Origin of the sequence: Mycobacterium sp. GA-0227b (assembly GCF_001499855.1) — a bacterium.
Lineage (GTDB): Bacteria > Actinomycetota > Actinomycetes > Mycobacteriales > Mycobacteriaceae > Mycobacterium.
This window is the reverse complement of sequence record NZ_LQIK01000001.1, coordinates 459,096-516,054: the sequence shown is the minus strand read 5'-3', so window position 1 is coordinate 516,054 and position 56,959 is coordinate 459,096. Positions and strand designations below refer to the sequence as shown.

General features: G+C 67.6%; 58 protein-coding genes (2 of these 58 only partly in view). 27 read left to right on the top strand and 31 right to left on the bottom strand.

Going from position 1 to position 56,959, the window contains the following annotated elements:
* The 10 genes from fadD32 to glf all read right to left on the bottom strand — a co-directional run.
* Positions 1-907, bottom strand: partial view of a long-chain-fatty-acid--AMP ligase FadD32 gene (gene fadD32 / locus AU185_RS02470; protein WP_059100711.1) — the 5' end (the start) only. Its footprint begins 983 nt before the window's first position; the window shows 907 of its 1,890 coding nt (coding positions 1-907); the start codon lies at positions 905-907; the stop codon falls past the left edge of the window.
* A gap of 176 nt (positions 908-1,083) precedes the next feature.
* A complete protein-coding gene (gene culp6, locus AU185_RS02465; RefSeq protein ID WP_059100710.1) occupies positions 1,084-2,091 on the bottom strand; it encodes a carboxylesterase Culp6 in 1,008 nt (335 codons plus the stop codon).
* Between the two features lie 18 nt (positions 2,092-2,109).
* Positions 2,110-2,577, bottom strand: coding sequence for a hypothetical protein (locus AU185_RS02460; protein WP_059100709.1), 468 nt, complete (start codon positions 2,575-2,577; stop codon positions 2,110-2,112).
* A 57-nt stretch (positions 2,578-2,634) separates the two neighbouring features.
* Positions 2,635-3,522 carry an alpha/beta hydrolase-fold protein gene (locus AU185_RS02455; protein WP_059100798.1) on the bottom strand — a complete coding sequence of 296 codons (888 nt, stop codon included), beginning with the start codon at positions 3,520-3,522 and terminating at the stop codon, positions 2,635-2,637.
* A gap of 141 nt (positions 3,523-3,663) precedes the next feature.
* Positions 3,664-4,713 (bottom strand): esterase family protein, encoded by a 1,050-nt coding sequence (locus tag AU185_RS02450; protein ID WP_059100708.1) that lies wholly within the window; start codon positions 4,711-4,713, stop codon positions 3,664-3,666.
* 173 nt (positions 4,714-4,886) lie between these two features.
* A complete protein-coding gene (gene aftB / locus AU185_RS02445; RefSeq protein ID WP_059100707.1) occupies positions 4,887-6,974 on the bottom strand; it encodes a terminal beta-(1->2)-arabinofuranosyltransferase in 2,088 nt (695 codons plus the stop codon).
* The gene (locus AU185_RS02440; RefSeq protein WP_059100706.1) at positions 6,952-7,866 is read right to left on the bottom strand and encodes a decaprenyl-phosphate phosphoribosyltransferase; all 915 of its coding nucleotides are present in this window, start codon (positions 7,864-7,866) and stop codon (positions 6,952-6,954) included. The genes aftB and AU185_RS02440 overlap by 23 nt, the downstream gene beginning before the upstream one ends.
* Positions 7,867-7,907: 41 nt before the next feature.
* Positions 7,908-8,456: a phosphatase PAP2 family protein gene (locus AU185_RS02435; RefSeq protein WP_059100705.1), complete on the bottom strand. Its 549-nt coding sequence runs from the start codon at positions 8,454-8,456 to the stop codon at positions 7,908-7,910.
* Positions 8,449-10,386, bottom strand: a complete 1,938-nt coding sequence (locus AU185_RS02430; RefSeq protein ID WP_059100704.1) for a glycosyltransferase — start codon at positions 10,384-10,386, stop codon at positions 8,449-8,451. Before AU185_RS02430 ends, AU185_RS02435 begins: the two co-directional genes overlap by 8 nt.
* Entirely contained in the window at positions 10,383-11,591 is a 1,209-nt protein-coding gene (gene glf / locus AU185_RS02425) for a UDP-galactopyranose mutase (RefSeq protein ID WP_059100797.1), read from the bottom strand. Before glf ends, AU185_RS02430 begins: the two co-directional genes overlap by 4 nt.
* A 232-nt stretch (positions 11,592-11,823) precedes the next feature.
* On the opposite strand from glf, the gene AU185_RS02420 reads away from it, so the two are divergent.
* Together AU185_RS02420 and AU185_RS02415 are read left to right on the top strand one after the other, a co-directional pair.
* Positions 11,824-12,753: a hypothetical protein gene (locus AU185_RS02420; RefSeq protein ID WP_059100703.1), complete on the top strand. Its 930-nt coding sequence runs from the start codon at positions 11,824-11,826 to the stop codon at positions 12,751-12,753.
* A 130-nt stretch (positions 12,754-12,883) separates the two neighbouring features.
* Positions 12,884-14,506 carry an N-acetylmuramoyl-L-alanine amidase gene (locus tag AU185_RS02415; protein ID WP_059100702.1) on the top strand — a complete coding sequence of 541 codons (1,623 nt, stop codon included), beginning with the start codon at positions 12,884-12,886 and terminating at the stop codon, positions 14,504-14,506.
* A gap of 8 nt (positions 14,507-14,514) precedes the next feature.
* Here AU185_RS02415 and AU185_RS02410 read toward each other — a convergent pair whose 3' ends face one another.
* The 3 genes from AU185_RS02410 to AU185_RS02400 are packed head-to-tail and all read right to left on the bottom strand — an operon-like array spanning position 14,515 to position 16,917.
* Positions 14,515-15,330 (bottom strand): Cof-type HAD-IIB family hydrolase, encoded by an 816-nt coding sequence (locus tag AU185_RS02410; RefSeq protein ID WP_059100701.1) that lies wholly within the window; start codon positions 15,328-15,330, stop codon positions 14,515-14,517.
* 31 nt (positions 15,331-15,361) lie between these two features.
* Entirely contained in the window at positions 15,362-16,135 is a 774-nt protein-coding gene (locus tag AU185_RS02405) for a lysophospholipid acyltransferase family protein (protein ID WP_059100700.1), read from the bottom strand.
* Between the two features lie 5 nt (positions 16,136-16,140).
* A complete protein-coding gene (locus tag AU185_RS02400; RefSeq protein WP_059100699.1) occupies positions 16,141-16,917 on the bottom strand; it encodes a lysophospholipid acyltransferase family protein in 777 nt (258 codons plus the stop codon).
* Between the two features lie 18 nt (positions 16,918-16,935).
* Here AU185_RS02400 and AU185_RS02395 point away from each other — a divergent pair, with 18 nt between their 5' ends.
* The 3 genes from AU185_RS02395 to AU185_RS02385 are packed head-to-tail and all read left to right on the top strand — an operon-like array spanning position 16,936 to position 19,578.
* Positions 16,936-17,646 (top strand): aminoglycoside 3'-phosphotransferase, encoded by a 711-nt coding sequence (locus tag AU185_RS02395; protein ID WP_059100698.1) that lies wholly within the window; start codon positions 16,936-16,938, stop codon positions 17,644-17,646.
* Positions 17,647-17,684: 38 nt separating this feature from the next.
* Complete coding sequence (locus tag AU185_RS02390) at positions 17,685-19,235, top strand: MBL fold metallo-hydrolase (RefSeq protein WP_059100697.1); 1,551 nt, start codon at positions 17,685-17,687, stop codon at positions 19,233-19,235.
* Positions 19,236-19,242: 7 nt separating this feature from the next.
* Entirely contained in the window at positions 19,243-19,578 is a 336-nt protein-coding gene (locus tag AU185_RS02385; RefSeq protein WP_059100696.1) for a hypothetical protein, read from the top strand.
* Positions 19,579-19,603: 25 nt separating this feature from the next.
* Here AU185_RS02385 and serS read toward each other — a convergent pair whose 3' ends face one another.
* Positions 19,604-20,863: a serine--tRNA ligase gene (gene serS / locus AU185_RS02380; RefSeq protein WP_059100695.1), complete on the bottom strand. Its 1,260-nt coding sequence runs from the start codon at positions 20,861-20,863 to the stop codon at positions 19,604-19,606.
* A 93-nt stretch (positions 20,864-20,956) separates the two neighbouring features.
* On the opposite strand from serS, the gene AU185_RS02375 reads away from it, so the two are divergent.
* The 3 genes from AU185_RS02375 to AU185_RS02365 all read left to right on the top strand — a co-directional run bounded on the left by AU185_RS02375 (position 20,957) and on the right by AU185_RS02365 (position 23,066).
* Positions 20,957-22,432, top strand: coding sequence for a septum formation family protein (locus AU185_RS02375; RefSeq protein WP_059100694.1), 1,476 nt, complete (start codon positions 20,957-20,959; stop codon positions 22,430-22,432).
* A 4-nt stretch (positions 22,433-22,436) separates the two neighbouring features.
* A complete protein-coding gene (locus AU185_RS02370; RefSeq protein ID WP_059100693.1) occupies positions 22,437-22,787 on the top strand; it encodes a metallopeptidase family protein in 351 nt (116 codons plus the stop codon).
* A gap of 87 nt (positions 22,788-22,874) precedes the next feature.
* On the top strand, positions 22,875-23,066 hold the full coding sequence (locus AU185_RS02365) for a hypothetical protein (RefSeq protein ID WP_059100692.1): 192 nt from the start codon (positions 22,875-22,877) through the stop codon (positions 23,064-23,066).
* Here the strand turns inward: AU185_RS02365 and AU185_RS02360 are convergent.
* Both AU185_RS02360 and pheA read right to left on the bottom strand, forming a co-directional pair.
* Positions 23,046-23,732: a histidine phosphatase family protein gene (locus AU185_RS02360; RefSeq protein WP_059100691.1), complete on the bottom strand. Its 687-nt coding sequence runs from the start codon at positions 23,730-23,732 to the stop codon at positions 23,046-23,048. The genes AU185_RS02365 and AU185_RS02360 overlap by 21 nt on opposite strands.
* Complete coding sequence (gene pheA / locus AU185_RS02355; RefSeq protein WP_059100690.1) at positions 23,729-24,655, bottom strand: prephenate dehydratase; 927 nt, start codon at positions 24,653-24,655, stop codon at positions 23,729-23,731. Before pheA ends, AU185_RS02360 begins: the two co-directional genes overlap by 4 nt.
* A 108-nt stretch (positions 24,656-24,763) precedes the next feature.
* Here pheA and AU185_RS02350 point away from each other — a divergent pair, with 108 nt between their 5' ends.
* From AU185_RS02350 to AU185_RS02335, 3 genes are read left to right on the top strand one after another with little or no spacing between them, the layout of a single operon-like run.
* Positions 24,764-25,552, top strand: a complete 789-nt coding sequence (locus AU185_RS02350; protein ID WP_059100689.1) for a DUF2470 domain-containing protein — start codon at positions 24,764-24,766, stop codon at positions 25,550-25,552.
* A 19-nt stretch (positions 25,553-25,571) separates the two neighbouring features.
* Positions 25,572-26,339 (top strand): CPBP family intramembrane glutamic endopeptidase, encoded by a 768-nt coding sequence (locus tag AU185_RS02345; RefSeq protein ID WP_059100688.1) that lies wholly within the window; start codon positions 25,572-25,574, stop codon positions 26,337-26,339.
* Between the two features lie 30 nt (positions 26,340-26,369).
* Positions 26,370-27,644, top strand: coding sequence for an LCP family protein (locus AU185_RS02335; protein ID WP_082683697.1), 1,275 nt, complete (start codon positions 26,370-26,372; stop codon positions 27,642-27,644).
* 18 nt (positions 27,645-27,662) lie between these two features.
* Here AU185_RS02335 and AU185_RS02330 read toward each other — a convergent pair whose 3' ends face one another.
* Positions 27,663-28,514 (bottom strand): glycerophosphodiester phosphodiesterase, encoded by an 852-nt coding sequence (locus tag AU185_RS02330; RefSeq protein ID WP_059100686.1) that lies wholly within the window; start codon positions 28,512-28,514, stop codon positions 27,663-27,665.
* 5 nt (positions 28,515-28,519) lie between these two features.
* Positions 28,520-29,518, bottom strand: a complete 999-nt coding sequence (locus AU185_RS02325) for a DUF4328 domain-containing protein (RefSeq protein ID WP_059100685.1) — start codon at positions 29,516-29,518, stop codon at positions 28,520-28,522.
* Between the two features lie 439 nt (positions 29,519-29,957).
* Here AU185_RS02325 and AU185_RS24995 point away from each other — a divergent pair, with 439 nt between their 5' ends.
* Complete coding sequence (locus AU185_RS24995) at positions 29,958-30,113, top strand: hypothetical protein (protein ID WP_156425361.1); 156 nt, start codon at positions 29,958-29,960, stop codon at positions 30,111-30,113.
* A 78-nt stretch (positions 30,114-30,191) separates the two neighbouring features.
* Here the strand turns inward: AU185_RS24995 and sodN are convergent, their stop codons facing one another.
* Entirely contained in the window at positions 30,192-30,614 is a 423-nt protein-coding gene (gene sodN / locus AU185_RS02320; protein WP_059100684.1) for a superoxide dismutase, Ni, read from the bottom strand.
* 86 nt (positions 30,615-30,700) lie between these two features.
* Here sodN and AU185_RS02315 point away from each other — a divergent pair, with 86 nt between their 5' ends.
* The 4 genes from AU185_RS02315 to AU185_RS02300 all read left to right on the top strand — a co-directional run bounded on the left by AU185_RS02315 (position 30,701) and on the right by AU185_RS02300 (position 33,306).
* Positions 30,701-30,979, top strand: a complete 279-nt coding sequence (locus AU185_RS02315) for a S24/S26 family peptidase (protein WP_231740382.1) — start codon at positions 30,701-30,703, stop codon at positions 30,977-30,979.
* Between the two features lie 82 nt (positions 30,980-31,061).
* Complete coding sequence (locus tag AU185_RS02310) at positions 31,062-31,595, top strand: hypothetical protein (RefSeq protein WP_059100683.1); 534 nt, start codon at positions 31,062-31,064, stop codon at positions 31,593-31,595.
* Between the two features lie 263 nt (positions 31,596-31,858).
* Positions 31,859-32,548 (top strand): TMEM165/GDT1 family protein, encoded by a 690-nt coding sequence (locus tag AU185_RS02305; protein ID WP_059100682.1) that lies wholly within the window; start codon positions 31,859-31,861, stop codon positions 32,546-32,548.
* A gap of 362 nt (positions 32,549-32,910) precedes the next feature.
* Positions 32,911-33,306 carry a helix-turn-helix domain-containing protein gene (locus AU185_RS02300; protein ID WP_059100681.1) on the top strand — a complete coding sequence of 132 codons (396 nt, stop codon included), beginning with the start codon at positions 32,911-32,913 and terminating at the stop codon, positions 33,304-33,306.
* 51 nt (positions 33,307-33,357) lie between these two features.
* On the opposite strand, the gene AU185_RS02295 is transcribed toward AU185_RS02300, so the two are convergent.
* The gene (locus tag AU185_RS02295; RefSeq protein ID WP_059100680.1) at positions 33,358-34,521 is read right to left on the bottom strand and encodes a hypothetical protein; all 1,164 of its coding nucleotides are present in this window, start codon (positions 34,519-34,521) and stop codon (positions 33,358-33,360) included.
* A complete protein-coding gene (locus AU185_RS02290; RefSeq protein WP_059100679.1) occupies positions 34,518-35,009 on the bottom strand; it encodes a hypothetical protein in 492 nt (163 codons plus the stop codon). The genes AU185_RS02295 and AU185_RS02290 overlap by 4 nt, the downstream gene beginning before the upstream one ends.
* A 184-nt stretch (positions 35,010-35,193) precedes the next feature.
* On the opposite strand from AU185_RS02290, the gene AU185_RS02285 reads away from it, so the two are divergent.
* The 7 genes from AU185_RS02285 to AU185_RS02255 all read left to right on the top strand — a co-directional run bounded on the left by AU185_RS02285 (position 35,194) and on the right by AU185_RS02255 (position 40,876).
* Positions 35,194-35,850: a DUF6474 family protein gene (locus AU185_RS02285; RefSeq protein ID WP_059100678.1), complete on the top strand. Its 657-nt coding sequence runs from the start codon at positions 35,194-35,196 to the stop codon at positions 35,848-35,850.
* A gap of 16 nt (positions 35,851-35,866) precedes the next feature.
* Positions 35,867-36,412, top strand: a complete 546-nt coding sequence (locus AU185_RS02280) for a copper resistance CopC family protein (RefSeq protein WP_059100794.1) — start codon at positions 35,867-35,869, stop codon at positions 36,410-36,412.
* Positions 36,409-37,332, top strand: a complete 924-nt coding sequence (locus tag AU185_RS02275) for a CopD family protein (protein ID WP_059100793.1) — start codon at positions 36,409-36,411, stop codon at positions 37,330-37,332. Before AU185_RS02280 ends, AU185_RS02275 begins: the two co-directional genes overlap by 4 nt.
* 95 nt (positions 37,333-37,427) lie before the next feature.
* Positions 37,428-37,928 carry a hypothetical protein gene (locus AU185_RS02270; protein ID WP_059100792.1) on the top strand — a complete coding sequence of 167 codons (501 nt, stop codon included), beginning with the start codon at positions 37,428-37,430 and terminating at the stop codon, positions 37,926-37,928.
* 45 nt (positions 37,929-37,973) lie between these two features.
* Complete coding sequence (locus AU185_RS02265) at positions 37,974-38,726, top strand: MerR family transcriptional regulator (RefSeq protein ID WP_059100677.1); 753 nt, start codon at positions 37,974-37,976, stop codon at positions 38,724-38,726.
* A 9-nt stretch (positions 38,727-38,735) separates the two neighbouring features.
* The gene (gene rraA, locus AU185_RS02260) at positions 38,736-39,215 is read left to right on the top strand and encodes a ribonuclease E activity regulator RraA (RefSeq protein ID WP_059100676.1); all 480 of its coding nucleotides are present in this window, start codon (positions 38,736-38,738) and stop codon (positions 39,213-39,215) included.
* Positions 39,216-39,496: 281 nt separating this feature from the next.
* Complete coding sequence (locus tag AU185_RS02255; protein WP_059100675.1) at positions 39,497-40,876, top strand: 13E12 repeat family protein; 1,380 nt, start codon at positions 39,497-39,499, stop codon at positions 40,874-40,876.
* A gap of 7 nt (positions 40,877-40,883) precedes the next feature.
* On the opposite strand, the gene AU185_RS02250 is transcribed toward AU185_RS02255, so the two are convergent.
* Complete coding sequence (locus AU185_RS02250) at positions 40,884-42,359, bottom strand: flavin-containing monooxygenase (protein WP_059100674.1); 1,476 nt, start codon at positions 42,357-42,359, stop codon at positions 40,884-40,886.
* 79 nt (positions 42,360-42,438) lie between these two features.
* Between AU185_RS02250 and AU185_RS02245 the strand changes: the two genes are divergently transcribed.
* Together AU185_RS02245 and dinB are read left to right on the top strand one after the other, a co-directional pair.
* Positions 42,439-43,086 (top strand): TetR/AcrR family transcriptional regulator, encoded by a 648-nt coding sequence (locus tag AU185_RS02245; protein ID WP_059100673.1) that lies wholly within the window; start codon positions 42,439-42,441, stop codon positions 43,084-43,086.
* Between the two features lie 20 nt (positions 43,087-43,106).
* Complete coding sequence (gene dinB / locus AU185_RS02240) at positions 43,107-44,330, top strand: DNA polymerase IV (protein ID WP_059100672.1); 1,224 nt, start codon at positions 43,107-43,109, stop codon at positions 44,328-44,330.
* A gap of 19 nt (positions 44,331-44,349) precedes the next feature.
* Here dinB and AU185_RS02235 read toward each other — a convergent pair whose 3' ends face one another.
* The 6 genes from AU185_RS02235 to AU185_RS02210 all read right to left on the bottom strand — a co-directional run bounded on the left by AU185_RS02235 (position 44,350) and on the right by AU185_RS02210 (position 50,110).
* Positions 44,350-45,621 (bottom strand): ABC transporter substrate-binding protein, encoded by a 1,272-nt coding sequence (locus AU185_RS02235; protein ID WP_059100671.1) that lies wholly within the window; start codon positions 45,619-45,621, stop codon positions 44,350-44,352.
* A complete protein-coding gene (gene fucP / locus AU185_RS02230) occupies positions 45,618-46,946 on the bottom strand; it encodes an L-fucose:H+ symporter permease (protein WP_059100670.1) in 1,329 nt (442 codons plus the stop codon). Before fucP ends, AU185_RS02235 begins: the two co-directional genes overlap by 4 nt.
* A 102-nt stretch (positions 46,947-47,048) precedes the next feature.
* Positions 47,049-48,053 carry a PHP domain-containing protein gene (locus AU185_RS02225; RefSeq protein ID WP_059100669.1) on the bottom strand — a complete coding sequence of 335 codons (1,005 nt, stop codon included), beginning with the start codon at positions 48,051-48,053 and terminating at the stop codon, positions 47,049-47,051.
* A 19-nt stretch (positions 48,054-48,072) separates the two neighbouring features.
* Complete coding sequence (locus AU185_RS02220; protein ID WP_156425360.1) at positions 48,073-48,711, bottom strand: sensor domain-containing protein; 639 nt, start codon at positions 48,709-48,711, stop codon at positions 48,073-48,075.
* A gap of 109 nt (positions 48,712-48,820) precedes the next feature.
* A complete protein-coding gene (locus tag AU185_RS02215) occupies positions 48,821-49,399 on the bottom strand; it encodes a TIGR03086 family metal-binding protein (protein WP_059100791.1) in 579 nt (192 codons plus the stop codon).
* A 30-nt stretch (positions 49,400-49,429) separates the two neighbouring features.
* Entirely contained in the window at positions 49,430-50,110 is a 681-nt protein-coding gene (locus AU185_RS02210; protein ID WP_059100790.1) for a potassium channel family protein, read from the bottom strand.
* A gap of 182 nt (positions 50,111-50,292) precedes the next feature.
* On the opposite strand from AU185_RS02210, the gene AU185_RS02205 reads away from it, so the two are divergent.
* Positions 50,293-51,789 (top strand): potassium/proton antiporter, encoded by a 1,497-nt coding sequence (locus tag AU185_RS02205; RefSeq protein ID WP_059100667.1) that lies wholly within the window; start codon positions 50,293-50,295, stop codon positions 51,787-51,789.
* 25 nt (positions 51,790-51,814) lie between these two features.
* The gene (locus AU185_RS02200) at positions 51,815-52,663 is read left to right on the top strand and encodes an LLM class F420-dependent oxidoreductase (RefSeq protein WP_059100666.1); all 849 of its coding nucleotides are present in this window, start codon (positions 51,815-51,817) and stop codon (positions 52,661-52,663) included.
* A gap of 555 nt (positions 52,664-53,218) precedes the next feature.
* Here the strand turns inward: AU185_RS02200 and AU185_RS02195 are convergent.
* The 3 genes from AU185_RS02195 to gltB form a co-directional block, all read right to left on the bottom strand.
* Complete coding sequence (locus AU185_RS02195) at positions 53,219-54,043, bottom strand: polysaccharide deacetylase family protein (RefSeq protein ID WP_082683695.1); 825 nt, start codon at positions 54,041-54,043, stop codon at positions 53,219-53,221.
* A 64-nt stretch (positions 54,044-54,107) separates the two neighbouring features.
* Complete coding sequence (locus tag AU185_RS02190) at positions 54,108-55,574, bottom strand: glutamate synthase subunit beta (protein WP_059100665.1); 1,467 nt, start codon at positions 55,572-55,574, stop codon at positions 54,108-54,110.
* On the bottom strand, positions 55,567-56,959 hold the 3' end of the coding sequence (gene gltB / locus AU185_RS02185; protein ID WP_059156938.1) for a glutamate synthase large subunit. The gene runs 3,191 nt beyond the window's last position; 1,393 of the gene's 4,584 nt are visible here — the last part of the coding sequence; the start codon falls outside the window, past its right edge; its stop codon occupies positions 55,567-55,569. Before gltB ends, AU185_RS02190 begins: the two co-directional genes overlap by 8 nt.

Genomic DNA, 56,959 nt, shown 5'->3' with positions numbered 1-56,959 from the left:
GGTCCAGCGGCGGTTCCCCGTCCTTGGGCACACCGCGGGCCGCCGCATGGTCGAACGCGAAGTTCGGTGCCACCGAGATGGTGCCGCCGGTGTCGCCTTCCTTGCGCGCGAGTTCGCGGATCCAGCGACCGGGCCGACGGACGAACGCGGCCGGGGTCATGAACGTCACGTAGTGACCGATCATCGGCGACAGCAGCACGGTGATCAGGCCCATGTCGTGGAAGAACGGCAGCCAGGACACGCCCCGGTCGCCTTCCTCGCCGTCGAGAGCCTCGATCACCTGCACCACGTTGGTGGCCAGGTTGAGGTGCGTGATCTGCACGCCGGTCGGGATGCGCGTCGACCCCGACGTGTACTGCAGGTAGGCGATGGTGTGCTCATCGACGTCGACGGGCTCCCAGGTGGCGCCGACCTCGTCGGGCACCGCGTCGACGGCGATGACGCGGGGGCGCTGGTTGGCCGGGCGGCTGCGGAAGAACTTGCGAACGCCCTCCGCCGCCTCGGTGGTGGTCAGGATCGCCGACGGGTGGCAGTCGTCGAGCACGGCGTGCAGCCGGCCCACGTGGCCGGGCTCGTTCGGGTCGAACAGCGGCACGGCGATGCGGCCCGAGTAGAGGGTGCCGAAGAACGCGACGAGGTATTCGAGGTTCTGCGGGCACAGGATCGCGACGCGGTCGCCGGGCTGGGTGACCTGCTGCAGGCGGGCGCCGACGGCTCGATTTCGGGCGCCGAAGTCGGCCCAGTGCAAGTCGCGCGCGACACCGTCACGCTCGGTGGAGAAGTCGATGAACCGGTAGGCGAGCTTGTCTCCACGCACCTTCGCCCATCGTTCGACGTGTTTGACCAGGCTTCCGTTGTCGGGAAACTTGATCAGTCCGTCCTTGATGAACGGGTTATGGAACCCCATCGCACTCTCCTGTCAACGGCACACGCTTCTCGATGCCGATTCGCAAATAATTTCCGAGCCGCCGTCAAGCCCCGGACCCCGGAAAATCGTACCGGTCGGCTATCCGCTTACTGCTCTTAGTTTTTTCTTAATGTTAGGTGACCGGTTGTCGCAGTCCAAATCAGTCTGGTTACAGGTCAGCCATGTTTCGGGTGCGGGGCGTTATCGATCAACCCCTTCGCCCAATTCAGTGTCCACTGTGTGGCCGAGGCCCCGTCGAGATTCCAGAACTGCGTCGTCGCGTACATCGCGTGGATCGGTTGTCCCGCACCGCCGAGCAAGATGTCGATGGTCTTGGGCAGGTTCATGATGTTGAATGCCTCCGGCGGCGCCGAGCAGATCAGGTCGCCCGGAGCGCAGATCTCGTTGACGCGATCGTTCAACGCACCGAACCCGCCGGGCCGGGGCCCCGTCATCGCCAGCCCCATCCCCTCGAGCAACGGCACGTCGCGAAGCGTGATCTCCGCGCCCTGCCCGGGCGGGTTCGGCCCGACGTCGCGGCCGACGCCGACCTGACGACGGCCGTCGGCGATCAACGTCACGCCGCGCACGAGGTCCTCGTCGACCGGCCCGCGCCCGTTACCGATGTCGCTGGCGATATCTCCTGCGATCACCGCGCCCTGGGAGAACCCGACGATGACGTAGCTCGTCAGCGGGCACCGGTTGTTCATCTCCGTCATCGCCTTGACCGTCGCGTCGAAGCCCTCGGCGCGGCTGTCGTTGTAGGACATCTGGCCGTCCTGGGAGAACGGATTGTGGAACTGCGCCGTGTAGGGGACGGTGAATACCTCGAGCCGGCTGTCGTCGAACTGCTCGCGGATCGGGTTGGTGACACCGAGCAGCAGCGCGATCGGGAACTGTGTCGGGTTGAACGGATCGAGGTGCGGCGAGGACTCCCACGTGCCCGGCACCGAGATCATCTGCACATCCGGGCAGCTGGCGTCCTGGAACTCCGGCCGCGGCTTCTTGGTCGGGCTCACACCGGTCGGGGGCACCGCCGACGGCGGCCCGGCGGTCGGCGGCCCCTCGGGTTTGCGCAGGATCACCACGACGATGACGACGAGCAGCACCACCACGAGCGCCATCGCGCCGGCTGCGACGAGCGCGAGGATGCGATGGCGTTTCCGCCGGTTGGTCTTGGCCATGTGTCGGTTGGGCTCCTGCTAGCAGAGTCGGTCGGTTGCGATGCGAATGTAGTCGGAAGTGGCGGCGTGAACGTCGACGGACGAGGACGCCACACCCGCGGTCCGTTCCACCCGCTCGTCCATATCGCTGCGCACCATCGGCAACACGGCGTCCCACACTTCCTGGTCGGTGTGCTTGGCGGCGCGGGCCTGACACACGTACGAGCCGATGCTCAGCGCCAGCAGGTCACTGGACGGTTCGACGCGCTCGGCGGCCAACGCGTCGAGGTAGGCGCGCTGCCGGTCGGTGACGACCAGGGCGTTGGACTGACCGGCTGCGGGCGGCGGCCCCGGCTGCGCGTGGGCTGTCCCGTGGGCCGGCGCCGACTCAGTCGTCGGCATGCCCATGGTCGCCATGACCGCATCACCCGAGCATCCGGTCAGCATCGCGGTCGCCGAAGCGATCAGCAGCGACCCTGCCGCCGATGTCCGTACCGAGCGTTGCACTCCTCCAAGGTACCGGCAGCCCGGGCGCGGACCCGGTCGTCGAGGACGGCTCGCCGGCTACTTGATAGTCGCGACCAATTCCCCGCTCATGGCCGCGAGCTGTGCGCTCCAGGAACCCCAGTCGTGGGTGCCGCTGGGCGGGAAGTCGAAATGCCCGTTGTGGCCGCCGACGGAGCGGTAGTGCTGGTAGAACTCGCGGTTGGTGCCCTGGGCGATGTCGCAGTAGCCGATCATCGCGGGCGGATCGGTGCAGCCGCCGGCCGGTGCGCTCCACACCCACAGCCGGGTGTTGTTGTCGGCCAGCAACTGCACATGGACGTTGGGCGAATGCCATTTCCACCGGCCCAGCTGTGGCAGGCCCCACATGTTGCGGGTCTCGACGCCGCCGTACTGGGCGAGCCCGGCAGTGATGGCGCCGTCGACGCCGGTGCGCTCAGGGGTCAGGAAGCCCGACAGAGACCCCGCGTAGCGGTAGCGGTCGGGGTGGAAGGTGGCCATCGCCATCGCGCCGTAGCCGCCCTGCGCCGCACCGACGATGCCGTGGCCCGACGGGGCCAGCCCCTTGTTGGCGACCAGCCAGTTCGGCAGTTCGTCGGCGAGGAACGTCTCCCACTGCCGGCTGCCGTCCAACTCCCAGTTGGTGTACATGCTCCACGCGCCGCCCGCGGGCGCGGCCACCGAGATGCCCTGCCCGGCGAGGGTGTTCATCGCGTTGCCCGCGGTCACCCAGTTGCTCACGTCGGGGGCCGCGTTGAACGCGTCGAGCAGCACGACCGCGTGCGGGCCGCCGCCCTGGAAGGCGACGGGGATGTCGCGTCCCATCGCGGCCGACGGCACCATGAGCATCTCGACTTGTGCGTTCGCCGACGGCGCCATGGAGGTGCCAGCGGTCCACAGACCGGCGGCCAGCGCCACGGTCATGATCGTCCGGAAGATCCCACGCATCAATTGACCCACCTCGTGTTCGCCTGCTGTCCCCGCGCGAGGTAGTCAATCACACCCGCCCGCCGGATCGGGCTGGAAACGGCTGACGGCGGCGACCCCTCGGGATCGCCGCCGCCAACTGTGTAGTTATTGCCGTACCGGTCAGTTCCCGGCGTCGGGCGTCTGCGCCGAGGCCTCCGTGGCGATCGGAGTCGTCGGCTGAGGCGTGGCGCCCAGCACGCGCTGGATGTCCGGCTTCATCTGCTGCAGCTGCTGACCCCAGTACTCCCAGCTGTGGGTACCGGACTGCGGGAAGTTGAACACACCGTTCTTGCCGCCCGCGGCGAGGTACTGCTCCTGGAACGTCTCGTTGGTCCGCAGCGTGAACTTCTCGAGGAACTCCGCGTTGAAGTTGTCGCCGGCGATGCGGCCGTTGATCTCGGCAGGCTTGCCGTTACCGCAGAACACCCAGATCCGGGTGCCGTTGGCGACCAGCTTGTCGATGTTCACCATCGGGTCGTTGCGCTTCCACGCCGGATCGCTCGACGGGCCCCACATGTCCTCGGACTCGTAGCCGCCCGCGTCGCCCATCGACATCCCGACCAGCATCGGCCACCAACCCTCGGAGAGGTTCAGGAAGCCCGAAAGCGAAGCAGCGTACTGGAACTGCTGCGGGTAGTAGATCGCGAGCGTGAGCGCGGCGGATCCGGCCATCGACAGGCCGACGGCCGCGTTGCGGTTCGGGTTCACACCCTTGTTGGCCGCCAGGTACGCGGGCAGTTCCTGGGTCAGGAACGTCTCCCATTTGTACGTCTGGCAACCGGCCTTGCCGCACGCCGGCTTGTACCAGTCGCTGTAGAAGCTGGACTGGCCACCGACCGGCATGATCACCGCGAGCCCGGAGTCGAGGTACCACTCGAATGCCGCGGTCTCGATGTCCCAGCCGTTGAAGTCGTCGCGTGCACGAAGACCGTCGAGCAGATACACGCCCGGTGCGTTCGGGCCGCCGTTCTGGAACTGAACTTTGATGTCACGGCCCATCCCGGCGGACGGAACCATGAGGTACTCGACCGGCAGACCCGGACGAGAGAAAGCCCCCGCAGTCGCCGAGCCTCCGATGGCGCTGATCAAACCGGGCAGCACCGCGGCGGCCATCGCCGCTGTTGCCAGCCGGCGGACCCAGGCACCCCGGATCTTGCCAACGAACTTCATGCTTCATCTATCCCATCTGTCGTATGCCGCACGCGGAAAAGCCCCTCGGGCATGCCGCGTAACCCGTGCAGTCAACCACACGTCGTCGCAATCTTCCCATTCAGAGCGTGTCGTTCCTGGTCACGACGCTAAGCCGTTGAGCCACTGATCTATCGGCTGCAAGGGCTTCCGCGTTACGGACCCGTCGCCGGCATGCCTTGATACGGGTCGACCGTGGACTCCGGCACAGGCAGCCCGCAGCGGATGAGTTCATACAGTGGCACGCGGTTGATCCGGTACTGCGTGAACTGGTATGCGTGCACGAGGTTCGACAGGAACCGCCGCGGACCCATCGGGCCGCGTACCGACGTCAACATCGCGTCGGTGGCCGGGCACTCCAGCGCCGCCTCGGCCTGTTTGACCCAGTCCTCGTCGATGTAGCCCGGAATGAACGGTGGCTCTTTGAGGAACGGCCCCTCGGCGATCGCCCAGTCGGGAAACAGGTTCTTGTCGTGGCCGATTCGGCCGTCCTCGAGGCGCGCGGTGTGCGCGGCCAACGGGTTGGCGAGGCCGATCTGATCGATGACCCGCACATCCAATCCGACGTTCATGCCCAGCATGCCGAGGTTGGTGAAGAAGACTGTGTGCGGCCCTTGGTAGTCCTTCGGCGCGTCCGGCGGCGGCGGTAGGGCGGGCACCACATCCCATTGGTCGTAATTGCCCGACGGCAGCAGCAGCGCACCGTCCGGCGTGTTGTCCAACGCCTCGAGCACCGCCCGCATCCGCGGATAGTCCAGGTAGTCCGCGGCGGTCAACGGGTGCGCATGGCCGGTGGCCTGAGCGTAGAACCGTCGCTCGTCGACGATGCCGGAGTAGGTGACGCGGGTGGCGTCACTACCCATCCCGCTCGAATTGGCCGCCCACAGCGACCATCCCGCGACGGCCAACCACAGCACACTGGTCGCGCCGACGAACAAATAGCCTGCGCCACGGGCCATTCGGGTTACGTCGGGCAGCACGACGGGAATCACCGCGATCGGCATCAACAGGCAGAACAGCGGGGTCAGCAGCACCCTGCCGTGCATGAAGTCGCCGCCCTGGCGGATCCAGTACAGCGCCTGCAGCAGGCCGCTGACGAGGAAGAAGATCACCACCGCGGCGGGACTCTGCACCATCCGCGCGAACCATCCGTAGCCGGGCGCCGCGGTGCCGCGGCCCGGTCGGCGGCGCCCGCGGGTCACCCACACCACCCCCGCCAGCCCGGCCAGCAGGATCGCCGGCGCCCACAGCAGGTACGGCTGGTTGAAGTTGGCGAGGTACACGAAACCGTGCGACCACTTCGATCCGGTGGCGTCCTTGGCCAGCGCGGTGCCGGGAAACAGCAACCCGTAGTAGCCCATTCGGAAGATCTGGTAAGCCACCGGAAGCAGCCCACCCGCGACGAGGATGATGGTGCGGCGCCGCCAATCGCGTGCCGCGATCAGCATCATCACCAGGGCGAGCCCTCCGATCAACGCCAACTCGGGCCGCACCAGCACGCTCAGGCCCGCGACGAAAGCCAGTGCGCCGTCGAATGTTCCGCTCGCCGGTCGGGGTGGTGACGACGGTGTCTGCGAACCCACGGGGTGCCGACGGATCACCGGTGCGCCGCCTCGGGTGCTCGGCGCCGGGGCGGCGCGGCGGACGCGCGGTTCTTGTGACCAGCACACCATCATCCACCACAGCAGGCCGAGATAGGCCAGCACCAAACCGTTTTCGAGCCCCGAGGTGGCGAAGTCGCGGGCGGGCGGTACGGCGATGTACACCAGCGCGCCCGCGGGCAACATCAGCGCGCGCCGGCCCTGCAGGCTCGGCGCATACAGGCGGCCGGTGCCCAGCATCGCGAAAGCCACGCCCAGCAGGCTGAGCACCAACGCCAGCACCAGCACCACGTACTCCAGCCGTACCGAGCCGCCCACCAGCGCGCCGAGGTAGACCAGATAGGTCCACACCGTGGAGGTGTTGGCCTCCACCCGCTCACCCGCGTTGAACACCGGGCCGTTGCCCGCCAACAGGTTTCGGACTGTCCGCAACACGATCAGGCCGTCGTCGGCGATCCAGCGCCGCTGCCAGGCGCCCCAGCCGAACAACGCCGCGACCACCAGCACGCTGAGCCACAGGCTCACCCGTACCGTGGTGTCGTACCGGAAGGCGGGCCAGCGGGCCACGTTGCGCGCGAGTACGTCGGCCCATCGGCCCGCGGCGGGCGGGGCCACCTTCTCAGCTGAGGAAGACGGCGGCACCGATGGTCCCGATCCACGCCAGCAGCAACAGCTGCAGTACCCGGTCCTTCAACGCGATCTCCTCGGGCTCCCCGGCCAACCCGCCGTCGACGTCGACCGCGTACCGCAGGATCGCAATGGTGATCGGGATGATCGTGATTGCGTACCAGGAGGCGGTGGCGCCGTCACGTTCGAACGCCCACAGCCCGTAACAGAGAACCATCGCGGTGGCCGACAACGTCCACACGAAGCGCAGGTAGGACGCCGTGTAGCTCTCCAGCGACTTGCGGATCTTGGCCCCGGTGCGTTCGGCGAGTTGTAGTTCGGCGTAACGCTTTCCGGCCACCATGAACAGCGAGCCGAAGGTCATCACCAACAGGAACCATTGTGACAGCGGGATGCTCGCCGCCGCGCCGCCCGCGATGGCGCGGATCAGGTACGCCGAGGAGACGATGCAGATGTCGAGCACCGCCTGGTGTTTGAGCCCGAAGCAGTAGGCCAGCTGCATCGCGATGTAGACCGCGATCACCACGGCAAGGTTCGTGGTGGCGAGCACCGAAATGCCCAGTGCCGCAGCGGCCAACACGACAGCGGCGCAGTAGGCCAGCCATTCCGGGACGACACCCGCCGCGATCGGCCGGAACCGCTTCGTGGGATGCTGACGGTCGGCCTCGACGTCGCGCGCGTCGTTGACCAGATAGATCGACGAGGCGGCCAGCGAGAACGCCACGAAGGCGATCAGGATCTTGACCGCGACCTCGCGATAGTCGTATTCCACGTCCCCGCCGAGCGCGGCGATGGGCGCGGCGAGGACGAGCAGGTTCTTCACCCACTGCCGCGGCCGGATCGCCTTGATCAGACCCGTCGCGGCGTTCCGCGGTGGCCCGCTGACCGGTGCCGGTTGTTGACTCATTGGCCGTACGCTCTCTGCGCTGCTGTCACTCGAGATGCTCATCAGTGTCTTGTGCTCCTCGCGTGCGCGAAGCTCCCCTCGGCGCGATCGGCGACGGTGCCGACCACCTTGGCGACGGCCGCCCCGACCGCAACACCGGTCAGCACATCGCTCGGGTAGTGCACGCCGAGCACCAAGCGCGACAACGCCATCGGCGGCACCAGCAGTGCCGGCAGCGGCAACCCGGTCGTCCTGGCCATCAACAGCGACGCTGCGGTGGTGGACGTGGCGTGGGCCGACGGAAAGCTCAGCCGACTCGGGGTTCCGACGTTGACCGTGACCGCCGGGTGGTGCGGGCGCTCGCGGCGCACCACCCGCTTGATCACGACCGCCGCGGCGTGCGCGACGAATGCGCCCACCCCCGCGGCCAGCCAGGCGCGCCGGCGGTCGGCCTGAAAGACCGCTCCTAGCAAGGCTATTGTCAACCAGCCGAGGCTGTGCTCACCGAAATGCGACAACGCGCGCGCACCCGAGAGGATCCCCGGCCGGCCCGCGAGCGCGGACTGCACAGCGACCAGCGCGGCCTCTTCGCCGCGCGGAGTCTCAGCCATGTGCAGACGACTCCAGTAGGACCGTCTCCCACTTCTGCTTGCTCGACAACGTCGGCAGCGCCTCGTGGTAGACCTTGCGCATCCGGTTGAACTTGCGCGCGAGGCGGGCCTGACGCTTCAGCGACTCCCGCAGCAGCTCGAACATCTTCTCGCGGTCGCGCTGGCGGTACACCACGCCGCGACCGTCGGCGGTCGTCACCGTGACACCGTCGACCCTGCACAGCGAGAACCAGCGGGCGTCCTGGGTGGCGACGTTGATCTGCGGGCGGCGGTGATGCTCGGGGTCGTGTGCCCTCAGTTGGTGGATGACGCCGCGGGACAGTCGCCACGAGATCGCCAGCGCGTTCGTGGGGATGTTCACCTTCTTGCGCCACCGCTTGTCCGACGGCGTCGGCAGCTCGGCGGCGCTGGACAGCACCACCGCGTCGGGGTACTCCTGGCGCATCTTGCGCACCTCGGGCAGCGCGGACTCCAGGATCGAGAAGATGTGCTCGGGCCCGGCCAGGAAGTCGTCCATCGCCCTGTTCTGAATGGCGACCGTCGAATACTCCAGGCAGAGAAGGTGTTTCAGCGTCGCCTTCAGATGGCTCGCGATCAGCCCGCTGATGTTGCCGTCCCAGTGCAGCGCCGCCACCACCAGCCGGTTGCGCAGGTGGAAGTACGCCTGCCAGTCGATCGCGTCGTCCTTGTCGCTCCACGCCATGTGCCAGATGGCGGCCCCGGGCAGCGTGACGGTCGGGTAGCCGTGCTCGCCGGCACGCAGGCCGTAGTCGGCGTCATCCCACTTGATGAACAGCGGCAGCGGCTGACCGAGTTCCTCTGCGACCTGACGCGGGATCATGCACATCCACCAGCCGTTGTAATCCACGTCGATGCGGCGGTGCAGCAGCCGGCTGCGCGGCGAATCCTCGTCGCTGAGCCGGAATTTGGCGAAGTTGTGGTCGTACTCGGTGTTGACCGCGTTGGTCCACATGAAGTTCTCGGAATCGACCATCTCGCCCATCACGTGCAGGTGCGAGGGTTCCTGCAGGTTGAGCATCTGGCCGCCGACCAGCGTCGGCGACTTGGCGAACCGGTTCATCGCCAGCGCGCGCAGGATCGAATCCGGCTCGATGCGGATGTCGTCGTCCATGAACAGGATCTGTTCGCAGTCGGTGTTTTTCAGCGCCTCGTACATCACCCGGCTGTAGCCGCCGGAACCGCCGAGGTTGGGCTGGTTGTGCACGGACAGCCGGTTGCCCAGTGCGCCGGCGGCCTCGTCGAAACCGGGATGATCCTTCGCCTTGTTCGCACCCTGATCGGTCACGATCACGGCGCTGATCACCTCGTCCACCAACGGATCCGAAGTCAGCGCGGCCAGCGCGTTGACACAGTCGGCCGGGCGGTTGAAGGTCGGGATGCCGACCGCGATGTTGGCCCGGCCCGGTGCGGGCACCGGCGCGTACCAACCCGCGTGATGCAACGTCGACGCGGCGTCGGTGGCGATGTCGAACCAGATCCAGCCGCCGTCCTCGAACGGGCCGAGATCGATTTCGAACTCGACCGCGGCGCGGTCGCCGTCGCGTTCGCTGGCGACCGGAGCGCCCCCGACGGTGATGCGGGCCCCGGTGGCCTTGGATCGGTAGACGTCGACGCGCGCGCTGCCGGTCAGCTCGACCCGCAGCACCACCGACTGCAGTGTCGACCAGCGCCGCCAGTAGCTGGCGGGGAAGGCGTTGAAGTAGGTCGCGAACGACACCTGGGATTCGGTGCCGATCTCGAGCGCCGTGCGGGTCGGCGCGTGCGCGCGTTTGGCGTTGGTGTCCGCTTCCTCGATATAGAGCTTGCGGACGTCATGCGGTTCGCCGGGACGCGGCAGGATGACGCGGGCCAGCAGGCTGACCGCCTTCGATTCGGCGGCGTCGAGCGCGCCGGACGGGATCTCGCTCATGCGCTACTGCTTTCTGGGTCCGGTTCGGTCAGTGGAGCACCGTCGCGCAGGTGCGGGGCCAGCGTGTTGTCGTACATGCTCAGCGCGCTGGCGATCGCCATGTGCATGTCCAGGTACTGGTAGGTGCCCAGTCGGCCACCGAACAACACCTTCGCAGAAGCGGTTTCGGCCTTCGCCCGGGCCCGGTATGCGGCCAGCAACGCGCGGTCGGCTTCGGTGTTGATCGGATAGTAGGGCTCGTCGTCGTCATCGGCGAACCTGGAGAACTCGCGCATGATGACCGTCTTGTCGGTCGGGTATGCGCGTTCGGGATGGAAGTGCCGGAACTCGTGGATGCGGGTGAAGGGCACGTCGGCGTCGTTGTAATTCATGACGGGTGTGCCTTGAAAATCACCGCAGCCGCTCAACACCTCCACGTCGAAATCGAGGGTGCGCCAACCCAGCCGCCCCTCGGCGTAGTCGAAATAGCGGTCCAGCGGCCCGGTGTAGACCACTGGAGCGTCGGGGTTCTCGGCACGGAGTTGATCCCGCACGTCGAACCAGTCGGTGTCGAGCCGCACCTCGATGCGGTCATCGGCGGCCATGTTCTGCAGCCACGCGGTGTAGCCCTCGGCGGGCAGCCCTTCATAGGTGTCGTTGAAGTAGCGGTTGTCGAAGGTGTATCGCACCGGCAGCCGGGTGATGTTGCTGGCCGGCAGTTCCTTCGGGTCGGTCTGCCACTGCTTGGCGGTGTAGTTCTTGAGGAAGGCCTCGTACAGGGGCCGCCCGACCAGGCTGATCGCCTTTTCCTCGAAGTTCTGGGCGTCTTCGGTCTTGATCTCGGCGGCCTGCTCCTTGATCAGTTGGCGGGCCTCGTCGGGCGTGAAGTACTTACCGAAGAACTGCGAGACCAGGCCCAGCCCCATCGGGAACTGGTACGCCTGCCCGTTGTGCATGGCGTAGACGCGATGCTGGTAGCCGGTGAACTCGGTGAACTGCCGCACGTAGTCCCACACCCGCTTGTTGGAGGTGTGGAACAGGTGGGCGCCGTACTTGTGCACCTCGATGCCGGTCTGCGGCTCGGGTTCGGAGTACGCATTGCCACCGATGTGCGGACGTCGCTCTATGACGAGGACACGCTTGTCCAGCTGGGTTGCCGCGCGCTCGGCAATCGTCAGGCCGAAGAATCCGGAGCCGACGACAAGGAGGTCGAAACGAGCTGTCATCGGCAGCAAGGGTATCCGACCGCGACCGCCCCACCCGAATTCGACAGGAGCCGAAGATTGCGATCGGCTCACGATTCCATATCGTCACTTTCGTCCCACCAGTCACACCAGTACCGTCGTTCACGTCGGCATCCCGTGCCGGCAGCGCACGACCTGGGTGGTTCACCTGAATCGCCTAGCGCGACCCAGCAGACCGCCTAACAGATGTAGCCCATGTATTGAGGAGACTTCCGTGCCGAACCGACGTCGACGCAGGCTGTCGACAGCCACGAGCGCAGTGCTGGCCTTGGCAGTCGCGAGTCCCGCCGCAGTAGTCGCCGTGACCGAGTTGTCGGAGAGCACCGAGCCGGCGTCCCAGCACCGCGAGTTCGTGCAGGCAGCGATGATCACCGATCTGCCCAACGAGTTGATGTCCGCCCTGTCTCAGGGCCTCTCGCAGTTCGGCATCAATCTGCCTCCGATGCCGACCGGAATGTTGACAGGCACAGGGGCGAGCGCGCCGACCACGCTCACCTCCCCGGGGCTGACGACGCCCGGTCTCACCTCGCCGGGGCTGACGACGCCGGGTCTCACCACGCCGGAGCTGACGTCTCCGAGCCTGACCGCGCCCGGGCTCACCACACCCGAGCTGACGACTCCGGGACTGACCGCCCCGAGCGCCACGGTCCCGCCGGCCACCGCCACCGGCCCGTCCCTCACCGACCCGGCCTTGACCAATCCGGCGCTGACCAGCCCCTCGCTGACCAGCCCCGGGCTGACCAGCCCGACCGGAGACACCGGCAGCCTGACGACTCCGGGCCTGTCCACGCCGCCAGCGCTGACCGACCCGGCACTGGGCACCACGCCGATCTCGTCGACCACGGGCCTGCCGGCCCCTGGTGAGGTGCCCATTGCGGCGCCCATCGGGCTGGATCCGGCCGCCGGCACGTACCCGATCCTCGGCGACCCGTCGCTGGCGACGATGCCCGCGGCGACCAGCGGAGGCAGTGGCGGGATCGTCGGCGAGCTGTCGAGCATGGCCGAACAACTCGGCGCGGGACAGGCGATCGACCTGCTCAAAGGCATGGTGATGCCGGCGATCATGTCGGCGGTGAAACCGCCGGGCGCCCCGGCCGCCGTGCCCGCACCGCCGGTACCCGCGCCGCCCGCACCCGGCGCCTGAGACCTGCCACCAGACGGCACCGCAGAAGCCGGCGGCTCTGCGGTGCCGGTGCAGGTCGCCGTTGATTTTGGTGCGGCTCCGGGCCGTGTCGTACCACAAGCAACAACTGACACATACGTAACATCGGTCCGTGCCGACTCGCCGTCCCACGCCGTCGCTGATCTTCACCGCCCTGGCGGCGACGGTCGTGATGCTGCCGATGGCGCTCTACGGCCTACCGGGTGACGGACCGGACCGGGCGACGGCCCCGGAGGCGCCCCGGCTCGCGCAGCAACCGCTGACCGGCCTCGCGGGCGGAGAGACGATCCGCGAGATCCATCAGGACACGCCGTTCTCATTGGTCGCGCTGACCGCAGACGACTTCGCCGGCACCACCGCCCGGGTGCGGGCCAAGAAGGCCGACGGAACGTGGGGGCCGTGGTACGAGGCCGAGCCCCTCGAGGGCGTCGGCCCGGACGCCCCCGCTGCCGGCCCGGTCGGCACCGAGCCGGTGTTCGTCGGGCGCACCACCACCGTGCAGATCGCCGTGACCCGGCCGCCCGATGCGGCCACGACCCCGGAGCCGGCGCCCGCGCAGGGGCCCGGCCTCGGTTACCTGCCGGCCAGCGTGGAGCAGTCCATCGGGCAGAACCTGAACGCCGTGTTGATCAGCCCGCCGCAGGCGCCGCCGGTCGACACGCTGCCGCCGCCGTCGGCGGTCAACGCGCCGGGCGTGCCGCCGAACATCATCAACCGATCGCAGTGGGGCGCCGACGAATCGATGCGGTGCGGAGAGCCGCGCTACGACTTGGGAATTCGAGCCGGAATCGTGCACCACACGGCCGGGAGCAACGAATACGCGCCCCAGGATTCCGCGGGCATCGTCCGATCGGTCTACGAGTACCACACCAGAACGCTGGGCTGGTGCGACATCGCATACAACGCGCTGGTCGACAAGTACGGACAGGTCTTCGAGGGGCGCGCGGGCGGCATCACCAAACCGGTCGAGGGCGCGCACACCGGCGGCTTCAACCGCGACACCTGGGGTGTGGCGATGATGGGCAACTTCGAGGTGGTCCCGCCGACACCGATCCAGTTGCGCACCACCGCTCGATTGCTCGGGTGGCGACTCGGACTGGATCACGTCGATCCGCGCGGCACTGTGGTGCTGGCCTCCTCGGGTGGGTCGTTTTCGGCGTTCCCGACGGGTGCGACACCGAAGCTGCCCGCGATCTTCACCCACCGCGACGTCGGCGCCACGGAGTGCCCCGGCAATGCGGCGTATGCCCTGATGGACCACATCCGCGACATCGCCGCCCGGTTCAACCACCCGCCCGGCCCCGACGACCTGTCCGAATCACTGCGTGGGGGCGCCATTTTCGCGCGGTGGGAGGCGATGGGTGCAATGAAGAGCCCACTGGGCAGACCGACGTCCTTGGAAGCCGCCGGCGAGGGCGGCGCCCGCTACGTCACGTTCGAACACGGCGCGGTGTACTGGTCACCACAGAGCGGCGCCCAACCGGTCACCGGCGAAATCTACAAAGCCTGGGGCGCACTGGGTTTCGAGCGTGGCGCGCTCGGATTGCCGACGAGCGCGGAAATCCAAGAGCCGCAATGGATTGTGCAGAACTTCCAGCACGGCACACTGAACCTCGACCGCGAGAACGGCACCGTCACACGGGTGTTCGACGGCATCCCGGTGGAGCTACCGCAGCCGACGGCCGACACGGCGCCCGTGCAGCTCGAACGGTTCACACCGCCGATCAGCAGTTGATTGCGCCGCTACATCCACCACCGCTCGAGCACCCGCGCGACACCGTCGTCGTTGTTGGTCGAGGTGATCTCGTCGGCTGCGGCCAACGCGTCCGGATGAGCATGTCCCATGGCGACACCCAGCCCGGCCCATTGCAGCATCGGCACGTCGTTGGGCATATCGCCGAACGTCACGATCTCCCCGGCGGTGATGCCGAGCGGGCGGGCCAGCTCCTCCACGCCGGTGGCCTTGCTGATGCCGACCGGCATGATCTCGACCAGGCCGTTGTTGGTGGAGTAGGTGATGTCGCCCTGTGGCCCAACGTGTTTGGCGAGCTCGGCGGCCATGTCGGCGCTGCGTGCGCCCGCCTTGCGGATGAGTAGCTTGACCGCGGGTGCGCTGAGCAGATCCTCGAGGGACACCTCGGTGTTGTCCGGATTGAGCCACGCGTGTTCGTAGCCGGGTGAGCTGACGAACTGCGGGGTGGCGGCGTCATGGGCGCTGCGGCCCACCCGCTCGACGGCCAGGCCCGCGCCCGGGATCGCCCGTGTCGCGATGTCGGCGAGTTCGCCGAGCACGTCGGTGGTCAATGTGCGGGCGGACACGATCCGGTCGGTGGCCGGGTCGTAGATCACCGCACCGTTGGCGCACACCGCCATCGGCGCGAAGCCCAGCTCGTCGACGACGGGCTGCACCCACCGCGGCGGGCGCCCGGTGGCCAGCACGAACCTCGTACCCGCCGCGACCGCGGCGCTGACCGCCGCTCGGGTGCGCGGGGAGACCTTCTCGTCGTCGTCCAGCAACGTGCCATCGACGTCGGACGCAATCAGCAATGGCAAAGTCATCGCGGCGATCCGCCTTCGCTCCTCACCGGTGTCACCGGCGACTCTTGGCTTCCCGCTCTGCGCGCTTGCGGGCCCGCTCGGCCAGTTCCGCCTCGTCGAGCGCTTTGGCCTCGTCGAGTGTCGGTGCGCCGCCGCCGAGCCGGCGCGGCACCCAGAACGCGCCCTCCGGGAGTGGATAGTCGCGCTGCGCCTCGTGCAGCAGCTCGGTCATCGCCGTGCGCAGGTTCTGCAACGTCCGCTCCATCGTCTCGTCGGCCCGCACGGGTTTACCCACCTCGACGGTGATCGGAATCTTGCCGCCGCCCCGCCGACCCCAAAGGCGCCGCGGATGGTCCTTGGTCCAGAGCCGTTGGGCGCCCCACACGATGAGCGGAACGATCGGCACATCGGCCTCCCGCGCCATGCGGGCCGCACCGGTCTTGAAGTCCTTGAGCTCGAAGCTGCGACTGATCGTGGCCTCCGGATAGACGCCGACGAGTTCGCCCGCCCGCAGCCGCTCCACGGCGACGGCGTAGGAGCCGGCCCCGGCAGTGCGATCCACCGGGATCGTGCCCGTGCGGCTGATGAGGTAGTTGACGACCTTCACCTGCTGCATCTCTTCTTTGATCATGAAACGCAGCCGCCGCTTGCGGTAATGCGCTGCCAGCGCGGCCGGCAACCAGTCGACATAGCTGGTGTGGTTGATCGCGATCACCGCACCGCCGCTGGCGGGGATGTTGTCCAGACCGTGGTAGCTGATTTGGATCCCGTTGATCCTGACCGCCGCCTTGACCAGTACCTCGAGCGTGTAGAAGACGGGCTCCATGTCGGTTACCCCGGTGCTCCGCTGGCGTCGGGACGCTGCGCGCGCCTGGCGGCCTTCTCGAGCGCCTCCTCGGCGTCCATCCGGTTGGCCTCGGCCAGCGTCGGGGCTCCCCCGCCCAGCCGGTGCGGCACCCAGAACTCGCCGGGCGGGTGCGGACCGTAGGCGTCCTGCACCCGCTCCAACAAGTGCTGCATCCGCGAGTGCAGCAGCGCGGTCAGCTCGGCTGCGGGCAGCGTCGGCTCGATCGGTTCACCGACCGCGACCGAGATCGGCACCTTGGGCCGCCACATCTTCTTCGGATGGCCCTTGGTCCAGATGCGCTGCGCACCCCAGACGACATGCGGAACGATCGGCACGTCGGCGGCGATCGCCATGCGGGCGGCACCGGACTTGAACGCCTTGATCTCGAAGCTGCGGCTGATGGTGGCCTCGGGGTAGACGCCGACCCACTCACCCTCCTTGAGTTTGCGGCAGGCCTCGTCGAAGGACCCCGCGCCGCTGTCGCGGTCCACCTCGATGTGGCGCAGGCTGCGCATGAGCGGTCCGGTGATCTTGTGGTCGAAGACCTCTTTCTTGGCCATGAAGCGGACCTTGCGGCCCTGCCCCTGCCGGTAGGCGGGCAACCCCGCGAATGTGAAGTCGAAGTAGCTGGTGTGGTTGATCGCGATCACCGCGCCGCCGGTGGCCGGCAGGTTCTCCACGCCGGTGACCGTGAACTTCAGCCCCTGCACGCGCCACAGCAGCCGCGCCAGCTGGATGACGGTGCCGTATACCGGTTCCACATCAGGCAGCCTAGTCGCGTGACCCGACCCGGCGAACCCGTGCCAGTTCCCGCCCTCGTCGCCTCGATCTCGGCGGACCGCCCGGTGCGTGCCGTCTGGATCAACGAGCTCGGGGGCGTCACTTTCGAGATCGACGGCGGCGCGGAGTTCGTCAAGGTGTACCCCGACGCCTACGCGCACCTATTGGCCGCAGAGGTGCCGCGGTTGCGCTGGGCGGGGCGCTACACGCCGGTACCCGAAGTGTTGGCGTCCGGGCCGGGCTGGCTGCACACCGCGCGCCTGACGGGTCGCTCCGCAGTGGATCCCCGCTGGGCCGACGAACCTGAAACCGCCGCCCGCGCAATCGGGCAAGGGCTGCGGCGCTTGCACGACGCGCTGCCGGTCGGGGACTGCCCGTTCGGCAGGCCGTCCTGGGTGCCGGTCGACGCGCCACCGGCCGACCGGCTCGTGGTGTGCCACGGCGACGCCTGCTCCCCGAACACTCTGATGGCCGACGACGGCGCGTTCAGCGGGCACGTCGACCTCGGCGACCTCGGAGTCGCCGACCGCTGGGCCGACCTGGCCATCGCGACGATGTCGCTGGACTGGAACTTCCCCACCGAGGGCCCCGGCGGTTTCCAGGAACTACTGCTCGAGGCGTACGGCGTCGCGGCCGACGACGAGCGCATCGGCTACTACAGGCGCGCGTGGGACGCCTACGACGACGATCAGGACCTGCCGGCGGGCTAGACTCTTCGCGAGCGCCACATCCCACAGAAAGGGTATTTGTGCAGGTCACGAGCGTCGGGCACGCGGGTTTTCGCATCGATACCCAGGCCGGAAGCATCTTGTGCGACCCCTGGGTCAACCCCGCCTACTTCGCGTCGTGGTTCCCGTTCCCCGACAACAGCGCGTTGGACTGGGACGCGCTCGGCGACTGCGACTACCTGTACGTCTCACACCTGCACCGCGACCACTTCGATCCGCGGCTACTGCGCAGACACGTCAACAAGGACGCGGTCGTGTTGCTGCCGGACTATCCGGTGCCCGATCTGCGACGCGAACTCGAAAAGCTCGGCTTCCACCGGTTCTTCGAGACGACGGATTCGGTCACGCACACCGTCACCGGCCCGCGCGGCGATCTCAAGGTGATGATCATCGCGCTGCGTGCCCCGGCCGACGGTCCGATCGGTGACTCCGGACTCGTGGTATCGGATGGCGTGACCACCGCTTTCAATATGAACGACGCGCGGCCCGTCGACCTCGACGTGGTGCACGCCGACTTCGGCCACGTCGACGTGCACATGCTGCAGTACTCCGGCGCCATCTGGTACCCGATGGTCTACGACATGCCCGCCCGCGCCAAGGAGGCGTTCGGCATCCAGAAGCGGCAGCGCCAGATGGACCGGTGCCGCCAGTACATCGCGCAGGTCGGCGCCACCTGGGTCGTCCCGTCGGCGGGCCCGCCGTGCTTCCTCGATCCGGACCTGCGCCAGCTGAACGACGACCATGGCGATCCGGCCAACATCTTTCCCGACCAGGCGGTGTTCCTGGATCAGCTGCGCGCGCACGGCCATCAGGGTGGCCTGCTGATGATCCCGGGGTCGACGGCGACTTTCACCGGCTCGCAACTGGATTCGCTGACCCATCCGCTGCCCGACGACCAGGTGCAGGCGATCTTCACGACCGGCAAGGCCGACTACATCGCCGACTACGCCGAGCGGATGGCGCCGGTGCTGGCCGCGGAGAAGGCTAATTGGGCGCCCGCGGCGGGCGAGCCGCTGCTGGAACCGCTGCGCACGGTCTTCGAGCCGATCATGATCCAGACCGATCAGATCTGCGACGGTATCGGCTACCCGGTGGAGTTGCGGCTGGGTCCCGAGACGGTGATCCTCGATTTCCCGAAACGGGTTGTGCGCGAACCGATTCCCGACGAGAAGTTTCGCTACGGCTTCGCGATTGCGCCGGAGCTGGTGCGCACCGTGCTGCGGGACAACGAACCCGACTGGGTCAACACCATCTTCCTGTCGACCCGGTTTCGGGCCTGGCGGGTCGGCGGCTACAACGAGTACCTGTACACATTCTTCAAGTGCCTGACCGACGAGCGGATCGCTTACGCCGACGGGTGGTTCGCCGAGGCCCATGACGACTCGTCCACGATCACGCTGGACGGCTGGGAGATTCAACGACGGTGCCCGCACTTGAAGGCAGACCTGTCGAAATTCGGTGTGGTCGAGGGGTCGACACTGACCTGCAACCTGCACGGCTGGCAGTGGAACCTGCAGAACGGCCGCTGCCTGACCACCAAGGGTCACGAGTTGAGGTGCACCCGGAAATGACACGGAAATGACGGCCCCGCAACAGTTTTACGACGATGGGATGATCCAGCTCGACCGTGAGGCGATCACGCTGCGCCGCTATCACTTTCCGTCGGGCACCTCGAAGATCATTCCGCTGCGGTCGATCCGCGGATACAAGGCCGAGCCGCTGGGCATGTTCACCCAGCGGTTCCGCATCTGGGGCAGCTCGGACCTGCGGCGCTGGCTGCCGCTCGACGTGTGGCGACCGATCAAGTCGACTTTGGTGACGCTCGACGTTCCGGGCGCGCGACCCAAACCCGCGTTCACGCCCCAGCGGCCCACCGAGTTCCTCGCGAGCCTCGACAAACTGCTGAACGGCTAGGCGCGAACGACGCCACAAGCGACGCTCACTTGGCCGGCGTCAGCAGTTCGGTTCCGACGAAGGGCACCAACGCTTCTGGGACGCGGACGCTGCCGTCGGGCTGCTGATGGTTCTCCAGAATCGCCACCAGCCACCGCGTCGTCGCGAACGTACCGTTGAGCGTGGCCGCCGTCTGCGGCCGTCCGTTCTCGTCGCGGTACCGCACCGCCAACCGGCGCGCCTGGAACGTCGTGCAATTCGACGTCGAGGTCAGCTCGCGGTAGGTGCGCTGCGTGGGAAACCAAGCCTCGCAATCGAATTTGCGTGCCGCCGACGATCCGAGGTCACCCGCGGCGATGTCGACGATGCGGTAGGGCACCTCGATCTTGGCCAGCATCTCGCGCTGCCAGCCCAGCAGCCGGTCGTGTTCGGCCTCGGCGTCCTCGGGCTTGCAGTAGACGAATCCCTCGACCTTGTCGAACTGGTGCACCCGGATGATGCCGCGGGTGTCCTTGCCGTGGCTGCCCGCCTCCCGGCGGAAGCACGACGACCAGCCCGCGTACCGCAACGGTCCGCGGGACAGGTCGAGGATCTCGTCGGCGTGGTATCCCGCCAGCGGCACCTCGGAGGTCCCCACGAGGTAGAGGTCGTCGGCCTCGATGCGGTACACCTCCTCGCTGTGGGCGCCGAGAAAGCCGGTGCCCGCCATGATCTCCGGGCGCACCAGCACCGGGGGGATCATTAACGTGAAGCCGTTCTCGGTGGCCAGCCTGACCGCCAGCTGCAGCAGGCCCAGCTGCAACAGCGCACCGGCGCCGGTGAGGAAGTAGAACCGTGATCCGGCCACCTTGGCGCCGCGTTCGAGGTCGATCAGCCCCAGCGCCTCGCCGAGCTCGACGTGATCCTTGGGTTCGTCGATGCGCGGGGGCTCGCCGACGGTCTCGAGCACCACGGAGTCGTCCTCGCCGCCGACCGGCACTCCGTCGATGATCACGTTCGACAACGCCATGTGCGCCGCAGTGAACGCCCGCTCGGCCTCGGCTTGATCGGCCTCGGCGGCCTTGACCTTCTCGGCGAGCTGCTTGGCCTGCTCGAGCAGAGCGGGCCGCTCCTCGGGTGACGCCTTGCCGACCTTCTTGCTCGCGGCCTTCTGTTCGGCGCGCAGATTGTCGGCCGCCGACACCGCGGCCCGGCGGGCGACATCGGACTGCAGCAGCGCGTCGACGAGATTCGGATCTTCGCCGCGGGCGCGTTGCGAGGCACGGACCGCATCCGGGTTTTCGCGCAGCAACTTGAGGTCGATCACGGCCGCAACCCTACTGGTCGACGGGTCGAGCCAGCACAACCGCATAACTTTACAACTGCAACAGTTGTCACAGCCCCTGACACGCCTGTCACAATGGAGCAGATGTTGGAGGCACCAGGTCGTCCGGGCGACGCGCAAGAGCGCGCCGATCTGCAGCAAGACGACACCGAACCGTCGCAGCGAGCGGCGTGGTGGCAGAGTTTGCACGCCACGTCGACGCGTCGCGCCCTGTTGCTGACGGCTCTCGGCGGGCTGCTCATCGCCGGCTTCATCACCGCCCTGCCGCAGAGCGAGGGTGCCAATGGCCTGACCGCCAGCACGATCTCCCTCGGCCCGCGCGGCAATGCGACGTTCGAACACGCCAAGGCCGGCGACTGCCTCAACTGGCCCGACCGCACGCCCGACGCCGCCGAGATCGTCGACTGCAACAAGGAGCACCGATTCGAGGTCGCCGAGTCGGTCGACATGCGGACCTTCCCGGGCAGCGAGTACGGGCCGGACGCGGCGCCGCCGTCGAGCGCGCGCATCCAGCAGATCAGCCAGGAGCAGTGCTCGACGGCCGTGAAGCGTTACCTGGGTCCGCGCTTCGATCCGAACAGCCGCTTCACGGTGAGCATGCTGTGGTCGGGCGACAAGGCCTGGCGCCAGTCCGGTGAGCGACGCATGCTGTGCGGCCTGCAGTTGCCAGGCCCCAACAATCAGCAGTTGCCGTTCACGGGCAAGGTCGCCGAGATCGACCAGTCCAAGGTGTGGCCCGCAGGGACCTGCCTGGGCATCGACCCGACCACCAACCAGCCCACCGACATTCCCGTCGACTGCGCCGCCCCGCATGCGATGGAGGTCACCGGCGCGGTGAACCTCGCCGAGAAGTTTCCCGGCGGCCTGCCGCCGGAGCCCGAACAGGACGCCTTCATCAAGGACGCGTGCACCCGGATGACGGACGCCTATCTGGCTCCGATCGAGCTGCGCAGCACCACGCTGACACTGATCTACAGCACCATCTCGCTGCCGAGTTGGTCAGCGGGCAGCCGTCAGGTGTCGTGCAGCATCGGTGCGACCCTCGGAAACGGGGGCTGGTCGACTCTGCTCAACAGCGCCAAGGGTCCGCTGCTGATCAACGGTCAGCCGCCGGTCCCGCCGCCCGACATTCCCGAGGAGCGGCTGAACTTCCCGCCGATCCCGATCCCCGACGACGACTCGGGCAGCACCTCGCAGGTCACCAGCGACCAGTCCTCCGACAGCAGCAGCAGCGGCAGCAGCAGTGACAGCGGCAGCAGCGACCAGTCGACCCACGGGCCGGCCCAGGTGACGGACGCTCCCGAGCCCTCGGGCGACCAGGGGCACGCGCCGGGCAACACGTTCAACGGCGGGCCGCCACCGCCGGGAGCGGCGCCGCCTCCGGGTGCGCCGGTTCCCCCGCCGCCTCCGCCGGGCGCCCCGCTGCCTCCGCCGCCGCCCGCGGCCGCTCCTCCGCCGCCGGCGCCTGCACCTGCGCCCGCGCCGGCCCCCGCACCGCCACCGCCACCGCCACCGGCGCCTGCGCCTGCACCTCCGCCGCCGGGACCGTAGCCACGTGACCGTGCGGATGGACCCGCAACGGTTCGACGAACTGGTCTCCGAGGCGCTCGACCTGATACCGCCGAAGCTCGCCGACGCGCTCGACAACGTCGTCGTGCTGGTCGAGGCCCGCAATGACGAGGAACCCGACCTGCTGGGTCTCTACCAGGGCGTCGCGCTGACCGAACGCGATTCGTGGTACGCGGGCTCGTTGCCGGACACGATCACGATCTACCGCGACGCGTTGCTGCAGCACTGCGACACCGAGGACGAGGTCGTCGACGAGGTGGCAATCACCGTGATCCACGAGATTGCGCACCATTTCGGTATCGACGACGAGCGCCTGCACGAACTCGGTTGGGGATAACGGGATAACACCGCGAGACCGCGAAGACCGCCGAAAGACACCGCGCGGCAACCACGGTTTGTCCCCCGCTGGTGCTATCAAGGGGCCATGACCGAGTGCCGAGACTGCATGGCCGGCCTCGAGCACTGCCATGGCACCGTCATCCATCACGTGTCACGCCGGGCGGAGTGCACCGAACCGGGCTGCGTGACCCCGGAGGTGGTGCACACGTTCGTGATCGACTGCGAGGCGATCGGCTGCGTGTGCGCCGTCTCGCTGTCAGCCCATCGGGTCGGCTGACTGCAGCGCGTCCTCGACCGGGTGTACGTCGGGCTCCGGGTAGAACGGCGGCGTCATCGACCCCCACCGCACGCAACTCCACCGGCCGTCGGTGATCGGGGCGAGCACGACGGCCTCGGTGTTGCCGAGGTGATGGTCGAGCACGAAGCTGCGCTCGACGCCCGCCAACACCGACGACACCAGCCGGATCGCCGCGCCGTGGCTGACCACCACGATGTCGCCGTGCCAGGCGTCGTCGTCGAGGTGCCGCATCCGCAGCTGCGTGATGGCCGGCACGTACCGGTCCAGCACGTCGTTACCGGTCTCGCCGTTGGGCATCGGCGCGTCGAGGTTGCCTTCGTGCCACTGCTGGTAGACGGTCTCGAACGTGGCGATCGCCTCGTCGTCGTTGCGGTCCTCCAGGTCACCCACCTGCACCTCGTGGATGCCCTCGAGTTCCATCGGCGGTACCCGCAGTGCTCCCGCGATCTCCTCGGCGGTCTGGCGGGCCCGGTGCGCCACCGAATGCGCAAGGATCGCCGGTGGCAGCGGCAGGCCATTTGCGTAGGAGCGCGCCTGGTTGCGACCGAGATCGGTCAGCTCGGCCCCGGGCGGCCTGGTGTCGAGACGACGCTGCACGTTCGCCAGTGACTGGCCATGGCGCACCAGCACCAGGCGCCCAGTCACGGCTTTCCCTCCTTCAGCCGCGCCAGCCAGCGAGAGGCCTCGTCCAGCGCGGGCGGCGCCGCCCCTGCGGCGGCTCCGGTCGGCCAGGAACCCAGGAATCGCACATCCGAACAACGACGGTGCAGCGCCTTGAGTGCCTCGGCGACCGCATCGTCGTCGATGTGGCCGACGCAGTCCAGGAAGAACATGTAGGTACCCAAACCCGTTCGGGTGGGCCGTGATTCGATTCGCGTCAGGTCGATGTCGCGGACCGCGAACTCCGTCAGCGCCGACACCAGCGCGCCGGGCACGTTGGCCAGTCGCAGTACCACCGAGGTGCGGTCGGCGCCCGTGCGGTCCGGCGGCGGAGCGGGTGGTCCGACCAGCACGAACCTGGTGCGTGCATTGGGTTCGTCGACGATGTCGGACGCCAGCGCCGTCAGGCCGTAACGTTCCGCGGCCAGCGCGGTGCTCACCCCCGCGTCGGCGCGGCCCTCGGCCACGTCGTTGGCGGCCGCGGCGTTCGAGTTGGCCGGCACCAACTGCGCTGACGGCAGCTGCTCGGCCAGCCAGTTGCGCACCTGGGCGGCCGCGACGGGAAAGGCGGCGACCGTGGTCACATCGCCTGCCCGCGTACCGTCGCGCACCACGATCGTGAACGACACGTCGAGCGTCAGTTCGGCGAAAATCTGCACGGGCGTACCAGTGGCCAGGCCGTCCAGCGTCGGTAGCACCGATCCCTCGATCGAGTTCTCGATCGGCACGCAGGCGTAGTCCGCGTCTCCGCTGCGGACCACGGCCAGTGCGCCGGTGGTGCTGTCGGTCGGGACTGCGGTCACCTCGTCGGCACCCGGCCCGCCGGGCAGCATGCCCTCGGCGGACATCGTGAGAAGCGCCACCTCGGTGAAGGTCCCCTGAGGTCCCAGATAAGCGATGCGCGGCACGGCTCAACACTATCGGGTCGCTGCGGTAATGCCGTTCCGCTGCACGAAAGCCTTGCGGGATCCGCTAGAACCTAGTTAAGTTAGGCTCACCTTATCTGAGGAGGCGGGATGACGACAACGACCACGGCACCGACGACGGCCGAGCGGATCCGCAGCGCGTGCGTCCGGGCCGGCGGCGCGATGCTCGCGGTCGAAGGTATCGAGCCCACCGAGACCCCGGTCCACCATCTGCTCGACGACGGCTCGTTCGCGATCACCGTCCCGCTCGACAGCCCGGTGGCGGCCAAGGCCGTTTCCGCCGGCACCGCCGGGGTGCAGGCGGTGCTGGAGATGACCGACTACGCGCCGCTGCCGCTGCGCGAGCCAGTGCGGTCCCTGGTGTGGATCCGCGGGCGCCTGCACGACGTGCCGGCAGGCGAGGTGCCGACCCTGCTCGATCTGGTCGCCTCCGAGGATCCCAACCCGGCCCTGCTGCAGGTGAACTCCGGACCGTCCGACGGCGATCGCGGCTATGCACTTCTACGCCTCGAGATCGACTCGGTGGTCGTGGCGGACTCCACCGGCGCCGAATCGGTCGGGGTGAGCACACTGCTCGACGCCCGGCCGGATCCGTTCTGCGCAATGGAGTCGTGCTGGCTGCAGCACATGGAGTCGGCACACCGCGACGTGGTCGAGCGGCTGGCCAGTCGGCTGCCGATGTCGTTGCGCCGCGGCCGCGTTCGGCCACTGGGACTGGACCGCTACGGCGTGCGGCTCCGGGTGGAAACCGACGACGGTGATCACGACGTGCGGCTGCCGTTCACCAAGCCGGTGGACGACGTCACCGGGCTCAGCCAGGCGATCCGCGTGCTGATGGGCTGCCCGTTCCTCAACGGGCTGCGCGCACGCAAGCTGTGACGCCACTACCGTAGCTGCGGTGACCGGCGCCCCCGACGAGCTGAGCAACCCCGAGCGCCGGGCGCTTCGCATCGAAGTCGCCGTCGTACTGGCGGTGACGTTCGGCCTGTCCGCCTACAGCGCACTGCTGAACTTGACCGAGTCGGTCCTGCTCGGCCTCTCCGGCCAGGTCGTGGCACTCAATCCGCGCCGCTCCCCATTCGACCTGATCGACCTCGGCCTCAACCTCGTCTGGGTCTTTCAACTGTCGGCGTGGGGCGGGCTGGCCGTTTATCTGTTGTGGCGCAGCGGGTTCGTCCTCGAGTCGATCGGACTGGGTCGACCGCGGTGGCGACCGGACCTACTCGGCGGGCTGGGTTTGGCCGCGCTCATCGGGGTGCCCGGCCTCGCGTTGTATCAGATCGCCCGCATCCTCGGCATGAACGCCGACGTCGAACCCGCCGAACTCTACGACACCTGGTGGCGGATCCCCGTCCTGTTGTTGACGTCGCTCGCGAACGGCTGGGCCGAGGAGGTGGTGGTTGTCGGCTTCCTGGTCACCCGGCTGCGTCAACTGCGGGTGAGCCCGGCGACCGCCGTCATCGTCTCCAGCGTGCTGCGCGGCCTGTACCACCTCTATCAGGGCTTCGGGGCGGGCCTGGGGAACATGGCGATGGGCCTGGTGTTCGGCTATGTCTATCTGCGCACCGGTCGGCTCTGGCCGCTGATCATCGCCCATGCGCTGATCGACGCCGTGGCGTTCGTGGGCTACACGCTGGCCGCCGGCCACCTGGGCTGGTTGCGGTGAACACGGCGGAATGCGACGTAGATTCGTCAGATGACCGACAACCGGCAGCCGCCCCGCGGGTTCGAGCCCCCGCCGCGGGCACGCCGGGAGCCGTCACAGGTCATCCGCCGGGACCCCGCCTACCGGCCGCCGCCTCCATGGCCGCCGAACCCGGCCCCGCCACCGCCGCGGATGCCAGCACCGCGCACGGCGCCACCACGGCGACAGCCGCCACCACCGCGACAGCCGCCACCACCGCCGCGCGCCCGGCCGCCGGCTGCCCGTAAACCGGCACCGCCGCGGCAGCCGCCGCCACCTCCGCGACCGCCGGCGCCGACGAAACCGAAACCGCGACGGCGCAAACGTCATTGGGGACGCCTCGTCGTTGCGGTTCTGCTGGTGTTCGTGGTGGCCCTGCTGGTCTTCGTGGTGGCCGGCGGGCTATGGCTCGACTCGTCGCTTCGGCGCATCCCCGCGCTGACCGACTACCCCGACCGCCCCGCGTCGGCGTCGGGTACGACGTGGCTGCTCGTCGGATCCGACAGCCGCCAGAACCTGACCCCCGAACAGCAAGCGCAGCTGGCCACCGGCGGCGACCTCGGCGACGGTCGCACCGACACGATCCTGCTGGTGCACATTCCCGGCATCGGATCGGGGACGCGCACAACGATGGTCTCGATTCCGCGCGACTCCTACGTGTCGATCCCCGGCTACGGCAGCGACAAGATCAACGCCGCGTTCACGGTCGGTGGCGCCCCGCTGCTCGCCCAGACCGTCGAGCAGGCCACCGGGCTGCGGATGGACCACTACGCCGAGATCGGGTTCGACGGGTTCGCCACGATGGTCGACGCCGTCGGTGGGGTCACCATGTGTCCGACCGAGCCCATCAGCGACCCGCTGGCCGGCATCGACCTGCCCGCCGGATGCCAGAAACTCGACGGCCGCAGTGCGCTGGGATTCGTTCGCACCAGGGCCACGCCGCGCGCCGACCTGGATCGCATGCTTCATCAACGCGAGTTCATGTCCGCGCTGCTGCACCGCGCCGCGAGCCCCGCAGTGCTGCTCAACCCGCTGCGCTGGTACCCCATGGCCCGCGCCGCCACGGGCGCCGTCGCGGTCAACGAGGACGACCACATCTGGGACCTCGCGCGGCTCGCGTGGTCACTGCGCGGCGATGTGCTGACGACCACGGTGCCGATCGGGGAGTTCTCCGCCGGCGACTCGGGCTCGGCCGTGCTGTGGGACGAGGAGGTCGCGGGCCGGTTGTTCGAGGCGCTGCGAACCGACGCACCGGTGCCGCAGGACGTCCTCGACGCCCAGCCGTGAACCGGAACTGACCGCGGTCTAGTCCCGGCCGGCCCCGGCCAGCCCGTTCTGCAGCCAGTCCTTGGTACGACCCGGGTGGTTGGTCGCGACCCACGCCACGCCGAGCTCGCGGCAGTACTGCACGTCCTCGAAATGGTCGACCGTCCAGCAGTACAGCGCGCGGCCCTGCGCGGCCGCCCGGTCCACCAACTCGGGATGTTCGCGAAGGGTCGCGATCGAGGGCCCCACCGCGGTGGCGCCCACGGTGGTGGCTGCGCTGCCGCCCAGATACCGCGACGTCTCGCCGAGCAACACCGTCGGAAGCATCGGTGCCGCCCGCCGGATCCGCCAGACCGCGGCCGCCGAGAACGACATCACGACCGCGCGCGACAGATCCGCCGACGCGGGAGAGGCGATCCCGAACCGGTGCAGCAGCGCCAGCACCTTGCTCTCCACCAGCGCGCCGAAACGGACCGGGTGCTTGGTCTCGATGAACAGCTTGACCGGCCGGTTGCAATCCAGCACCAGCGAAACCAGCTCGTCGAGCGTCAGCAAGCCCGTATCCGCGTGCGTACCGTCGCCGTGATGGCTGGGATGCCATGCGCCGTAATCGAATTCACGCAACTGCGCGAGCGTCATGTCGCTGACGAGCCCGGTCCCGTTCGACGTCCGGTCGACCTTGCGGTCGTGCACACACACCAAGTGGCCGTCGCGGGTCAGCCGCACGTCACACTCGACGCCGTCGGCACCCTCCTGCAATGCCAACTCGTACGCCGCGAGCGTGTGCTCCGGACGGTCGGCCGAAGCGCCGCGGTGCGCCACGACGAACGGATGCCCGCCGAGCGTCGGCCCGGGCGTCGCTTCGTCGGCGGCCTTGGCGTCGCCAGTCATGCGACCTATGCTGCCGGGTTCTGCCCGTGGGACTCAACCGGAACGTCACTTTCCACCCGCGGCTGATCCTCCGGCAGGACCACCCAGCGCTTGGTCGGCCGCTCGACCGGTTGCCGCTCGAAACCGAGGACGACCTTCGCGGCGAGTAGCAGGGCCGCCAGTGCCAGCAGGTAAGCCACCGTCGTGGTCATGGTGTTGTCGGCGATTCCCTGCGCATCCTGGGTGAAGCTTGTCGCGATCGACCAGATCGACACCACGTAGCTGGCCAGCCACACCAGCCACCAGGCCACGATCGGTCGACGCAGCCAGCTCAGCCGCTCCTCGACTCCGGCCAACTCGAGGACGAACACCGGCGCCCAGAACAGGTTGACGAAGGGAAGCAGGCACCCGGCCTGCAGGTGCCACCCCGGCCGGGGGTCTGTCGTCCCCCGGTGGGCGTACGCGGCGGCCCGCCGCGCCACGAGCCAATTGGTCAGCACGATGAGGCTGGCGACCACCATGAACATGGCGATGACGCTCGCCGCGACGCCGAGCCACGTCGCACCCGCGGCGATCCACGGATGCAACAGCACTGAGCGATTGACAATCAGCAGCACGTAGCGCAACAGGTGGAGCAGCGCCGCGGCGCCCAGGGCCGCCATCGTCGCCAGCAGGGTGCCACGGAGCATCGCGGCCGACGGTCCTGTGCGCGGCGCCTCCTGCTGATGGTCGACCAGCTCGACCTGATCCAGCAGACCCCACCGCGGGATCGTCGCGTAGCGCGGCGTCGGGCCGAGTGCCAGCCTCCGGCGCCGAGGCGCGGGCGGTGCGCCCGGGCGTACCGCGATCCAGCGATAGCCGGGTGGCCGGGACGGCGGGGCGGCGGGCGTCGTCGTGGTGTTGAAGGAGGCGCCCGGTCCGGGGCTGGAGGGCGGAAGCAGGGGCCCGTTGCAGCGTGGGCACCAGACCCTGCGCCGGTCGCGCACGTTCCACCGGGTTCCGCATTGGGAACACACCTGAATCATGTCGCTCCTTGCCTGGCACTCACCACCCGACAGCGTAGCGACGACCCGCCCGACCTCCGCGCCGATCCCGGTGGGACGCAGGCCGTCGGGGAGTCACAGCAATTCCGGCCTATCCACAGATTCCACAGGTTCATCCACAGGCAGGCGACGCCACGAACCAGGCGTGAGCCGCTGAATCTGGGTTTCCTGCACCGATTGCAGTGGATAGACGTCCCCGGGTCTGATGCCCTCATCAACAGGCCGCCCTGCGACGAGCGAAATGCCTAGTCAACCTAATGGCGCGACAGGGCGCGGTCGCCTCCCATCCGACCGGGCCATGTCAGCGGGCCCGCCGATTTTTCCGTCGGGACAACAGGCGTTATGATCGGCGTCACAGTTCCACGTTGTGACGGATCTCACTGGGGGAGAGGCGCCAGAACATGCAGGTCAGGAGGGGTTGATGACGTCTTCGATGGGTTCGGGTTCGGCAATGCCGCCTTCGGAATGGCCGTCGTCGGCACATGACTACACCCGCACTCAGTGGATGGCGTTTCTGCGGGCCAGCGTGATCGCGCTGGTGCTGTTGGGGGTGCTGGCCGTCATCGTGTTGTTCTGACGGGACGCCGCTCGACGAACACGAAAAGAGCCGCCGGTCAGTGACTCGGCGGCTCTTTGACGTACGGAATCGGGTTGCTCAGGCGGGCGGGTAGACGCCCATCTGCTTGCCCTTGTCGGTCTGCCAGAAGATGTCGGCGATCTCATCGATCGTCTTGAGCAGCTTCTCGGCGACGGAGGCGTCGAGTGACTTCTTGACCTCGCCGGCGCCGTGCACACCGTCCCAGAACAACTGATGCAGGTTGGGGAATTGCTCGAAGTGGTCCTTCGCGAAGAAGTCGGCCCACAGCACCATCAAGTGATGCTTGACCTCTTCGGCGCGCTCTTCCTTGATGATGATGCACCGCTGGCGGAAGTGCTCGTCGTCGGAGTCGTGATACTTCTGGATCGTTTTCAAGCAGGAAAGCGCGTCGATCTTGGCCTGCGCGGGGTCGTAGACGCCGCAGTACAGATCGCAATGGGCATGGGCGGGGGTGGCGTTGGTGAACATTCGATGCAGCATGTGTCCTAACTTACCCTTTGGGGGTGCGCCGCAACCAGACACCGCGACGCTGGCCGCTGCGGCTGTTCCGCGTCGTCGATGACTCGATGCGCCCGACGCTCGGTCCCGGCGACGGACTTCTGGCCATGCGCTGCCAGAGCATTCGTCGCGGACAGCTACGGGTCTTCCAGGATCCGCGGCGTTCGACGCGGTGGCTCGTGAAGCGGGTCGGCGACATCTACGGCGCTGGACGCGACGCGATCTTCGAAGCCCGCTCGGACAATCCCCGTGCCCCCGGCGCCGCCGACTCCCATGAGTTCGGCTGGATTTCGGCGGCCGCGTCCTACCGGGTGGTGTGGACCGCGCGCGCCGATTCCAGCCGTTAGCAGTCGTGTCCCCTTGCGTGCCAGCCGACTCTGCCGCATCCTGAGCGCATCGGCGTGCGAACACCGATGGCGCGGAGGCGATATGGAGAGAGGATCCGGCCGGGCGATCGAGGTCGCCCCGTTCCATTCACGCGGTTCACTCAAGGGGTTCGTGATCTCGGGCCGCTGGCCGGACTCCACCAAAGAGTGGGCCCAGTTGTTGATGGTCGCGGTGCGGGTGGCGTCGCTTCCCGGGTTACTGTCCACCACAACGATATTCGGTGCGCGCGAGGAGTTGCCCGACGAGCCCGAACCCAACACCGTCGGCCTGGTCGTCGCCGAGGGCACCGTCGTCGGCGAATCAGCGGTACCGCCAGGGCATTTCGCCGAGCACCAACCACCGGCGCTGTTGATGCTGCACCCGCCGTCGGAGACCACTCCCTCCCTGCCGGAGTGCACCGGAGCGGCGTCCGGTTGTGTGCTGCTGCCCGGCCTTCCCCACCTCGGTCTCGAACATCGGGCGGCCTGGGTCGAGGCCGAAGCGGACGGCACCGTGACGTCCATGGTGAGCAGAGTCGGCGTCGACCCGATCAGCCATCCCGACACCGCGATCCTCGCGATGCTCCTTGCGGCATAAGGTGTTTCGAAGCATTTGATTCGGGCAACTGAACGACGGATTCGGATACCCGAAACCTCGGCGGACGGTGGCGCGCCGGCTCGACTGCAGCTATGGTCGGTGAAGTAAGCGAAGGGGAGTAGCCCCCAATCGTCGTGTCGACATACTGGCGCAAGCCCGGCCGGCGAACCGCACCTCGAGAAGGCGTGGTGGGCGAGACCTTCGACCGAAGCCGATGGGCGTGAGAAGCGATCCGTCGGCGACGCGTCGAAAGGGTCGTCCGAATGCTCACCGCAATCCTGGTCAGTCTCGCAGTCATTTTCGTCGCCGAACTCGGCGACAAGTCGCAGCTGATCACCATGACCTACGCACTGCGCCACCGTTGGTGGGTGGTGCTCTCGGGCGTCGGCATCGCCGCGATGCTGGTGCACGGCCTGTCAGTGGCGATCGGACATTTCCTGGGATTGACCCTTCCCGAGCGCCCGATCGCGTTCGTCGCTTCCATCGCATTCCTGCTGTTCGCGCTGTGGACGTGGCGAGAACGCAGCGACGACGGCGAAGAGGTGCGGATCGCCGAGCCGCGCTTCGTCGTGCCTGCGATCGTCTCCTCATTCGTGCTCGCCGAACTCGGCGACAAGACAATGCTCGCCACGGTCGCCCTGGCCAGCGACCACCACTGGGCCGGCGTCTGGATAGGCGCGACGGCCGGCATGGTGCTGGCCGACGGAGCGGCGATCGCCGCCGGCAGGTTGATGCACAAGCGGTTGCCCGAACGCTTCCTGCACGGCCTGGCCAGCGTGCTGTTCCTGCTGTTCGGTCTGTGGCTGCTGTTCGACAGCGCCCTCGGTCTGCGGTGGGTCGCCGCCACGGTCGTCAGCTCGGTCACCGTTGTGGCCGTCGTGATGTGGGTGGTGCGCAGCCGCGCCGCGCGCGCGGATACGAACACGCTCGAACCGTCGTCGCGGCGGTCCTGACGGCAACCACTCTCGGATCCTTCCGCGACGCCGAGTTCGACAATCGGCAAACTCGGAATTCTGCTTCGTCACTCAAGATCAGCGTTGCCGAGGGCGCACAGCGACTATTCGGTCGCGGCGGTGAGCACTCCGTCGGCAAAGCTAGCTCGACCCTACCGTCAATATTTGCTTCGCCGCACCGTGAGGTAGCGGCGCCGGCGCGCTCTGAGCACGTCCGAGCGGCCACCGAAGGGGGCGCCGACGGAATGGGCGGGTTAACTTTTCCTTGGTTTGCACTTGGTTGACACCACTACACTCGCTACGATGATCAGCAAATACGCCGCTAATACACCGCTCGTTTATTCCATGTGGAGGTCATATCGATGAGCACGACGTTTGCCGCTCGCCTGAACCGGCTGTTCGACACGGTCTACCCGCCGGGACGCGGCCCACATACCTCCGCTGAGGTGATCGCGGCGCTCAAGGCCGAGGGCGTCACCATGTCTGCGCCATACCTCTCTCAGCTGCGCTCGGGCAACCGCACCAACCCCTCGGCGGCCACGATGGCCGCTCTTGCCAACTTCTTCCGGATCAAGCCGGCCTACTTCACCGACGACGAGTACTACGAGAAGCTGGACAAGGAGCTGACCTGGCTCGCGAGCATGCGCGACGAGGGTGTTCGGCGTATTGCCGCACGCACTGTCGGGCTGTCGCCGGAGGCCCAGCAAGACATCGTCCAGAAGGTCGATGAGCTGCGCCGCCGCGAGCATCTCGATTAGCCCGACCGGGCGGTGAGCGCCGAAGCCGGCGAATCCGTCAAGCGGAAACAGCTACGCCGGCCGAGTCACCGCGCCACCGCGGCGGGTGAGCGCGCGGTACTGCTCGGCGATCTCGAGGATCCACTCGCGGTCTGAATAATCGCTGGGTTGGCGCAGCCAGCCGAGGCCCGGAAAGCCCGCCTGCTCGACCTCCGATGCGGCTTCTCTGCCGGCGTATATCCACTCCGCGATCGCTTGGGCCTGCTCCTTCGGCGACACCGACGGCGACTCGAGTTCGGCCTCCTGCGAGTCGGCGTCGTCGCCGGAGGGCGCGCCGGCCGAATCGACTCGCAGCTTGCGCGTGTAGTCGGCCGCGGTGGCTTCCAGGAACAGCGCGTCAGAAATCAGCGACATCCGCTCCGCCACCCGGAACACGAGCGGTCCGCGGGGCCGCACGCCGATACCGATGTCGGGATGGCGGCGCCCGAGTTCGGTGAGGATCGGCTGGATCACCCGCAGCTCGCGCCGGGCGCCGAACCAGTCCTCGACGCTGGGCAGCAGCGCCCCCGCGGCGACGACCAACATCGCACAGCCCAACAGCGTCGCCGCTGCTCCCACGCCCACCGGTCCGCCCCTGCCGGCCGCGCGCAGGAGGAAGAAGCCGGCGGCCGCCACGATCAGCACGATGCCGATCGTGAACACGAACAACGCCCGACCCCGCCGCGTGCGGTTCGAGTGGCGAAGGCCGGCCCATGCCACCAGCGACAGCGCCAGCAGCACGTAGAGCAGCGGCAGCAGCCACGGCAGCGGGTAGCCACCGTTGTCCAGGTTGCGCCGCAGGTACTCCTGCGGCGACATCTCGGGTTGACGGCCGGCGGCGAAGAAGCTCACCAGGCTCACCACCGCGATCACCGCGGCCACGCTGTACTGAGCGATCGCGACCTTACGGATCGTTGCGGGTCTACGTGCCGAGGAGACGGTCGTGATCATCACGCAGCTGCCCGCCGCGCAAGCGACAAGGGCCACCTGGGATAGCCCCATGGAGATGTTGGGCCACCGCAGCAAGGTGTCGATCAGCAGCGTCAGCGGCTGCCAGTTGAGGGCGGCGATCACGCCGAGACTGCCCAACGCGAGGATCATCGCGGTGCTCACCAGGCTCTGCTTGTTGACCAGCGCCCAGCCGATGCGTAGGCCGGTGGCCAGTCCGAGCAGACCGGCGATCACCCAGATGATCAACCAAACGCCTCTCCGAGCCGGACCTGGACGATGGACGAGCGGTCCGACGGCAGCCGGCCCAGCCGGTACAGCAGCAGCGCTGCGAAGTCCTCGGCCTCCTGTTCGGCCTCCTCACCGGCGGGCCCCATACATCCGGTCCGCTGGTTCAGCATGTAGCCGATCAGCTCGGAGCTGGCGATCTCCGTGGTCTCTCGCGCCGCCTGGGCGACCGGGATGCCGTCATGACCGAGTACCAGGTGTCCCAGTTCGTGAGCAAGCGTGCGGTCCCACGCCGGCAGCCCCTTCTGGATCAGGAAAACGTCACGGTCGGCGTACTGCCGCCACTGCCCACAAACGCCGGGCGGCAGGTCCGCCGTCTTGAGCTCGATGGGCCGATCGCGGTCCGCGCTGACGGCCTCGACGAGCCGGGGCAGCGATACTTCCCCCTGCCGCGGCGCCAGTTCGAGGACGGCACCGACCGCACGGGTGACACGGCGGCTGGCTGGCATGAGGCCCCCCTTTCGACCGCGGCCTGGCTCGGCCTGATGACAACCGGTCGACGACCCGTCGATTCTCGCACAAGTGCGACTGACCGTTGGCTGCCCAAACAAAGTCGAACGATAGGGTTGGGCTGCACCGACACCCGCACCGCACGACGTCAACAACCGAGAACACCACCGGGAGGCAGCCGGGATGAGCCCGTTCAAGCGACGCAAAACCCGCGCCACCCGCAAGGCCGAGGCCCGCGCGATCAAGGCGAAGGCGAAGCTGGAGGCCCGCCTGGACGCCAAGAACGAGGCCCGCCGCATCAAGGCCGCGCACCGCGCCGAGACCAGAGCCCTGAAGGCTCAGCTGAAAGCGCAGCGCGACAGCGACAGGGCCGCACTCAAGGTCGCCGAGACGCAGTTGAAGGCCGCACGTGAAGGCAAGTTGTTCTCCCCCACGCGGATTCGCCGGATGCTCACCGTGACCCGACTGCTCGCCCCCATCGTGGTTCCGCTCGCGTACCGCGCCGCCATCACCGCACGCGGCTACGTCGATCAACGCCGCGCCGACCGCCTCGGCGTTCCGCTCAGCCAGATCGGCCAATTCAACGGCCACGGCGCCCAGCTGTCGGCTCGCATCGCCGGCGCCGAGCAGTCGTTGCGTCTGGTCGCCGAGAAGAAGCCGAAGGACGCCGAGACCAAGCGGTTCGTCGCCGCGATCACCGAGCGCCTCGGTGAGCTGTCGGCAGCGGTCGCCGCCGCCGAACACATGCCGACGCCGCGCCGCCGGTCGGCCCACGCTGCCATCGAACGTCAGCTCGACGGGATCGACGCAGACCTGATGGCCCGGCTCGGCGTGAGCTGAGGCCGTGATGTCGTCGATGTCATCGATCACCCGGGCCATCCTTCGCGCCCGGGCGAAACCCGCCGCGGCTTGCCTGGTCCTGACGCTCTGGCTGGCCGCAGCTGCGCTGGCGGGGGCCGGCACCGCGTCCGCGCACGCCACCCGCATCGCCACGGACCCGGCGGAGAACGCCGAACTGGCCCAGGGCCCGGCGAGGGTGTCCGCGACATTCAGTGAAGCGCTGCAGGCTCAGTTCGCGGCGATGACCGTCGTGGGCCCGGACGGCAACCTGTGGTCGACCGGCGAACCGCAGGTCGACGGGGCCGTTCTCAGCGTGGGAGTGCGCCCGCTCGGGCCGTCCGGTAACTACACGGTGAACTACCGCGTGACGTCTGCCGATGGGCACGTGATCAACGGGTCGTGGTCGTTCCGGTTGACGGTAGCGGGACCAGGGGCGCCGGGCCCATCGGCGGCCACTCCGGCCGACTCCCCCGACGAAGCGATTCCCGTGTGGCCGTTCTATGTGGGCGCCGTCGTCATCGTCGGTGCAGGCATCGTGTGGGCGGTGCGGCGGCGCACGTGACGCGTCGAAGCGCGGTGGCCGCCGGAACGCTGGTCGCCGTTGCCGCGGCGGTCCTGGCCTGGGCGCTGGCTTATCCGCAGGCGTCGCTGAGTGCGACCGCGGTGCGCGTTCTCGCCGACTGCGCCGGAGTCGTCACGCTGGGTTTGACCGTGTTGCCGATGCTCGACGGCGAGCGCCACCGCGGCGAGCTGCTGGCCAAGGCGACGCGCCCGCTCGCCGTCGCCTCGGCGGTGTGGCTACTTGCCGAGCTGACCCGGATGCTCGGGGCGGCCGCGCAGGCCGCCGCGATTCCGGTCAGCAGGCTGGGGGTGCAGACAACGGTCGACTTCCTGACCGCGACGGCTGCCGGGCGAACGGGCGTGCTGGCCGCAGCGGCCGCGGCGGTCGTATGTGGCACGGCCCTGGTCGTGCGGCGATCCGCGTCGTCGAACGTCGTGATGACCGGCGTCGCGGCGGTCGGGATCGCCGCACGCCAACTCACCGGACACTTCGCCGAGAGCCCGCTGGGTGGTGTTGCGGTGACGGTGCACACGCTGGCCGCCGCGCTGTGGTGCGGCGCGCTGGCGGCGCTGCTGCTCACCGTCGAGCACCGCGGGCAGTGGGCCCGGATGCTGCCGCGCTTCTCGCAGTTGTCGTTGGTATGCGTGCTGGTGCTGCTGATCGGCGGGACAGTGGGGGCCGCGGTTCGGATGGCCTCACCGGTCGAGCTGTACGCCACCGGGTACGGACGGCTGTTGTCGGCCAAGATCGCGACGACCGTCGTACTCGTCGTCCTCGGCTGGCGCAACCGCACGATGTGGTTGCCCGCCGCGCGGACCCATCGAGCCTCCGCGGTGGTGTCACGAACCCGGGCGCGGGTCGAGACCACGCTGATGATCATCGCCCTGGCGCTGGCCGCCGGACTGGCCGTCGCGGGTTAGCGCCACACCCGACCTGGCATGATGGGATCGACCCACTGCCGGTTCCCATGCTCGGCCGGCCTGGCGGAGACACGACACTGCAAAGGAGCAGCCCGATGGCAGACCAGCAGGGCCGACCCGACGAACAGCCGCAAGGCTCACCACCGGCGGATGAGTCGACCCCGCAGCCCGCTGCCGCGGAGTCGGCGGGCACCTCCGCGGACCCACTCATCCCTCCGGCGCCGGCGCAGAAGACGCCTGCCAAGAAAGCCCCGGCGAAGAAGGCCGCCAAGAAGACACCGGCCAAGAAGGCCGCGAAGAAAGCGGCACCGGCGAAGAAAGCCGTGAAGAAAGCACCGGCCAAGAAGGCGCCGGCGAAGAAAGCACCCGCGCCCGAGCCGGCCGGCACCGCAACCAACCTGGAATCGGCCGCGAAAGTTACTGCCGCCCAAGCGAAGTCGACGGTAGCCAGCGCCAGTAACCCGGTGTCCGGACCGGCGCCGGTGCCGTTGATCGGCCCCGAACCGTCGCGGCTGCCGGTTGCCGCGGCGATCGCGGCGGGTGTGCTGGCGATCCTGGTCGTGCTGCTGATCCGCCGCGGTAGCGGCGACGACTGACCGAGGACTTGACCCTCACGCGGCGTCAGGGTCGATAGTGGCGCTATGGACGCCAAAACGGTCGGCGCGGTAGCCGCCCTCACCGGAGTCTCGGTGCGCACCCTGCACCACTACGACCACATCGGCCTGGTGGTGCCGAGCGTGCGCACGTCGGCGGGCTACCGCGGCTACACCGACGCCGACATCGAACGGCTGCACGTGGTGCTGGTGTACCGATCGGTCGGACTGCCCCTCGAGGAGATCCGCGCCCTGCTCGACGGGGACGCGGATGTGCTCGACCACCTCCAGCGACAACACCGACTGTTACTGGAGCAGGCCGACCGTCTGCAACACACGATCAAGGCAGTGGAGGAACTGATGAGCGCACACCGCAGCGGAATTCAACTGACCGCCGAGGAACAGGTGGAGATCTTCGGCACCACGGCGCATAGCCAGGAGTACGCGGCCGAAGCCGAAGAGCGCTGGGGCGACACCGACGCGTGGAAGCAGTCGCAGCAGCGAGCTTCGCAGTTCACCAAGCAGGACTGGATCGACATCAAGGCCGAAGGCGACGCGCTGCTGCAGGCGCTGGCCGAGGCCAAGCGCAGCGGCGTGACGCCGGGTACGGCGCAGGCCGATGCGCTCGCCGAGCGGCACCGGTTGTCGATCGAACGGTTCTACGACTGCGACCACGAGATGCAGGTCTGCCTGGCGCAGATGTATGTGGCCGACGAACGGTTCACCCGGTATTACGACGACGTCGAACCCGGCCTGTCGCAGTTCCTGCACGACATCATCGTGGCGAGGTCCGATCGCTAGCATCGAGCGGTGAGCATCGACCCCCGCCCCACCGCTGACCTTGTCGACGACATCGGCCCCGACGTCCGCAGCTGCGATCTGCAGCTGCGGCAGTTCGGCGGGCGGTCGGAGTTCGCCGGACCCGTCACCACGATCAAGTGCTTCCAGGACAACGCGCTGCTGAAATCGGTGTTGTCGGAGCCCGGCAACGGCGGCGTGCTGGTGATCGACGGCGACGGGTCGCTGCACTCGGCGCTCGTCGGCGACGTCATCGCCGGCCTCGGCGTCGACAACGGGTGGGCCGGCCTCGTCATCAACGGCGCGGTCCGCGACTCGGCGACCCTGCGCACCCTCGACATCGGTATCAAGGCGCTCGGGACGAACCCGCGCAAGAGCAGCAAAACCGGTGCGGGCGAACGGGATCAGCCCGTCGAGTTCGGCGGTGTGGTGTTCGAGCCCGGCCACATCCTCTACAGCGACGACGACGGCATCGTCGTGGTCGCTCCCTGACCGGCTGCCAGCGCGGGCCCCAACGGTACGTAGAAGATGATGCAGTCGTCGCTCGTGACAGAGGCGGTATCCCACTCGCGCTCGCCGGGACTCGCTACTTAGGGCTCGCCGGGTCTCGCTACTTAGGGATTGTTGCAGCGCGCTATCACATGGCTCCGACATCTTGGTCGCTGTATGCCGCCGACGCCCTGGATTATCCCCAAGCGGCGATCGATCCACAGATCGCTCCCGGGGTTCTTCGAGGCATCCGGTTTGGTGTGTGTGTTCGATAGCGTTGCGGTATGGGCGAATTCATCACCGGGGCGGCGGCGCGGAAACAGTTTTCCGCGCTGCTGGACCAGGTCGATGACGCCCACGCCCGGATGCGTGAACTGTCCTCCGATGAAGTGGGCACCGAGTTTCGGATCGAGATGGCCGAACGCCTCGAGTCGCAGGAGCGCAGCAACCGGGGGTTGATGTATCGGGTGTTCGGTCAGATCGCCGACCCGCCCGACGAGCCCGCGATGGCGCTCACGGCGGTGGATCGTCTGTGGGCGCGGCTGCGCATCCCACCTAACGAGATCAAGCGCCGGATGAAGGTCGCCGCGCGGCTAACCCCGCGCCGCCAGATCAGTGGCCCGCCACTGCCGGCTGAACTGGCACAGGTGACCGCAGCAGTGTCTGACGGGGCGATCGGCGAAGACCATCTCAAGGCGATCACCAAAGCGATGGCCAAGCTGCCCTCATGCGTGTCGGCCGCGGAGCGCGACGAGGTCGAAGCAAGCCTGGTGCGTGAGGCGATCAAGAGTGACGCCGAGATCGTCACGGCGGCAGCCAAGATGATCGATGCGATCTTCAACCCCGATGGCGACTACGACGAGAAGGATCGCGAGCGCCGCCGCGGCGTCACGCTGGGTCCTCAAGGGCGCGACGGCATGTCGCGGCTTCACGGCTGGATCGACCCGGAGACCCGCTGCTATGTGGAGGCCGCCACCTCTGCGACGCGGCCGGGCCGCCACCTGCCCGACGGCACGACGGCTGACGCCAAGGACGACCGCAGCATGGCCCAGCGCTGCCACGACGGCCTCAAACTGGGCCTCAAGGCCGGAATCGCCTCAGGTGAGCTGGGTCAGCATCGCGGGCACGCGGTGACGGTGATCGCACGCACGACCCTCGCCGAACTCAACCGGGCCGCTCACGCGGTGATCGACCCCGCTGTCCCGATGCCCGCGCCGGCGCACACCGGCGGTAACACCGCCTTGCCGATGCGTGACTTGATCCGCATGGCCGGCGATGCCATCCACTATCTGGCGGTGTTCGACGATCACAGCGACCGCCCGCTCTACCTCGGCCGCCAGAAGCGGGTGGCCACCGCAGATCAGCGCATCATCTGCTACGCCCGCGACGGCGGCTGCACCCGGCCCAACTGCACCGCACCGGGCTATCACAGCGAGGTGCACCACAGCCCCGGCTGGGCCATGGGTGGGCCAACCGACGCCGATCACCTGTTCTTCGCCTGCGGGCCCGACCACAAACTCGTGACCGACGGCCACTACGCGACGACGATCACCGAGACTGGACGGCTGGCCTGGACCAACGGCGCCTCACCGCCACAGGTCAACCGCATTCATGATCCGGAGGAACTCCTCCGCAGCGACCCGGACCCGCCGAACTTCGGGTAGCGGGCGACTAGGCCGAAGCCGTCACCGGAGCGAGGTGCTTGCTGAACTTCAGCGCCTCGTCGTCGACCCGGCCGCGCCGGATCAACCGCAGATCCAGCAGGTAGTTCTGCTTCAAGCGCCACGGCGCGACGTGTCCGGCCTTGGGCAGATAGTCCAGTGCACGCAGCACATAGCCCGGGGTGAAATCCATCAGCGGGCGCTCGTCGACACTGTTGCCCGGATGCTGCGGCTCGACGGTGTCAAAGCCCTTGGCGTCCATGTAGTTCAGCACCCGGCAGAAGAACTCGGACACCAGATCGGCCTTCAACGTCCACGACGCGTTGGTGTAGCCGATGGTGAACGCCATGTTCGGCATGTGGGTGAGCATCATGCCCTTGTAGGCCATCGTGTCGTGCAGATCGATCGGCTCACCGTTGCGCATGATCGTGGCGCCGCCGAACAGCTGCAGGTTCAAACCCGTTGCGGTGATGACGATGTCGGCGCTCAGCTCCTCGCCGGAGGCGAGCTTGATACCCGTCTTGGTGAACCGCTCGATGGTGTCGGTGACGACGTCGGCCTTGCCATGGCGGATTGTCTTGAACAGGTCACCGTTGGGCGCCAGGCACAGCCGCTCGTCCCACGGGTTGTACTTGGGGCCGAAGTGCTTCTGCACGTCGTAGCCTTCGGGCAGCCGTCGCTGCGCCATGGTCATCAGCGTCTTGCGCATGAAGTTCGGGAACCGCCGCGAGATGTTGTACTGCGCCGACTGGAACAGGATGCTCTTCCAGCGGTTCAACACATAGGCGGGCTTCTCGGGCAGCGTCTTGTTGGTCCGGACGGTGAACGGATCCACGTCGGGCAGCGCGCCGATGTAGGTCGGCGAACGCTGCAACATCGTCACATGGCCGGCACCCGAATTCGCCAGCGCGGGAATCAGCGTGACCGCGGTCGCGCCGCTGCCGATCACGACGATCTTCTTGCCCTCGTAGTCCAGGTCCTCGGGCCAGTGCTGAGGGTGGATGATCGTGCCCTCGAAGTCGTCGCGGCCGACGAACTCCGGCGTGTAGCCCTCGTCGTAGTTGTAGTAGCCGCTCGCGGCGAACAGGAACGAAGCCGTGATCTCGGCTTCCGCGCCGTCACGTTCGACGCGCACCGTCCACCGGTTGTCAGCGTCGGACCAGTCCGCGCTGACCACCTTGTGGCCGTATCGAATTCGCTTGTCGATGCCGGACTCGGCCACCGTCTCCTTGAGGTAGGCCATGATCGACGGCCCGTCGGCGATCGCCTTCTCCGACGTCCACGGCTTGAACCGGAAGCCGAGCGTGAACATGTCGGAGTCCGACCGGATACCGGGGTACTTGAACAGGTCCCAGGTGCCGCCGAGGTTGTCGCGGCGCTCCAGGATCGCGTAGCTCTTGCCCGGGCAGCGATCTTGCAGATGCCAGGCGGCGCTGATGCCGGAGATGCCGGCTCCGACGATGACGACGTCGAGGTGTTCGCTCATGGTACGGCAGCGTATCAACGGTGCGTCGAGTCAGTCAACAGTGTGTTGAGAAACTCAACACCGTGTAAAGTAGGCGCACGTGACCACTGTCAGCCAGCCGCGCGGTTCACGGGCCCGGCGCACCTCACGGCCGTCGGGCGACGATCGTGAACAGGCAATTCTCTCGACGCTCGAGGAGCTGCTCGAGGTCCGGTCGCTGGCCGACATCTCGGTCGACGATCTCGCCAAGGGTGCCGGAATCTCACGTCCGACCTTCTACTTCTACTTCCCGTCCAAGGACGCCGTACTGCTCGCGCTCGTCGAGCAGGTGATCAACGAGGCCGACCGCAACGCCGACGCCGCGATGGGCGGTTTGGACACCGCCGTCGACCCGGCCGGCGTGTGGAAAGCCATCAACGCCTTGTTCAGCACTTTCGGCTCCCATCGCGCGGTGACGCTCGCGGGTGCGACGGCGCGGCCGACGAACGCCCAGGTGCGCACGCTGTGGTCGCGGTTCATGCAGAAGTGGATCGATCACACCACCGCGTCGATCGCAAGCGAGCGTGCCCGCGGCGCAGCGCCGGAGACCATCCCCGCGCATGACCTCGCCACGTCGCTGAACTTGATGAACGAGCGCACGATGCTCGCGGCCTTCGCCGCTGAGCAGCCCGCCGTCGACGCGGCACAACTGGTCGACACGCTGGCCCACATCTGGGTCACCAGCATCTACGGCAAGACGCCGCAGTAGTCACACCGCGATGCGAACATATGTTCGTGTCCAAAGGTCGGTTGACGCGGTCTGAAGCGTCGATCCTGCACGCCGACCTGGATTCGTTCTATGCGTCGGTCGAGCAGCGCGACGAACCCGCGCTGCGTGGACGGCCGGTGATCGTCGGCGGCGGTGTCGTGCTGGCGGCCAGCTATGAGGCCAAGGCATACGGCGTGCGTACCGCGATGGGTGGTCGGGAAGCGCGTCGCCTCTGCCCCCACGCGATCGTCGTGCCACCGCGCATGTCGGCGTATTCGGAGGCCAGCCACGCGGTCTTCGAGGTCTTCCACGACACCACGCCCGTCGTCGAACCGCTGTCGGTCGACGAGGCGTTCCTCGACGTCTCCGGCCTGTGGCGGGTGTCGGGCACGCCGGTCGAGATCGGCGCCCGGTTGCGTGCGCAGGTGCGCGACCAGGTGGGTCTTCCCATCACGGTCGGCATCGCGCGCACCAAGTTCCTGGCCAAGGTCGCCAGCCAGGAGGCCAAGCCCGACGGCCTGCTTCTCGTGCCGCCCGACCGGGAACTGGCCTTCCTGCACCCGTTGCCGGTGCGGCGGCTGTGGGGCGTCGGCGCGAAGACGGCCGAGAAACTCCGCGCCCACGGGATCGAGACGGTGGCCGACGTCGCCGAGTTGAGCGAATCCACGCTCGGATCGTTGGTCGGCGGCGCGATGGGCAGCCGGCTGTTCGCCTTGTCCCGCAACATCGACCGGCGCCGGGTCGTCACCGGGGTGCGCCGACGCTCGGTCGGCGCGCAACGGGCGCTTGGCCGGCGCGGGAACACGATGTCGACCGCGGAGGTCGACGCCGTGGTCGTCAACCTGATCGACCGCATCACCCGCCGGATGCGCAAGGCCGGTCGGACCGGACGCACGGTGGTGTTGCGGTTGCGGTTCGACGACTTCAGTCGCGCCACCCGCTCACACACGATGCCCCGGGCGACGGCGTCGACGGAGGTGATCCTTCAGGCGGCGCGCAGCCTCGTCACCGCGGCGGCTCCGCTGATCGCCGCGCGGGGTCTCACGCTGGTCGGTTTTGCGGTGTCCAACATCGACCGGGACGGCGCGCAGCAACTCGAGTTGCCGTTCGAGGAGGTCCAGGACACCACCGCCGTGGACGAGGCGGTCGACCAGGTGCGCCGGCGGTACGGCAACGCCGCCGTCACAAGAGGCGTGTTGCTGGGCCGTGACCCCGACCTCGAGATGCCCCTGCTACCGGACTGAGCCGGGGCCCGTGTGGGGCTCAGCGTCCTTGGACGGGCACCCGGACGGAATTCTGAAGTGTGTCGATGAATGCGTCCGAGTTCTTGCTCCCGACAAAGCCGGCGACCGCGTCGTAGAGCGCTTCCTGGAACTCGGAGCTCATCAGCTCGCCGTGGGTGATCGACAACAGAATCTTGTCGTGCCACAACGATTCCGACGCCTGCCGCTGGTAGGCCGGCAGCGATGCCACGTCGACGTCGTTGCGTATCGGGATCGACCCCTTCACCTTGTTGAACTCCAACGAGACCTGCGGATCAGCCACCGTCTCGAGGAACTTCAGCGCATTCACCCCGTCACTCGCCTGCGCCGACACCACGAACGTGTCGACGATCGCCAGATACGCCCCCGCTGTTCCTGGATACGGCACATAGCCGAAGTCGGTGCCTTCGACGACCTTGGCGGCCACCAACTCCCCGTAGACGGAATCATTCATCGACAAGTACCCGCACTGCCCGGCCGCCAGTTTCCGCGCCGCCTCATCCCAGGTCAGCGCGCCGGCGGCGGGATCGGCTCGGGAGACGATCTGCCCGAACCGCGTAAGCGCCTGTCGCAGTTGGGGTCCGCGCCAGTCAAAGGAATCATCGCTGATCCGGGACCAGCCGTCGGTGCCGACGACCGCGAGCAGGGTGTTCTCGAACAGCTCGGTTGCGGCGAACCGATCCTTGCCGCCCAGACACAACGCCGTTGTCCCGCTGGCCGCCACCTTGGCCAGATCGCTGCTGAACGCCTCCGGCGTATAGCCGGGGCCAGGCATCGCGACACCGGCCTCGCGCAGCACATTGCGGTTGAACCACAACACATTTCCGCGATGCGCCCCAGTGGGCACACCCCATGCTTTGACGCGATGGGTCGCCGCATCGAGCAGGGCCGGCGCCATGGTGGCATCCAGGCCGGTGCGCTCGTACACGTCGGACACGTCGGCGATGCGACCGGCGTCGGCCCAGGCGCGCATGGAGCGGCCGATGAATGTCTGCCATACATCGGGAGGGTCGCCGGCGCGGAGCCGCTCGGCCAGCGCTATCTGGACGTTGCTGCCGCCGCCACCGGCGATGGCGCCGCCGAGGACCTCGACGTCCGGATTGTCGGCCTTGAAGGCGTTGACCAACACCTCCAATGCGGGTCGCTCCGATGGCGACACCCACCACGACATGATTTCGAGCCGATCGGTCGGCTCGGTGAAGTTGCCCCCGCTGCCGCCACCGGCGCACGCCGCGAGAAGCACTGCCAGCGCCAGGATCCAGTATCGCTTCATGCTGCTCGCTCTCTCACCGGGTGCGGTGCCGCCCTGAGATCGAAGACGGCGAAGCTCGCCACCACGGCGAAGCAGACCGCCGGCACCACGAACGAGATCGCCGGGCTCGTCTGATCCAGCAGGTACCCCTGAACCAGCGGCATGATCGCCCCGCCGACGATGGCCATGACCAATCCGGCGGCACCGAACTTCGTTGCCGGACCGAGCCCCTGCAGGGCCACCCCGTAGATCGTCGGAAACATCAGCGACAGACAGAACGACAACGCGACGACGGCGGCAACGCCGGCCACATTCGGCGAGAACATCGCGAAAACACACAGCAGGACTGCCAATACCGCCAGCACGGAGAGGACTTTCGTCGCGCGGATCCGTCCGATCACCCACGTCATCACGAACCGGGAGATCAGGAACACGATCAGGCTCGCCTGCAGCAGGTAGCCACCCAACTGCAGCGACCCGCTCAACGCCTGTTGCGAATACTGGATGATGTATGTCCATGTGCAGACCTGGGCCGCAACATTGAAAAACTGTGCCACCACGCCGAATACGTAGCGCCGGTTGGACAGCAGGATGCGCAAGGGCGATTGGCCCGCGAGGTCACCCGATTCGTATTCTTCGACGATCGGCGGGGACTTCTTGATCGCGATCACCAATCCGATGGCGATCAACACGAATCCCAGACCCAGGTAGGGTCCCATCACTGCGCCGAGCTGACCGGCGCGGACGGCGCGTTCTTCGGCAGGCGTCAGGGTGGCCATATTCACCGGTTCGTCCAAGTGGGGGAGAATGAACACCGCGGCCAGCAGCACACCGATATTGGTGCCCAACGGATTGAACGCCTGAGCGAAGTTGAGGCGCCGGGTCGCGGTTTCTTCGGGTCCCAGCGACATGACGTACGGATTGGCCGAGGTTTCCAGGATCGAACAGCCCGCGGCGATTGCGAACAGGGCGATCAAAAACGCTTCGTAGGTCATGATCTTGCTCGCCGGATAGAACGCAATCGATCCCGCCGCGGCCAGCAGCACACCAGTGAGCAGACCGGTTTTGTAGCCGAACCGCCGATTGATCAACGCCGCCGGGATCGCCAGCAGAAAGTACGCGCCGAAGTAGGCCAACTGCACCAGGGAGGCCTGGAAGGTGCTCATATCGAAAATCCGCTTGAAACCCGCCACCATCGGTGTGGTCAGGTCGGCGGCCACGCCCCATGCGGTGAAACAACAGATGAGTACGCCGAACAGCAACCACATCTTCGGATAGACCAAGGCGGGCTTCGTCGTGGCCGCTGGCGCGTCAGCCGGTTGGTCGGCATGCTCAGTGGTCGCCATCTCGACACCTCTCGCCAATGAGGATGTCATCCGAACGCTAGCTGGCTCCTGCCCCCGACGGGATGATTTCCGGTATCCCGTTGTGGCAGGACCGAATCGCGCTCAGGATTCGGTCCACGCCAACAGATCGTCGGCCGGCCAAGTGTTGACTATCCGTTCGACGGGTATTTCGGCATCGAGCGCACGCTGGGCTCCGTAGGCGAGGAACTCCAGCTGCCCGGGGGCATGCGAATCGGTGTCGATCGAGAACAGGCAGCCGATGTCCAGGGCGAGGTTGAGCAGCCGCGTCGGCGGATCGCGGCGTTCGGGCCGCGAGTTGATCTCGACGGCGGTGCCGTTGTCCCGACAGGCGGTGAACACCTTCTCGGCGTCGAATTTCGACTCGGGCCGCATGCCGCGGCCGCCGGTGACCAGCCGGCCGGTGCAATGGCCCAGCACGTCCGTGTGCGGATTGGCGACCGCCTTGAGCATGCGCCGCGTCATCGACGGAGCGTCCATCGACAACTTCGAGTGCACGCTGGCCACCACGACGTCGAGGCGTTCGAGCAGTTCGTCCTCCTGATCGAGTGAGCCGTCCTCGAGTATGTCGACCTCGATGCCGGTGAGGATCCGCATGGGCGCCACCGTTTCACGCAACTGGTCGATGACGTCGAGTTGCCGGCGCAGCCGCTCAGGTGACAGACCGTTGGCGATCCGCAGGCGTGGCGAATGATCGGTCAGCGCACAGTACTCGTGTCCCAGATCCCTTGCTGCGAGCATCATCTCCTCGATCGGGGCGGACCCGTCGGACCAGTTGGAGTGCACGTGCAGATCACCGCGCAGCGCGGCGCGGACATCGCCGCCGCCCAGATCGGCGGCGCTGGAGCGGAGTTCGGTCAACACATCCGGCTCGCGTCCGGCCCACGCCTGTGCGATCACCTTCGCTGTCTTGGGGCCGATGCCGGGCAGCGACTGCCAGCTGTTCGCGGTGCCGTGGCGGTCGCGTTCGGTGTCGGAGAGCGCTTCGACGACGTCGGCGGCGTTGCGGTAGGCCATCACCCGGCGCGGGTCTTCGCGCGCGCGGTCCTTGTAGTAGGCGATCTGCCGGAGGGCGACGACGGGATCCATGACTCCAGTGTGCACAGGCCTAGTTGACGCGTTCGACGATCGCCTGGGAGATCTCGGACGCGACTCGTTCGGCGTCGGGTAAGGCCACCACCGATACGTCGACCACGACCGCCGACTTGACGAGGGAGACCGTCACGAAACCATCGTTGACCAGGACCACTTTGTCGCGACTTGGCTGCGAAATCATCCCGCCGAGGTGAGGAAGGTTCAGCTCGACACATTTCTTCATCGCCGCGACACGACGATCGAACGTTTCTCGCGCGGCGGAGTCGTCCGGGTAGACGACCACGTTCTGCACGACAGTGGCCATCACGGGCACGATCAAGGGAGTGGCACCGTCCCCAGTCGCGCCGGGGTTTCTTGGTCGGCGACCACCGGTAGGCAGATCCGCAGAGTCCGCGACGGACCGGAAGCTGGTCCAGTTCGCGCCGAAAGCAGTGCGCTGATCCGCCATTTCGCGACACGGACCCTCCGGCGTGTAGTCATCCGCGACTGGTTGGTCGGTGTCTACCTCGCGTGAGAACTTATCGAGCCCGCTGATCTCCTTTACCTGTTCCAGACTCAGCGGCAGACGCTCGACAATGGCCTCACCATCGGGTTCGGTGTGACTTTGACAAGCGAGTCCGGACAGCATGACAAGGCATCCCAGGACGATCACTCTTGGAATCAAGCCGGCATAGCCTTCCCGATAGTGGGTTTGGCGGAAATGAGACCACTCGGTACCGCCGTCCCCTGAGGAACCTGCGCCAGTCGTCCGCCGTCGCACCTCAGGACGGTTGCACCCATCGCGGGTCGCGTCCCGTCAGCGCGACGATACGGTCGACAACCGGCGCATCGTCGGCGACCGGCACCGCCGGGCCGAACAGGCCCTCCACCGGGTCATCGGCGGCGATCTGGGTGACGTGCGGCAGCACGGCGGCGGCGGTTTCCTCATCGACGTCATACGGCTGCCCGCTGGCCCGCGCGACATCCCAGCCGTGGATCACCACTTCGGTCAGTGCGACGATGCCGGCCGCCTCACCGGGAAAGTCGAAGCCGCCCGCGCGCGTCATACCCTCCCAGGCCGCCGGCTCTGAAAATGCCCGCGCGAGTTCGGCGAGCCGATCCGGATAAGACGCACGCCAGTCGCCATCCAGCGGCTGTGCGGCTTCGGTGGGCGACGTGTCCGTCAGCGGCCCGAACTCCTTGCGGGCCGCCGCGGTGAACGCCAGCGAAAGCCCACCAACGTGGGCGATCAGCGCGTCCAGCCGCATCTTCTGGCACGGCGTGGGAGCCGTCAGTTGGTCGTCGGCCACGTTTCGAAGGACGTCGGCTGTGCGTCGACAGGCTGCGGTCAGGTCAATCATGCCCATACCGACCCGCGAGGCCGCCGCAACTCATCGGTCGGTCACCGGATGGATCGCCCCGTGCACCAGGCCCCGGACTTCGCCGTGGGCGGCCCCACCCGTCAGGAACAGCATTTCGTCGCCGGCCTCCAGCACGTCGTCGGGCTGAGGCAACACGATCCCGCTGTCGCGGATGATGATCGCCAGCGCAGTGTTCTCCAGCAACGGCAGGTCGCGCATCCGGCTCCCGACCAGCGAATCGCCCTCGGGGAGCGTCAGTTTGGCCAAACTCACCTGGCCGTGGCGCAGCTGCATCAAGCGCACGACGTGGCCGATGTCGATGGCGCCCTCGATCGCCGCGACCAGCGCGCTCGGCGCGGAGACCGCGACGTCGACGCCCCACGCCTCGGTGAACAGCCACTCGTTGCGCAGGTCGTTGACCCTGGCCACCACGCGGGCGACGCCGAATTCCGTCTTGGCCAACAGCGACGCCGCGAGGTTCACTTTGTCGTCGCCGGTGGCTGCAATTACCACGTCGCAGATCTGCAGTCCGGATTCCTCGAGCGAGGTCAACTCGCAGGCATCGGCCAGTAGCCATTCGGCGTCGGGAACCGTCTGCGGTTCGTAATGGCGTACGTCGTGCTCGATGAGCAGAACCTTGTGGCCGTAGTCGAGCAGTTCCTGGGCGACGGAGCGGCCGACGGCCCCGGCGCCGGCGATGCCGACGCGCATCATCGGCCGCTGTTCGGCACGACGCGAAGCGTCGGGGGACTGCCTGCGAAGCCGCAACATCACCCCATATTGACCCATGATGTGGGCTTTCCGCGCAGCTACCGGGTAGGACCGCCGCGCCACCGACCGTGGTAGGTGTTTTACTGCACCCACCACCCACGCCTTTCCCGGACGGGGATGAAATGACCCTGGAGCAGCTGTATCTGATGCTGCTGCTCGCTGGGGTGGTGCTGCTGGCGAGCATCATCGCCACCCGAGCGGCCACCCGTGTCGGCTTGCCCAGCCTGCTGCTGTTCCTCGGCGTAGGCGTCATCGTGGGCGAGGACGGGTTGGGCCTGGACTTCGACAACTATCTGCTCGCCGACCACCTCGGCACGGTGGCCCTGGCCGTCATCCTCATCGAGGGTGGTCTGACGACACGCTTCTCCGACGTCCGGCGGGTGCTGGCACCTGCGGGGATACTCGCCACCGTCGGCGTCGCGGTCAGCATGCTGGTGACTGCGGCCGGCGCTCACCTGCTACTGGGCATCGACTGGCAGTTGGCGCTGCTGCTCGGAGCCGTCGTCTCCGTCACCGACGCGGCTGCCGTGTTCTCCGTGCTGCGCGTGGTGCCCCTGCCGCGCCGGGTCGCGGGACTGCTCGAAGCCGAGTCGGGATTCAACGATGCCCCCGCCGTCATCCTCGTGCTGATGTTCAGCGTGGCGCCGCTGGAGTTGTCGCCCGTGCATGCGCTCGTCGAACTGGTCTACGAGTTGGTCGTCGGCGCGGCCATCGGATTGGGCGTCGGGTATCTGGGGTCGATCGCGCTGCGCCGCATCGCTCTTCCGGCCTCCGGCCTGTATCCGCTCGCCACATTCGGGCTCGGCATGGTCGCGTTCGCTGCCGGAGGCTCCGCGCACGCCAGCGGATTCCTCGCCGCCTACCTGTCCGCCGTTGTGCTCGCCAATTCCGGCCTGCCGCACCGCTCGGCGACCCGGTCGTTCGCCGAAGGCCTCGGCTGGCTCGCCCAGATCGGCCTGTTCGTCCTCCTCGGGCTGCTCGTCGACCCCAGCGACCTGACGGTGGAGGTGATACCCGGCATCGTGACCGGCTTGGTGTTGCTGCTCGTCGCCAGACCGCTGTCGGTCGTCGTCTCGCTGATCTGGTTTCGCATCCCTTGGCGTGAACAGATTTTCGTATCCTGGGCGGGATTGCGCGGTGCGGTCCCGATCGTGCTGGCGACGTTTCCGATCGTGGGCGGCGTGCCCGACAGCGTGCGCGTGCTCAACATCGTGTTCATCCTCGTGGTGGTGTTCACCTTGGTGCAGGGCCCGAGTTTGCGCCCGCTGGCAAGCAGATTGGGCCTGATCCCGAAGGACGCGACCCGCGAGATTCAGGTGGAGTCGGCTCCCCTCGACGTCCTGGACGCCGAACTGCTGACGATGACGGTTCAGGCGCCGTCGCGGCTGCACAACGTCACCGTGTTGGAACTGCGACTGCCCGACCCGAGCGTCATCACCCTGATCATCCGCAACGGGCGCACCTTCGTTCCGCAGCCCGACACCCGCATCGCGATCGGTGACGAACTGCTCATCGTCACCACCACCAAGACCCGCGCGGTGGCCGAACGCCGGCTGCGGGCGGTGAGTCGGCGAGGCAAGCTCGCGTTCTGGTTCGACGAGTACGGCGAAGCGGACTGAGCCGCTCGCCACTAGGCTCGGCTCGGTGAGATTCGCTTTCAAGACGTCCCCGCAGAACACCACCTGGGCCGACATGCTGGCCGTCTGGCGGACGGCCGACGACATCGAGGTTTTCGAGTCCGGATGGACGTTCGACCACTTCTATCCGATCTTCTCCGACTCCACAGGGCCCTGCCTGGAGGGTTGGATCACGCTGACCGCGCTGGCGCAGGCGACCGAGCGGCTCCGAGTTGGCGTGCTGGTCACCGGCATTCACTACCGCCATCCGGCCGTGCTCGCGAACATGGCTTCGGCGTTGGACATCGTGTCCGACGGCCGCCTCGAGCTTGGCATCGGCGCGGGCTGGAACGAGGAGGAGTCGGGCGCATACGGCATCGAGCTGGGGTCCATCAAGGAACGGTTCGACCGCTTCGAGGAGGCCTGCGAAATCCTCACGAACCTGCTCAGCGAGGAGACGACGTCGTTCGACGGCAAGTTCTATCAACTCAAGGACGCCCGCAACGAGCCGAAGGGCCCGCAGCGTCCCCATCCGCCGATCTGCATCGGTGGCAGCGGCGAGAAGCGCACGCTGAGGATCACCGCCAAGTACGCCCAGCATTGGAACTTCGTCGGCGGACCGCCCGAGGAGTTCGCCCGCAAACGCGATGTTCTGGCCTCCCACTGCGCCGACATCGGCCGGGATCCCCAGGAGATCATGCTGTCGGCGCATGTTCGGCTGGACGCCGACCGCAACTACGGCAAGGTTCTCGAGGAGGCCGCGGCCCTGGGTCAGGAAGGACTGGACCTGGCGATCATCTATCTGCCGCCGCCGTATGACCCCGCGGTGCTCGAACCGCTCGCCGACGCGATCACCGCATCGGGCTTACGCGGATAGCACGCTTTCCTTACGGTCACGAAGATATAACGATTTGGCAAACGCGGAGTACTTGCCGTACCCGGCGCGGGGAAGTCGGGCGGACGCGTTCGCTAGACGCCGTAGAGACGAAGTTCGTCAGCGGTGATCAGACGTTCTGCCTTGGCCGGGAATTCGCGGCTCTTCAGGGGATGACGTAGCAGTGACCAGGCGATTCGGCTCACCCGTGACCGGGATAGCGGGTTGACATACACGGAACTGACTCCTGTGTCGAAACCGATAGCTGACCGGGGGCTCACATTACCGCAGTGCCCTCATGAAGTCATTAGACCCCCGTGCACCGGCAAACTATGCAAGGCGCGCCGATAAATAATCGGATGTTTTTAGAGTGACAGAAGTGAATAAGGAGCTCCAGGACTTCCGCTACTCGCGCCCGTTTGTGCGGTTTCCGACGCGACACGCCGGCAAAGCGTCGCCATGTTCACAATCGCGCCTGCTGGACGCTGCTGGACGAGGCTGCGCGCTGCTGCACGCTGCTGCACGCCGCGGACGCTGCCGCTGCGCCGCGCCACGGGTTCACGGCTTGAGGAACACGTCGTCCAGCGTGACTGTGCGTAGCCGTCGGGCGCGGATGATCTCGACCAGGCGGCCATACACCTCGGTGACGGGCGCGTGGTTGAGGTGGCCGATCACGATCGCCTGCGCGGTGAAATGCCGGTCAGCCATCTTGACGACTTCGTCGGCAGGGATCCACACGTGGTCCTCCAACGAGCCCGACCACGACGTGTCGACGGTGTAGCCGAGTTCGGCCGAGACCTTGTCGACGTGCGGGTTGTGTGCTCCATAGGGCGGCCGGAAGTAGGGCCGCGCATCGACTCCGTATGTCTTCCAAAGGAACTCATGGTTGCGTCGGAACTGCTCCGCAACGTCGGCCAGCGGCAGCTTGGTGAGGTCAGGATGCGACCAGGTGTGGTTGGCCAACTGGATCCGGCCGTTGTCGACCATCGGCCGCAGCAGATCGAGGTGATCGGTCCAGGACCGATAGACGCCGTTGACGAAGTACGTCAGCCGGACCCCGGTGTCCTTGGCGAACTGGGTGTAGGCCCGGACGACGTCGCTGTCGACACCATCGTCGACGGTCAGCGCCAACAGATCGCCGTCTCCGGGCAGGCTGCTCAGCACCCCGCCGCCCGGCAGGGCGATCCGCGACGACTTCGGTGGCGGCGGCAACAGGCCGGCCGGCGGTGGCTGCGACGCGGCCGCACCCGCCACGCGCGGTGGTTCGCCGGTGGCACAGCGGCTCAGACCGACGGCGCCGACCGTGGCGATGGACAACGCCGCGATGAAGTTGCGCCGGTTGAGCTGCAACCCGGCGCGGGCAGATCCGTAGCGGCCGATCACCGCCCCTACTGTCCCGCGAGCACACCGAAAAGCCGGTCATTGCCCCGCGTGTCGCGGGCAGGAGCTAACGCTGCGGGACGGCGGTCGGCGTGATCGGCGCAGGAAGAGCGGAGTGCCCCATCAGGTAGCGGTCGGCACCGGCAGCGGCGGCGCGGCCCTCGGCGATCGCCCACACGATCAGCGACTGACCCCGGCCAATGTCGCCGGCCACGAAGACGCCGGGCACCGACGAGCAGAAGTCGGCGTCGCGTGCGACGTTGCCGCGCTCGTTGATCTCCACATTCAGGTCGGTGAGCAGACCTTCGCGTTCGGGTCCGGTGAATCCCATCGCGAGCAGCACGAGGTCGACTTCCATCTCGAATTCGGTGCCGTCGACCTTCTCGAACTTGCCGGCGTTCATCTTGACCTCGTGACCGCGCAGGCCAGTCACCCGGCCGTCCTTGCCCACGAACTCCTCGGTGTTGACCGAGTAGACCCGCTCGCCACCTTCCTCGTGAGCGGAGGACACCCGGAACATCAGCGGGTAGACGGGCCACGGCGTCGAGTCGGCGCGCGTCTCCGGCGGGCGCGGCATGATCTCGAACTGATGCACGCTGGCCGCGCCCTGTCGGTGCGCGGTGCCGAGGCAGTCTGCGCCGGTGTCGCCACCGCCGATGATGATGACCTTCTTGCCCTTGGCGTGGATGGGCGGCAGGCCGTGCTCATCGGTCACCGGATCGCCGAACTGCACGCGGTTGGCCCACGGCAGGTACTCCATCGCCTGGTGGATGCCGTCCAGTTCACGGCCGGGAATCGGCAGGTCGCGACGCGCCGTCGCGCCACCGGCGAGCACCACCGCGTCGAAGTCCTTGCGCAGCTGCTGGGCGGTGATGTCGACCCCGACGTTGACGCCGGTGCGAAACTCGGTGCCCTCGGCCGCCATCTGCTCCAGACGACGGTCGATGTGGCGCTTTTCCATCTTGAATTCGGGGATGCCGTAGCGCAGCAGGCCGCCGATCCGGTCGTCGCGCTCGAACAGCGTCACGCTGTGCCCGGCGCGGGTGAGCTGCTGGGCCGCAGCCAATCCCGCAGGGCCGGAGCCGACGACGGCGACCTTCTTGCCCGTCTTGACCTCCGGCGGCCGAGGTGTCACCCATCCCTCGTCGAACGCCTTGTCGATGATCTCGACCTCGATCTGCTTGATCGTGACCGGATCCTGGTTGATGCCGAGCACGCACGAGCCCTCGCACGGGGCGGGGCAGAGCCGGCCGGTGAACTCGGGGAAGTTATTCGTCGCGTGCAGCCGCTCGATCGCGTCGCGCCAGCGGTCGTTGCGGACCAGGTCGTTCCACTCGGGGATCAGGTTACCGAGGGGACAGCCGTTGTGGCAGAACGGGATACCGCAGTCCATGCAGCGGGTCGCCTGTTCGCGCAGCGTGTCGTGGGAGAAGTCCTCGTAGACCTCTTTCCAGTCGCGCAGGCGAATCGGCACGGGCCGCCGCTGCGGCGTCTCGCGCTGGGTGTACTTGAGGAAACCGCGCGGGTCAGCCACTGGCGGCCGCCATGATCGCCTCATCGACGTCGCCGCCGCGCTGTTCGGCTTCGGCGATCGCCTCGAGCACCCGCTTGAAGTCGCGGGGCATCACCTTGGTGAAGTGCTTCACGTTGTTGTTCCAGTCGTTCAGAATGCGTGTTCCCACAGCGGAATCGGTGGCGTCCACGTGGGCCTGGATCATGGTGCCCAACCACTCGAGATCCTCCTCGTCGAGGTCTTCGAGTTCCACCATCTCGGCGTTGAGATTGCCCGGCAGTGTGCCGTCGGGATCGTAGACGTAGGCCACGCCACCCGACATGCCCGCGGCGAAGTTGCGGCCCGTCGGTCCGAGGATCGCGATCTTGCCGCCGGTCATGTACTCGCAACCGTGGTCACCCACGCCTTCGACAACGGCGTGCGCGCCGGAGTTGCGCACCGCGAACCGCTCACCGACCTGGCCGCGGATGAACGCCTGCCCGCTGGTGGCGCCGAACAGAATCACGTTGCCGGCGATGATGTTGTCCTCGGCGACGTAGTCGGCCGGCGCATTGTCCGACGGACGCACGACGATCCGCCCGCCCGACAGGCCCTTGCCGACGTAGTCGTTGGCGTCGCCGTACACCCGCAGGGTGATGCCCTTCGGCACGAAGGCGCCGAAGCTGTTACCCGCCGAGCCGTCGAACGTGATGTCGATGGTGCCGTCCGGGAGCCCCTGCCCGCCATAAGCTTTCGTCACTTCGTGACCGAGCATGGTGCCGACCGTGCGATTGACGTTGGCGATGGTGGTCGAGAATCGCACCGGCGAACCGGAATCCAGCGCTTCGCGGCACATCACGATCAGCTGCTGGTCGAGCGCCTTGTCGAGGCCATGGTCCTGGCGCGAACTGCAGTACAGATCCTGGTTCATGAACGCCGACTCGGGCTCGTGCAACACCGGCGCCAAGTCGAGCTTGTAGGCCTTCCAGTGCTCGGCGGCCTTCGTGGTGTCCAGCGCACCGACCTGGCCGACCATCTCGTTGACCGTGCGGAAGCCCAACTGCGCCATCATCTCACGCACTTCTTCGGCGATGAACATGAAGAAGTTCTCGACGAACTCCGGCTTGCCGGTGAACCGCTCGCGCAGCACCGGGTTCTGGGTCGCCACCCCCACGGGGCAGGTGTCGAGGTGGCAGACGCGCATCATGATGCAGCCCGACACCACCAGCGGTGCGGTGGCGAAGCCGAACTCCTCCGCACCCAGCAGCGCGGCGACCACGACGTCGCGGCCGGTCTTGAGCTGACCGTCGACCTGCACGACGATGCGGTCCCGAAGACCGTTGAGCAGCAACGTCTGCTGGGTCTCGGCCAAGCCGAGCTCCCACGGCGCGCCGGCGTGCTTCATCGACGTCAGCGGCGTCGCGCCG

Coding starts and splice junctions, on each gene's coding strand:
- AU185_RS02315 (WP_231740382.1), top strand. CDS start 30,701: ATGCGCCCGACGCTCGGTCCCGGCGACGGACTTCTGGCCATGCGCTGC.
- dinB (WP_059100672.1), top strand. CDS start 43,107: ATGTTCGTGTCCAAAGGTCGGTTGACGCGGTCTGAAGCGTCGATCCTG.
- AU185_RS02285 (WP_059100678.1), top strand. CDS start 35,194: ATGAGCCCGTTCAAGCGACGCAAAACCCGCGCCACCCGCAAGGCCGAG.
- AU185_RS02300 (WP_059100681.1), top strand. CDS start 32,911: ATGAGCACGACGTTTGCCGCTCGCCTGAACCGGCTGTTCGACACGGTC.
- sodN (WP_059100684.1), bottom strand. CDS start 30,614: ATGCTGCATCGAATGTTCACCAACGCCACCCCCGCCCATGCCCATTGC.
- AU185_RS02305 (WP_059100682.1), top strand. CDS start 31,859: ATGCTCACCGCAATCCTGGTCAGTCTCGCAGTCATTTTCGTCGCCGAA.
- AU185_RS02430 (WP_059100704.1), bottom strand. CDS start 10,386: ATGAGCGAGATCCCGTCCGGCGCGCTCGACGCCGCCGAATCGAAGGCG.
- AU185_RS02455 (WP_059100798.1), bottom strand. CDS start 3,522: ATGCGTGGGATCTTCCGGACGATCATGACCGTGGCGCTGGCCGCCGGT.
- AU185_RS02325 (WP_059100685.1), bottom strand. CDS start 29,518: ATGATTCAGGTGTGTTCCCAATGCGGAACCCGGTGGAACGTGCGCGAC.
- AU185_RS02250 (WP_059100674.1), bottom strand. CDS start 42,359: ATGAGCGAACACCTCGACGTCGTCATCGTCGGAGCCGGCATCTCCGGC.
- AU185_RS02330 (WP_059100686.1), bottom strand. CDS start 28,514: ATGACTGGCGACGCCAAGGCCGCCGACGAAGCGACGCCCGGGCCGACG.
- AU185_RS02405 (WP_059100700.1), bottom strand. CDS start 16,135: ATGGAGCCCGTCTTCTACACGCTCGAGGTACTGGTCAAGGCGGCGGTC.
- AU185_RS02375 (WP_059100694.1), top strand. CDS start 20,957: ATGGAGCAGATGTTGGAGGCACCAGGTCGTCCGGGCGACGCGCAAGAG.
- AU185_RS02255 (WP_059100675.1), top strand. CDS start 39,497: ATGGGCGAATTCATCACCGGGGCGGCGGCGCGGAAACAGTTTTCCGCG.
- AU185_RS02435 (WP_059100705.1), bottom strand. CDS start 8,456: ATGGCTGAGACTCCGCGCGGCGAAGAGGCCGCGCTGGTCGCTGTGCAG.
- AU185_RS24995 (WP_156425361.1), top strand. CDS start 29,958: ATGACGTCTTCGATGGGTTCGGGTTCGGCAATGCCGCCTTCGGAATGG.
- AU185_RS02210 (WP_059100790.1), bottom strand. CDS start 50,110: ATGCGCGTCGGCATCGCCGGCGCCGGGGCCGTCGGCCGCTCCGTCGCC.
- AU185_RS02410 (WP_059100701.1), bottom strand. CDS start 15,330: ATGACTTTGCCATTGCTGATTGCGTCCGACGTCGATGGCACGTTGCTG.
- AU185_RS02365 (WP_059100692.1), top strand. CDS start 22,875: ATGACCGAGTGCCGAGACTGCATGGCCGGCCTCGAGCACTGCCATGGC.
- AU185_RS02235 (WP_059100671.1), bottom strand. CDS start 45,621: ATGAAGCGATACTGGATCCTGGCGCTGGCAGTGCTTCTCGCGGCGTGC.
- fucP (WP_059100670.1), bottom strand. CDS start 46,946: ATGGCGACCACTGAGCATGCCGACCAACCGGCTGACGCGCCAGCGGCC.
- culp6 (WP_059100710.1), bottom strand. CDS start 2,091: ATGGCCAAGACCAACCGGCGGAAACGCCATCGCATCCTCGCGCTCGTC.
- AU185_RS02440 (WP_059100706.1), bottom strand. CDS start 7,866: ATGAGTCAACAACCGGCACCGGTCAGCGGGCCACCGCGGAACGCCGCG.
- AU185_RS02225 (WP_059100669.1), bottom strand. CDS start 48,053: ATGGATCCCGTCGTCGCCCTCCGGCAGATCGCCTACTACAAGGACCGC.
- AU185_RS02310 (WP_059100683.1), top strand. CDS start 31,062: ATGGAGAGAGGATCCGGCCGGGCGATCGAGGTCGCCCCGTTCCATTCA.
- AU185_RS02205 (WP_059100667.1), top strand. CDS start 50,293: ATGACCCTGGAGCAGCTGTATCTGATGCTGCTGCTCGCTGGGGTGGTG.
- AU185_RS02280 (WP_059100794.1), top strand. CDS start 35,867: ATGTCATCGATCACCCGGGCCATCCTTCGCGCCCGGGCGAAACCCGCC.
- AU185_RS02270 (WP_059100792.1), top strand. CDS start 37,428: ATGGCAGACCAGCAGGGCCGACCCGACGAACAGCCGCAAGGCTCACCA.
- AU185_RS02385 (WP_059100696.1), top strand. CDS start 19,243: ATGACGGCCCCGCAACAGTTTTACGACGATGGGATGATCCAGCTCGAC.
- AU185_RS02350 (WP_059100689.1), top strand. CDS start 24,764: ATGACGACAACGACCACGGCACCGACGACGGCCGAGCGGATCCGCAGC.
- AU185_RS02215 (WP_059100791.1), bottom strand. CDS start 49,399: ATGATTGACCTGACCGCAGCCTGTCGACGCACAGCCGACGTCCTTCGA.
- AU185_RS02290 (WP_059100679.1), bottom strand. CDS start 35,009: ATGCCAGCCAGCCGCCGTGTCACCCGTGCGGTCGGTGCCGTCCTCGAA.
- AU185_RS02265 (WP_059100677.1), top strand. CDS start 37,974: ATGGACGCCAAAACGGTCGGCGCGGTAGCCGCCCTCACCGGAGTCTCG.
- AU185_RS02335 (WP_082683697.1), top strand. CDS start 26,370: ATGACCGACAACCGGCAGCCGCCCCGCGGGTTCGAGCCCCCGCCGCGG.
- AU185_RS02450 (WP_059100708.1), bottom strand. CDS start 4,713: ATGAAGTTCGTTGGCAAGATCCGGGGTGCCTGGGTCCGCCGGCTGGCA.
- glf (WP_059100797.1), bottom strand. CDS start 11,591: ATGACAGCTCGTTTCGACCTCCTTGTCGTCGGCTCCGGATTCTTCGGC.